50 protein-coding genes (2 of these 50 running past the window's edge) are annotated in these 57,671 nt (G+C 33.2%); 27 read left to right on the plus strand and 23 right to left on the minus strand.

What is annotated here, in order from left to right; all coding sequences use genetic code 11:
* From HM982_RS12790 to acs, 5 genes are all read left to right on the plus strand, one after another.
* A protein-coding gene (locus HM982_RS12790) for a sensor histidine kinase (RefSeq protein ID WP_179353636.1) crosses the window boundary here: on the plus strand, positions 1-1,235 show its final stretch. Its footprint begins 1,453 nt before the window's first position; 1,235 of the gene's 2,688 nt are visible here — the last part of the coding sequence; the start codon falls outside the window, past its left edge; the stop codon is at positions 1,233-1,235.
* 16 nt (positions 1,236-1,251) lie between these two features.
* Positions 1,252-1,617, plus strand: a complete 366-nt coding sequence (locus HM982_RS12795) for a response regulator (protein WP_179353637.1) — start codon at positions 1,252-1,254, stop codon at positions 1,615-1,617.
* A 72-nt stretch (positions 1,618-1,689) separates the two neighbouring features.
* Positions 1,690-1,914, plus strand: a complete 225-nt coding sequence (locus tag HM982_RS12800; RefSeq protein WP_179353638.1) for a hypothetical protein — start codon at positions 1,690-1,692, stop codon at positions 1,912-1,914.
* A complete protein-coding gene (locus HM982_RS12805; protein WP_179353639.1) occupies positions 1,911-3,806 on the plus strand; it encodes an AMP-binding protein in 1,896 nt (631 codons plus the stop codon). The genes HM982_RS12800 and HM982_RS12805 overlap by 4 nt, the downstream gene beginning before the upstream one ends.
* Positions 3,807-3,913: 107 nt before the next feature.
* Positions 3,914-5,821, plus strand: a complete 1,908-nt coding sequence (gene acs, locus HM982_RS12810; RefSeq protein ID WP_179353640.1) for an acetate--CoA ligase — start codon at positions 3,914-3,916, stop codon at positions 5,819-5,821.
* A 75-nt stretch (positions 5,822-5,896) separates the two neighbouring features.
* On the opposite strand, the gene HM982_RS12815 is transcribed toward acs, so the two are convergent.
* Entirely contained in the window at positions 5,897-6,049 is a 153-nt protein-coding gene (locus tag HM982_RS12815; RefSeq protein WP_179353641.1) for a hypothetical protein, read from the minus strand.
* Positions 6,050-6,203: 154 nt separating this feature from the next.
* On the opposite strand from HM982_RS12815, the gene HM982_RS12820 reads away from it, so the two are divergent.
* From HM982_RS12820 to HM982_RS12835, 4 genes are all read left to right on the plus strand, one after another.
* A complete protein-coding gene (locus HM982_RS12820) occupies positions 6,204-6,860 on the plus strand; it encodes an HAD family hydrolase (RefSeq protein ID WP_179353642.1) in 657 nt (218 codons plus the stop codon).
* 69 nt (positions 6,861-6,929) lie between these two features.
* Complete coding sequence (locus tag HM982_RS12825; protein ID WP_179353643.1) at positions 6,930-8,297, plus strand: serine hydrolase; 1,368 nt, start codon at positions 6,930-6,932, stop codon at positions 8,295-8,297.
* A gap of 135 nt (positions 8,298-8,432) precedes the next feature.
* Positions 8,433-11,000, plus strand: coding sequence for a zinc-dependent metalloprotease (locus tag HM982_RS12830; protein ID WP_246296784.1), 2,568 nt, complete (start codon positions 8,433-8,435; stop codon positions 10,998-11,000).
* Positions 11,001-11,194: 194 nt separating this feature from the next.
* Positions 11,195-12,136: a hypothetical protein gene (locus HM982_RS12835; protein WP_179353645.1), complete on the plus strand. Its 942-nt coding sequence runs from the start codon at positions 11,195-11,197 to the stop codon at positions 12,134-12,136.
* 10 nt (positions 12,137-12,146) lie between these two features.
* Here HM982_RS12835 and HM982_RS12840 read toward each other — a convergent pair whose 3' ends face one another.
* Entirely contained in the window at positions 12,147-13,625 is a 1,479-nt protein-coding gene (locus HM982_RS12840; RefSeq protein WP_179353646.1) for a helix-turn-helix domain-containing protein, read from the minus strand.
* Positions 13,626-13,744: 119 nt separating this feature from the next.
* Between HM982_RS12840 and aceB the strand changes: the two genes are divergently transcribed.
* Positions 13,745-15,337: a malate synthase A gene (gene aceB / locus HM982_RS12845; RefSeq protein WP_179353647.1), complete on the plus strand. Its 1,593-nt coding sequence runs from the start codon at positions 13,745-13,747 to the stop codon at positions 15,335-15,337.
* Between the two features lie 86 nt (positions 15,338-15,423).
* Complete coding sequence (locus HM982_RS12850; RefSeq protein ID WP_179353648.1) at positions 15,424-17,055, plus strand: isocitrate lyase; 1,632 nt, start codon at positions 15,424-15,426, stop codon at positions 17,053-17,055.
* A 62-nt stretch (positions 17,056-17,117) separates the two neighbouring features.
* On the opposite strand, the gene HM982_RS12855 is transcribed toward HM982_RS12850, so the two are convergent.
* Genes HM982_RS12855 through HM982_RS12865 form a run of 3 tightly spaced genes read right to left on the minus strand, consistent with a single transcriptional unit; the run spans position 17,118 to position 19,643 of the window.
* On the minus strand, positions 17,118-17,783 hold the full coding sequence (locus tag HM982_RS12855) for a response regulator (RefSeq protein WP_179353649.1): 666 nt from the start codon (positions 17,781-17,783) through the stop codon (positions 17,118-17,120).
* 3 nt (positions 17,784-17,786) lie between these two features.
* Positions 17,787-19,448 (minus strand): tetratricopeptide repeat-containing sensor histidine kinase, encoded by a 1,662-nt coding sequence (locus HM982_RS12860; protein WP_179353650.1) that lies wholly within the window; start codon positions 19,446-19,448, stop codon positions 17,787-17,789.
* Positions 19,449-19,475: 27 nt separating this feature from the next.
* Complete coding sequence (locus tag HM982_RS12865; protein WP_179353651.1) at positions 19,476-19,643, minus strand: hypothetical protein; 168 nt, start codon at positions 19,641-19,643, stop codon at positions 19,476-19,478.
* Positions 19,644-19,996: 353 nt separating this feature from the next.
* Between HM982_RS12865 and HM982_RS12870 the strand changes: the two genes are divergently transcribed.
* Positions 19,997-20,674, plus strand: a complete 678-nt coding sequence (locus HM982_RS12870; RefSeq protein WP_179353652.1) for a hypothetical protein — start codon at positions 19,997-19,999, stop codon at positions 20,672-20,674.
* A 23-nt stretch (positions 20,675-20,697) separates the two neighbouring features.
* Here HM982_RS12870 and HM982_RS12875 read toward each other — a convergent pair whose 3' ends face one another.
* From HM982_RS12875 to prfB, 4 genes are all read right to left on the minus strand, one after another.
* Positions 20,698-23,214, minus strand: a complete 2,517-nt coding sequence (locus HM982_RS12875; protein WP_179353653.1) for an outer membrane beta-barrel family protein — start codon at positions 23,212-23,214, stop codon at positions 20,698-20,700.
* A 132-nt stretch (positions 23,215-23,346) separates the two neighbouring features.
* Positions 23,347-23,811, minus strand: a complete 465-nt coding sequence (locus tag HM982_RS12880) for a hypothetical protein (protein WP_179353654.1) — start codon at positions 23,809-23,811, stop codon at positions 23,347-23,349.
* A 17-nt stretch (positions 23,812-23,828) separates the two neighbouring features.
* Positions 23,829-24,170, minus strand: coding sequence for an arsenate reductase (glutaredoxin) (gene arsC, locus HM982_RS12885; protein ID WP_179353655.1), 342 nt, complete (start codon positions 24,168-24,170; stop codon positions 23,829-23,831).
* A 166-nt stretch (positions 24,171-24,336) separates the two neighbouring features.
* A protein-coding gene (prfB, locus tag HM982_RS12890) for a peptide chain release factor 2 (RefSeq protein ID WP_179353656.1) occupies positions 24,337-25,438 on the minus strand; the annotation gives its coding sequence in 2 pieces (ribosomal slippage) (positions 24,337-25,374 and positions 25,376-25,438; 1,101 coding nt in all).
* A 214-nt stretch (positions 25,439-25,652) separates the two neighbouring features.
* Here prfB and HM982_RS12895 point away from each other — a divergent pair.
* Positions 25,653-26,669, plus strand: coding sequence for a threonine aldolase family protein (locus HM982_RS12895; protein ID WP_179353657.1), 1,017 nt, complete (start codon positions 25,653-25,655; stop codon positions 26,667-26,669).
* Between the two features lie 82 nt (positions 26,670-26,751).
* Here the strand turns inward: HM982_RS12895 and HM982_RS12900 are convergent, their stop codons facing one another.
* Complete coding sequence (locus tag HM982_RS12900; protein WP_179353658.1) at positions 26,752-27,075, minus strand: YbaB/EbfC family nucleoid-associated protein; 324 nt, start codon at positions 27,073-27,075, stop codon at positions 26,752-26,754.
* Between the two features lie 157 nt (positions 27,076-27,232).
* Here HM982_RS12900 and HM982_RS12905 point away from each other — a divergent pair, with 157 nt between their 5' ends.
* The 3 genes from HM982_RS12905 (at position 27,233) to HM982_RS12915 (ending at position 31,864) form a co-directional block, all read left to right on the plus strand.
* Positions 27,233-29,296, plus strand: coding sequence for a S9 family peptidase (locus HM982_RS12905; RefSeq protein WP_179353659.1), 2,064 nt, complete (start codon positions 27,233-27,235; stop codon positions 29,294-29,296).
* A 74-nt stretch (positions 29,297-29,370) separates the two neighbouring features.
* On the plus strand, positions 29,371-30,408 hold the full coding sequence (locus HM982_RS12910; RefSeq protein WP_179353660.1) for a PLP-dependent cysteine synthase family protein: 1,038 nt from the start codon (positions 29,371-29,373) through the stop codon (positions 30,406-30,408).
* A gap of 196 nt (positions 30,409-30,604) precedes the next feature.
* Positions 30,605-31,864: an aminotransferase class I/II-fold pyridoxal phosphate-dependent enzyme gene (locus HM982_RS12915; RefSeq protein ID WP_179353661.1), complete on the plus strand. Its 1,260-nt coding sequence runs from the start codon at positions 30,605-30,607 to the stop codon at positions 31,862-31,864.
* Positions 31,865-31,957: 93 nt separating this feature from the next.
* Here the strand turns inward: HM982_RS12915 and HM982_RS12920 are convergent, their stop codons facing one another.
* Together HM982_RS12920 and HM982_RS12925 are read right to left on the minus strand one after the other, a co-directional pair.
* Positions 31,958-33,076, minus strand: coding sequence for a GNAT family N-acetyltransferase (locus tag HM982_RS12920; RefSeq protein WP_179353662.1), 1,119 nt, complete (start codon positions 33,074-33,076; stop codon positions 31,958-31,960).
* A 20-nt stretch (positions 33,077-33,096) separates the two neighbouring features.
* Positions 33,097-34,062 (minus strand): transporter, encoded by a 966-nt coding sequence (locus HM982_RS12925; protein WP_179353663.1) that lies wholly within the window; start codon positions 34,060-34,062, stop codon positions 33,097-33,099.
* A 162-nt stretch (positions 34,063-34,224) separates the two neighbouring features.
* On the opposite strand from HM982_RS12925, the gene HM982_RS12930 reads away from it, so the two are divergent.
* From HM982_RS12930 to HM982_RS12945, 4 genes are all read left to right on the plus strand, one after another.
* Positions 34,225-34,500 (plus strand): DUF4834 family protein, encoded by a 276-nt coding sequence (locus HM982_RS12930; RefSeq protein WP_179353664.1) that lies wholly within the window; start codon positions 34,225-34,227, stop codon positions 34,498-34,500.
* Positions 34,501-34,596: 96 nt separating this feature from the next.
* Complete coding sequence (locus tag HM982_RS12935) at positions 34,597-37,059, plus strand: YfhO family protein (RefSeq protein WP_179353665.1); 2,463 nt, start codon at positions 34,597-34,599, stop codon at positions 37,057-37,059.
* 76 nt (positions 37,060-37,135) lie between these two features.
* Positions 37,136-38,431, plus strand: coding sequence for a glycosyltransferase (locus HM982_RS12940; RefSeq protein WP_179353666.1), 1,296 nt, complete (start codon positions 37,136-37,138; stop codon positions 38,429-38,431).
* Positions 38,432-38,623: 192 nt separating this feature from the next.
* On the plus strand, positions 38,624-40,084 hold the full coding sequence (locus tag HM982_RS12945) for an oligosaccharide flippase family protein (protein ID WP_179353667.1): 1,461 nt from the start codon (positions 38,624-38,626) through the stop codon (positions 40,082-40,084).
* A 95-nt stretch (positions 40,085-40,179) separates the two neighbouring features.
* Here the strand turns inward: HM982_RS12945 and HM982_RS12950 are convergent, their stop codons facing one another.
* Positions 40,180-41,412: a hypothetical protein gene (locus HM982_RS12950; protein ID WP_179353668.1), complete on the minus strand. Its 1,233-nt coding sequence runs from the start codon at positions 41,410-41,412 to the stop codon at positions 40,180-40,182.
* A 191-nt stretch (positions 41,413-41,603) separates the two neighbouring features.
* Between HM982_RS12950 and HM982_RS12955 the strand changes: the two genes are divergently transcribed.
* Complete coding sequence (locus tag HM982_RS12955; RefSeq protein ID WP_179353669.1) at positions 41,604-42,683, plus strand: DUF3667 domain-containing protein; 1,080 nt, start codon at positions 41,604-41,606, stop codon at positions 42,681-42,683.
* Here HM982_RS12955 and HM982_RS12960 read toward each other — a convergent pair.
* On the minus strand, positions 42,680-43,342 hold the full coding sequence (locus HM982_RS12960) for a hypothetical protein (RefSeq protein ID WP_179353670.1): 663 nt from the start codon (positions 43,340-43,342) through the stop codon (positions 42,680-42,682). The two genes, HM982_RS12955 and HM982_RS12960, sit on opposite strands and share 4 nt — an antisense overlap.
* A gap of 1 nt (position 43,343) precedes the next feature.
* The gene (gene uvrA / locus HM982_RS12965; protein WP_179353671.1) at positions 43,344-46,133 is read right to left on the minus strand and encodes an excinuclease ABC subunit UvrA; all 2,790 of its coding nucleotides are present in this window, start codon (positions 46,131-46,133) and stop codon (positions 43,344-43,346) included.
* 416 nt (positions 46,134-46,549) lie between these two features.
* Between uvrA and HM982_RS12970 the strand changes: the two genes are divergently transcribed.
* On the plus strand, positions 46,550-47,134 hold the full coding sequence (locus HM982_RS12970) for an RNA polymerase sigma factor (protein WP_179353672.1): 585 nt from the start codon (positions 46,550-46,552) through the stop codon (positions 47,132-47,134).
* A 57-nt stretch (positions 47,135-47,191) separates the two neighbouring features.
* Positions 47,192-47,335: a hypothetical protein gene (locus HM982_RS12975; RefSeq protein ID WP_179353673.1), complete on the plus strand. Its 144-nt coding sequence runs from the start codon at positions 47,192-47,194 to the stop codon at positions 47,333-47,335.
* 43 nt (positions 47,336-47,378) lie between these two features.
* On the opposite strand, the gene HM982_RS12980 is transcribed toward HM982_RS12975, so the two are convergent.
* Together HM982_RS12980 and HM982_RS12985 are read right to left on the minus strand one after the other, a co-directional pair.
* Entirely contained in the window at positions 47,379-47,930 is a 552-nt protein-coding gene (locus HM982_RS12980; protein ID WP_179353674.1) for a hypothetical protein, read from the minus strand.
* 52 nt (positions 47,931-47,982) lie between these two features.
* Entirely contained in the window at positions 47,983-48,639 is a 657-nt protein-coding gene (locus HM982_RS12985) for an endonuclease III domain-containing protein (RefSeq protein ID WP_179353675.1), read from the minus strand.
* 44 nt (positions 48,640-48,683) lie between these two features.
* On the opposite strand from HM982_RS12985, the gene bcp reads away from it, so the two are divergent.
* Complete coding sequence (gene bcp, locus HM982_RS12990; protein WP_179353676.1) at positions 48,684-49,142, plus strand: thioredoxin-dependent thiol peroxidase; 459 nt, start codon at positions 48,684-48,686, stop codon at positions 49,140-49,142.
* A gap of 80 nt (positions 49,143-49,222) precedes the next feature.
* Here bcp and HM982_RS12995 read toward each other — a convergent pair whose 3' ends face one another.
* Positions 49,223-50,674 (minus strand): TonB-dependent receptor, encoded by a 1,452-nt coding sequence (locus tag HM982_RS12995; RefSeq protein WP_179353677.1) that lies wholly within the window; start codon positions 50,672-50,674, stop codon positions 49,223-49,225.
* A gap of 208 nt (positions 50,675-50,882) precedes the next feature.
* Here HM982_RS12995 and HM982_RS13000 point away from each other — a divergent pair, with 208 nt between their 5' ends.
* Complete coding sequence (locus HM982_RS13000) at positions 50,883-51,644, plus strand: MBL fold metallo-hydrolase (protein ID WP_179353678.1); 762 nt, start codon at positions 50,883-50,885, stop codon at positions 51,642-51,644.
* Between the two features lie 83 nt (positions 51,645-51,727).
* A complete protein-coding gene (locus HM982_RS13005; RefSeq protein WP_246296790.1) occupies positions 51,728-52,153 on the plus strand; it encodes a hydrolase in 426 nt (141 codons plus the stop codon).
* A gap of 62 nt (positions 52,154-52,215) precedes the next feature.
* Here HM982_RS13005 and HM982_RS13010 read toward each other — a convergent pair whose 3' ends face one another.
* From HM982_RS13010 to HM982_RS13030, 5 genes are all read right to left on the minus strand, one after another.
* Entirely contained in the window at positions 52,216-52,860 is a 645-nt protein-coding gene (locus HM982_RS13010; protein WP_179353679.1) for an alpha/beta hydrolase, read from the minus strand.
* Positions 52,861-52,865: 5 nt separating this feature from the next.
* Positions 52,866-53,195, minus strand: a complete 330-nt coding sequence (locus HM982_RS13015) for a hypothetical protein (protein WP_179353680.1) — start codon at positions 53,193-53,195, stop codon at positions 52,866-52,868.
* Positions 53,196-53,205: 10 nt separating this feature from the next.
* Positions 53,206-54,459 (minus strand): dihydroorotase, encoded by a 1,254-nt coding sequence (locus HM982_RS13020; protein WP_179353681.1) that lies wholly within the window; start codon positions 54,457-54,459, stop codon positions 53,206-53,208.
* The gene (locus HM982_RS13025) at positions 54,456-56,381 is read right to left on the minus strand and encodes a BatA domain-containing protein (RefSeq protein WP_179353682.1); all 1,926 of its coding nucleotides are present in this window, start codon (positions 56,379-56,381) and stop codon (positions 54,456-54,458) included. Before HM982_RS13025 ends, HM982_RS13020 begins: the two co-directional genes overlap by 4 nt.
* Positions 56,382-56,472: 91 nt before the next feature.
* On the minus strand, positions 56,473-57,480 hold the full coding sequence (locus tag HM982_RS13030; RefSeq protein ID WP_179353683.1) for a glycosyltransferase family 2 protein: 1,008 nt from the start codon (positions 57,478-57,480) through the stop codon (positions 56,473-56,475).
* A gap of 84 nt (positions 57,481-57,564) precedes the next feature.
* On the opposite strand from HM982_RS13030, the gene HM982_RS13035 reads away from it, so the two are divergent.
* Positions 57,565-57,671: the beginning of a M61 family metallopeptidase gene (locus HM982_RS13035; RefSeq protein ID WP_179353684.1), read on the plus strand. 1,789 nt of this gene lie beyond the right edge of the window; the window shows 107 of its 1,896 coding nt (coding positions 1-107); the start codon lies at positions 57,565-57,567; its stop codon lies beyond the right edge, outside the window.

Genomic DNA, 57,671 nt, shown 5'->3' on the forward strand with positions numbered 1-57,671 from the left:
CTTTATTCGGAATCGATTTTTTAAGCCCACCTTCGCATGCCTTTTTCTGGAGTATGAGCTTGAATTTATTTTGTTACCTCACATTCTCACTCACTTCTAAAGGGAATTATAGAGAGCGTAACTATGCTGAAATGTTTGTAGATAGTAAGAATTTTACCAATCTTCAAGATAGTGCTTTGGTGTGGAAAGGTGAAGCTTATGTCGCGGATATTAAAAATGTTTTAGCACGATTTTTAGGTGATAAAAAAGCGACGCGTGCTCTAAATATCTTTTTTACAAAATATAAATTATCCCAAGATACACAGTTGGCAGATGCGCGTTTAATTAATTTTTCAGAAAAACTATTAACCGGAAGTATAGGTTCTGCTTCAGCTAAAATATTAATCGCAAGTGTGGTTAAAGAAGAGCAGATTAGCTTAGTTGAGGTCTTAAAGATTTTAGAGGAGTCTAAAGAAAACATTGTGAGTAATAAAGTGCTTTTAGATAAGTCGAATGAACTATCGCAGTTGACGTCTCAATTAAAAGCAGCTAATGAAGAATTGATAAGTAAAGACAAACAGAAAGATGAATTTTTAGATACGGTAGCCCACGAACTAAAAACACCAATAACAGGTATACGAGCAGCAACGGAAGTTATTATGGATGATGACGATATGCCTAAAGAAATTAAAGCACAATTTTTAAAGAATATATTACAGGATTCAGACCGTTTAGGACGTCTAATAAATAATATTTTAGATTTTGAAAAATTAGAAACAGGTGGTTTGCATTTAGATATGCAAGAACAAGATATTCAGAAAACAATAGTGAAAGCCATTGCTAGTATTTCTCAAATTGCAGCAAAAAAAGAGGTACAGATTATTAATAATAATGTGCATTCATTTTTACTGAGTTATGATGAAGACCGTATTCTTCAGGTATTAACCAACCTATTATCTAACGCTATAAAGTTCTGTGAAAGAAAAACAGGAAAAATTCATGTCGATTATAAATTAGGCAATCAATTAATTGAAATCTCTGTAGCTGATAATGGTAAGGGTATTCCGGAAGAAGATTTCTTATATATTTTTGATAAATTTTATCAATCTCAAGATCAAAATACAAGAAAACCACAGGGAAGTGGCTTAGGTTTGGCGATTACCAAACAAATTGTTGAAAAGCACAATGGAAGAATTTGGGCTAAAAAAGGTATAAAAAATGGCGCAACACTTGTTTTTACAATCCCTTTTAACTAAATTGAAGCCCTAAAGTATGACAAAGAAGATTTTAATTGTTGATGATGAGCCTAATATTGTGATGTCTTTAGAATATACATTCAAAAAACAAGGTTTTGAAGTATTTATCGCAAGAGATGGAAGTGAGGCTTTAGAAATATTAAAACATCACACACCTAACGTGATTCTGTTAGATATTATGATGCCAAATGTAGATGGGTATCAAACCCTAACATTTATTAAAGAAACAGAGAGTTTAAAACACATAAAAGTGGTGTTTTTAACCGCTAAAAATAAAGCTTCAGACATTGAAAAGGGGTTAAGTCTAGGAGCGGATAAATATTTAACAAAACCCTTTTCTGTAAAGAAAATAGTTTCTGAAATTCAGGAGCTTGTTACTTAAAAGAGTCTTTTAAATCTTACTTAAAATTAGTTCTGTGTGCAAACAAACTAAGTTTAATTAAAATTTAAAGACATGAAATTTCACATTAACCCGTTAGCATCAGATATTATCATTAGTATCTATGCCATAACGACGTTATTTATTCGGTTTAAATACGAAAACATTACCAATGTAACACCTATGCTTTCGATAGTTATGGGAATTTGTTTTGTGGTAATTATTTGGGCGCTTATCAAACTTAAAGTGCTTAACCCAAATTGGTTTGGCTTGCTTAATTCTAAAAATGCAAAGTCATGAAATACCAAGAATTCTATAAAAAAAGTATACAGAAACCTGAGGTGTTTTGGGAAAACCAAGCTAACAATATTGATTGGTTTAAATTTCCTAAAACTATAGTTTCTAAAGATCAATACGATTATAATCAGTGGTTTGAAGATGGCGAATTAAACCTCAGTTATTTGTGTATAGACAAACATATTAAAGAGGGTTATGGAGAACAAAACGCTATAGTTTATGATTCGCCTGTTACCAATACAAAACAACAAATTACATTCAATAAATTACATTACGAAGTCTCAAAACTAGCTGGAGGATTACAAGATTTAGGGCTCAAAAAAGGGGATACCTGTATTATATATATGCCAATGATTCCACAAGCTATTTTTTCAATGTTAGCCTGTGCGAGACTAGGCATAATTCATTCGGTTGTATTTGGCGGATTTGCACCTCATGAGTTAGCGATTCGTATTGATGATTGTAAACCTAAAGCTATCATAACCGCTTCAAATGGCGTAGAAATTGAACGAATTATTCCTTATAAACCTTTTGTTGATGAAGCCATTTTAAAAGCCAAGAATAAGCCACAACACGTTATTGTTTTTGATAGAGAACTCGGTGTGGAAATTCCTAAAAAAGACTATGATACTGATTATAAAACTTTAGTGGAACAATCAGCTTCTGTTGAGGCTGTTCCTGTGGCATCAACACATCCTTGCTATATTTTATATACCTCTGGTACAACAGGAACGCCGAAAGGTATTATTAGGGATACAGGAGGTTATGCTACAGCACTTAAATTTTCAATGAAATATATCTACGGCGTAGATGAAGGCGAAACTTTTTGGGCAGCTAGTGATGTGGGTTGGGTTGTAGGTCATAGTTTTATAGCATACGGCCCTTTATTAAATAGAAATACAACTATTGTTTTTGAAGGTAAGCCTATTAAAACACCAGATGCGTCTACTTTTTGGCGTGTAATAAGCGAAAATAAAGTTAAAGCCATGTTCACGGCACCAACAGCGATTAGAGCTATAAAAAAAGAAAACCCTACTGGTAGTCTGCTAAAACCATATGATTTGTCTAGTTTAAAATATTTGTTTTTAGCTGGAGAGCGTTGTGATGTAGCGACATTAAATTGGGCTGAAGAACAATTAAATTTACCTGTTATAGACCATTGGTGGCAAACTGAAAGTGGATGGCCTATGCTAGCTAATATGGTCGGTGTGGCTTTACAGCCTATAAAAGAAGGTTCGGCAGGTTTGCCTGTATGTGGTTATGATATTCAAATATTAAATGAGGAAGGTGAAGAAGTGCAGCCAAGTGTAGAAGGTTATGTGGCTATTAAACTACCATTACCACCAGGAACCTTAAGTAATCTTTGGGGAAATCCTGACCGCTTCAAATTTGGCTATTTAAATCGTTTTCCAGGGTATTACTTTTCAGGAGACGGTGGTTATAAAGATGAAGATGGTTATGTGTTTATAACAGGTCGTGTAGATGATATTATTAATGTAGCCGGACATCGTTTATCTACGGCAGAGATGGAAGAGGTTGTTTCTTCTCACAAAGCGGTTGCAGAATGTGCTGTTTTTGGAGTGCACTGCGATTTAAAAGGGCAAAAGCCTTTGGGGTTGGTAGTTTTAAAAACAAATCAAGTATATGAAGCAGAGCAAACTCAAAGGGAAATCGTAAAAGACGTCAGACGCGAAATAGGTGCTGTAGCATCGTTTAGAAATGTTCTTGTTGTTGAGCGTTTACCTAAAACAAGAAGTGGCAAAACCCTACGGAAATTATTGCGGAACATTGCCGATGATCTCGAGTTTAATATCCCCTCTACTATTGATGATGTTACTATTGTAGAGGAAATCAAATCGGTATATAAAATTCATAAAATAGGGATTCATAGTTAAGATTTAAATTTAATATCTTTAGAAATATAAATAACGAATAAAATGAGTTTTCAACAGCATATAGTAGTGTTTTAGAGAACTTATAAACAACAATAAATTATAAAAACATGAGTAATTATCATATAAAACATTTAGAGGAATATTATCAGGTGTACCGTAAATCGGTCCGGAATCCAGAAGTATTTTGGGAAGAAATAGCCGAAGAACATTTTTTATGGCGAAAAAAATGGGATAACGTGCTAAGTTGGGATTTTTCTAAACCAGAAATAAAATGGTTTGAAGGCGCAGAACTTAATATTACGGAAAATTGTATTGATAGACACCTTTATACTAGAGGCGACAAAACCGCTATCATTTTTGAACCCAATGACCCTTCAGAAGAGGCAGAGCATATTACTTATAAGCAATTGCATAAGCGTGTTTCTAAATTTGCCAATGTGCTTAAGGATAAAGGCATTCAGAAAGGTGATCGCGTTTGCATTTACTTGCCTATGATTCCTGAATTGGCTATTGCAACTTTAGCTTGTGCGCGTATAGGAGCGATTCATTCTGTGGTCTTTGCAGGATTTTCTTCAACAGCGTTATCAACTAGAATAAATGATTCTGAATGTAAAATGGTGATTACTAGTGATGGATCTTATCGTGGCGCTAAAACCATAGATTTAAAAGGCATTGTAGATGAAGCTTTAGAAGAATGTCCAACCATAGCTTCAGTGTTAGTGGTGAAACGTATTAATTCTGAAATTTATATGAAAGACGGCCGTGATCATTGGTTACAACCTTTATTAGATAGTGCGGATAAGCGTTGCGAGCCAGAAATCATGAAAGCTGAAGATCCACTATTTATACTATACACTTCAGGTTCAACAGGTAAGCCAAAAGGAATGGTACATTCAACGGCAGGTTATATGGTTTATACAGCTTATACGTTTAAAAATGTTTTTCAATATAGAGAAAAAGATGTGTATTGGTGTACGGCAGATATCGGTTGGATTACAGGACATAGTTACATTGTTTACGGCCCTTTGTGTAATGGTGCAACAACGGTATTATTTGAAGGAGTACCGAGTTATCCTGATTTTGGTCGTTTTTGGGAAATAATAGAAAAGCATAAAGTCAATCAATTCTATACAGCTCCAACGGCTATTAGAGCCTTAGCTAAAGAAGGAATTGAACATTTAGAAAAACACGATTTATCCTCTATAAAAGTGCTTGGAACCGTAGGAGAACCAATTAACGAAGAGGCTTGGCACTGGTATGATGATAACGTTGGAAAGAAAAAATCTCCAATTGTAGATACTTGGTGGCAAACTGAAACTGGAGGCATCATGATTACACCAATCGCTTTTGCAACACCTACAAAACCAACTTATGCTACCTTGCCTTTTATTGGTATTCAGCCAGCATTAATGGATGAGCATGGAGCAGAAATCAAAGGAAATCAGGTAGATGGACGTTTGTGTGTTAAATTTCCTTGGCCAAGTATGGCACGTACCATTTGGGGAGATCACCAACGTTATAAGGACACCTATTTTTCAGCTTACGATGGTAAATACTTTACAGGAGATGGCGCCTTACGAGATGAGGTTGGTTATTACAGAATTACGGGTAGAGTAGACGATGTCATTATAGTTTCTGGACATAACTTAGGAACCGCACCTATTGAAGATGCTATCAATGAACACCCAGCAGTTGCAGAAAGTGCTATTGTTGGTTATCCACATGATGTCAAAGGAAACGCACTTTATGGTTACGTGACATTAAAAGAAACAGGAGAGAGTAGAAAGCATGATAATTTACGAAAAGAGATAAATCAGTTAATTACAGAACAAATTGGCCCAATTGCCAAATTGAATAAAATTCAGTTTACGGATGCCTTACCTAAAACACGCTCAGGTAAAATTATGCGAAGAATTTTAAGAAAAATAGCTTGTAATGAAACGGATCAATTAGGAGATACTAGTACACTTTTCAATCCTGAAGTGGTACAAGATATTATTGATAATGTAAAATAAAATATTTTTATAGTGAGCTTTAAAATCCAAAATTCTAATAGAGTTTTGGATTTTTTTTTATCAACGAATTAATTATTAAGACTTCGCATTTTTTGCTTTTTCAACAATGGCCTTTAAACGGGCTTTGCGTTCAGCATCTTTAGATTTTATTTTATTCTTTTTCTGCGCAATAAGTTTACTGTGCTTGGCTTTATTATTGCCGTTCTTTTCTTTGCCTTTTTTAGCCATAATTAAAATATATATCGGAATGTAAAATTACGGGTTTTTATATAAATTGTTCTTTTTAATGGATGGGGCTACTTATTAATACCATTTAAAATACGAGAAAGTAACTCAATTCTTAATAATTTAATAATTTAGCCAAAATCAAAAAAAAGAACCTATGCTTAAAGCTGTATTATTCGATATGGATGGTGTTATTGTTGATACTGAACCGCTTCATCGAAAAGCTTACTATCAAATGTTTAATGACGTAAATATTGAAGTTGATGATATACTTTATGAATCCTTTACAGGACAGTCGACCATTAATATCTGTAGACGGCTTGTGGATCACTTTAATTTAAAGGATAAACCTGAGGATTTGGTTAGTATTAAGAGAAAGCACTTTAAATATTTATTTGAAAACGATTCTAGTTTAATCTTAATTGATGGTGTGTTAGAGCGTATCAAAGATTATCACGCTAACGGTTTAAAATTAGTGGTGGCATCTTCAGCTTCCATGCCCAATATTGAACGTATATTTAATCGTTTTGAACTAAATCCGTATTTCTCAGGGAAATTTAGTGGTGCAGATTTAAAAAAATCAAAACCGCATCCCGAAATTTTTATCAAAGCAGCAGAATTTACTGGGTTTGATAAGTCAGAATGTATGGTGATTGAAGATTCTACAAATGGCATACAAGCAGCACATGCTGCGGGTATTTTTTGTGCTGGTTTTAAAAGTGAACATTCTGTAGGTCAAGATTATTCAAAAGCTAATGTGGTTGTTTCAGATTTTAGTGAATTAGCCTATTCAAAACAGGACTTATTTTTTTAATCTTTGCTTTAAATGTGTAACATTTTGATTGTTAATCCGTCCTATGATTGTTAATCAAAATGTTTAAACATGATACATAAGCCTTCGCTATTCATTCTTTTAGTTTTTGTTCAATTCGCTTTTTCTCAAAATGAAGTGTTGTCAAATGAAATCAAAAATCATATCAAAGCAAGAGTCGATGAGGGGTTTAATCCGAGTATAGCATTGGCTTATTTGGAAGACGGTAAGGTTACCTATTTTAATTATGGTTCTACCGAAGTTACTAAAGGAAAACCAGTAGATGAACACACCGTTTATGAAATTGGTTCTATTTCAAAAGTGTTTACGACTATTTTATTAGCAGACGAAGTACTTAAAGGTCGTATGAAACTCAACGACCCGATTTCAAAATACTTACCTCAAACGCTAAGCATGCCAGAACGTGATGGTAAGGTAATTACACTTCAAGACTTAGCAACACATACTTCAGGTTTACCTAGAATGCCAGAAAATTTTAGTCCGGCAGATTACAATAATCCCTTTGCAGATTATACCGTAGAACTTTTATACGAGTTTTTGTCGTCTTATGAGTTAAATAGAGCTATTGGTTCTCAATATGAATATTCTAATTTAGGAATGGGATTATTAGGGCATATTTTAGAGTTACATACTGGAGAAACCTATGAAGCTTTAATTAAAAATAGAATAACAGAACCTTTAGGTATGACTCATACAGGTCTCACTATCACGGATACCATGAAACAAAACATAGCTATTGGGCATACGGAACAATTAGAACCCGTAAATCATTGGGATTTTAAAACACTTCAGGGCGCCGGAGCAATCCGTTCTACCACTAGCGATATGGTGAAATTTATTGAGGCTAATTTAAGTACCAATGATGCTGCTTTAAATAAAGCAATGAAACTAAGTCATAGAATCGCATTTTCTGATGATAGTAATAAATTCAATATTGGTTTAGGTTGGCATTTTGCCAATAATAACACCATAACATGGCATAATGGTGGAACAGGTGGTTTTAGGACTTTTACCGGATTTTTAAATAATTCAAATAGGGGTGTTGTGGTTTTAACCAATTCGGTTTCAAGTGTAGATGCCATTGGTATGAAATTATTAGATGCTCCTATAGCGTTAGAATTACCTAAAACAATTGAGTTTCCTGATGTCATTGATGTCTCTGATGAGGTTTTAAATACTTATGTTGGTGTTTATCAGTTAGCGCCTCAATTTCATATCACAATTACTAGAAAAGAAAATCAATTATTTTTACAGGCAACAGGCCAACCTGAGTTCAAAATTTTTCCATTTGAAATACACAAATTCTTTTTAAAAGTAGTAGAAGCGCGTATTACTTTTAGTGCTAATGAAGCGGGTGAAATAGATAGTTTAACCTTGCATCAAGGCGGGCAGAATATGCCAGGTAATAAAGTGGAATAGGTATCGAAAATTTAGTAAGTCATTTTTAACAATTATATAGAAAATTATGACTGAATTATTCTCTATCTTGTTTAGCTTGAAACATAATTACTAACTAACAAATATCAATTCCTTATGGAGATCAAAAAACGAAAAATGTTTAGACTATTGTCTTTAGTCTTTATGATGTGTGTGTTTATCGCACCTCAGTGTGCAGATGCTCAGCGCAAAAAGAAAAACACAAAAAATAAAACTGAAACTGCTGCACCAAAATCAAAATCAGAAAAATCTATAAAAGAACTGACAAAATCTAGTGAAAAAATTGAAGGGCTTTTTACAATATACAGAGATACTATTACAGGTGCCTTACAAATGTTAATTAGTGAAGAGCAGTTAGGTGAGGAATACATTCATTTTAATCAAGTATCTAATGGTGTTGTTGATGCAGGTAGATTTAGAGGGGCTTATGGTGGTTCAAAGGTTTTTAAAGTTAAAAAATATTATAATAAAATTGAATTTGTTACTCAAAATACCGCTTTTTATTTCGACCCTAATAATAACATTTCTAAATCCAAAGATGCCAACACAAGTGAAGGTGTCATGGCTGCGGTTAAGATTGAAGCTCATGATGAAAAAGAAGGTGTATATCTCATAAAAGCAGATGATTTATTTTTAAAAGAAACTTTTTCTCAAATTAAACCGCCGCGTTTTCCTGGTTCTAGTCCAAGAGCATTTTCATTAGGAAATCTTGACAAAAATAAAACCAAAATAAATACGATTAGTAATTATGAGGACAATACCAATCTCGAAGTTGAGTATGTGTATTCAAATCCTTCAGTATTAAATAGCGGTTCGTCGGCTGTTACAGATGGCAGAAATGTGAGTATAAAAGTGTTTCACAGTTTAATTGCACTGCCAGACAACGATTATCAACCGCTTTTAGATGATCCAAGAGTAGGATATTTTACAACGCAAGTAGAGGATCAGACAGCGACTTCTTCTGTACCTTATAAAGATTTGGTTCACCGTTGGAATTTAGTTAAAAAAGATACCAGTTTAGCCATTTCAGAACCTGTAAAGCCAATAACATGGTGGTTAGAAAATTCGACACCAACAGAATGGCGAGAAACAATTACACAGGGCGTTTTAGAATGGAATAAAGCTTTTGAAAAAGCCGGATTTAAAAATGCAATGGTTGTAAAAATACAACCCGATGATGCCGATTGGGATGCTGGTGATATTCATTATAATGTGCTGCGTTGGACGTCTTCTCCAAATCCACCATTTGGAGGTTATGGCCCAAGTTTTGTCAATCCTAAAACAGGAGAAATAATGGGTGCTGATATTATGCTAGAATATGTGCATTTTACCAATAGAGTATTTTATGATGAATTATTCGATTTGGCTAAAGCAGATGTAGAATTTAATCCTGTAGATTATTTAAATAAAAATCAAGTGTTTTGTTCTTTCGGACACGAAATGCATGAAAACACTTTGTTTGGTCAAGCAGTGATTGAAGCAGCTGCTGATTCAGATATTGAAATGGTTCGCATGAAAAAAGAAGCTATGCTTGCGTTAATTATGCATGAAGTTGGTCATACTTTAGGACTTAATCACAACATGAAAGCGAGTCAATTGTTTTCACCTGAACAGTTAGCAGATAAAGATTTTATAGAGGGTAAATGTTTAACGGGTTCGGTAATGGACTATGCAGGAATTAACCTAACTAACGATAGAAGCAAACAAGGGCAGTATTATGATACATCTGTTGGTCCTTATGATGTGTGGGCCATTCAATTTGGCTATACGCCTTTTAAAAATGCAGGTGAAAAAGTGGCTTTATTAAACCGTTCTACAGAACCAGAATTAATCTTTGGAAACGATGCCGATGATATGCGAGCACCAGGAAAAGCTATTGATCCTAGAGTAATGATAGGCGATTTATCTAACGATCAAATTGGCTATTCGGTAAATAGAATTGAATTGGTAGATAGCATGATGAACGGTGTTAAAGCTAAATTTTCTAAAACTGGCCAATCGTATCAAGAGTTGAGACGTGCTTATTATTTATTAAGTGGTCAGCGTGCTGTAGCTGCTAATGTTGTATCCCGATTTATAGGTGGTGTTTATGTCGATAGAGCCATGATTAATCAAGACGGTGGTACAAAACCCTATACACCTGTGAGTTTAGATGATCAGAAACGCGCCATGAAAGTTTTAAAAGACTATGCTTTTGCACCTGATGCTTTTAGTGCACCAAATGATTTGTATAATTATTTAGCTATGCAACGCCGTGGTTTTGGGTTTATGAGAGGGACTGAAGATCCTAAAATCCATGAACAAGTATTAACTTATCAAGAAAACATACTAAAACATATTTTACATCCCAATACCTTACAGCGTATAAGTGATAGTGAATTATATGGTAATGAATATACCTTAGCTGCATTTATGAACGATTTAAATTCGGCTATTTTTAAAGCGGATATTTATGGTAATGTGAATTCATTCAGACAAAATTTGCAGATTTCATATACCAATACGCTTATTGAAATGTTAACAGGAGAACAGCGTGGTCGTTTTACAAATAATGCGAAATCCATGGCTTTGTATAATTTAAAACAAATTAAAACCATGGCAGCGCCAAGTGGAAATATTTCTAGTAAAGCACATAAGCAACATTTACGTACCTTAATAGATAATGCGCTTAAAGAAGTGAAATAACAAAACCTTTAAATAGCGATTAAAAAAAGCACAAATTGTAAGTTATACAGCAATTTGTGCTTTTTTGTTTTATAAAAGAAGTTAGGGTTAATTAAAAAAAACATTTCGTCTTCGAAAATTAACAATTCGGAAATAAAAAAATTAAAAAGACATTATCTAAAACTATATTTGAGTTCACAAACAAACCAATCCAAATGAACAAGACTTTTAGAATTTTAAAAAAGATAATTTTATATACTTTTTCAATATTAGTTCTTCTCTCAATAGTAGGTTATATTTATCTCTACAAACTTCCTAAAGGGCCAGAAATTACAGAAAATGTCAAACTAAAAAATGGTCAAGATTCTTTTGTTATGTATGCATACAAACAAAGTGAAAGAAAATCTATTAAAGTTTGGACATTCAAACCTGAAAACTGGAAAAATGAAGATAAGATAGTTTTCGTTATGCACGGAGGAGGAAGAAATGCTGATGACTATCTTAACGCTTGGATTGAAATTGCTAAAAAGAACAATTTATTAATAGTAGCACCTGAATTTGAAAATAAGTTTTCAAAATATACAACTAATGATTATCAAGAAGGAAATTTATTCACTTTTTTCGGGACTCAAAACCCGAAAGAGGAATGGGCTTTTACAGTAGTGGAAAATATATTTGACCATATCAAATCAATTAATAATATTACGAATGAAAATTACGACATCTTTGGACATTCAGCTGGTGGACAATTTGTTCATAGAATGATAATGTTAATGCCTGAATCGAGAATTAGAACAGCTATTTCAGTTAATTCTGGATTTTATAGCTTACCAAAAGAGAATCTTGAATTTCCTTACGGTATTAAAAATACAGGAATGAATTTGAAATCTGACTTACAGAAATCTTATAAAAAAAGATTGATTATTCTATTAGGAGAGTTAGATAATGACCCAAGTTTAGGAACTTTCAGAACAACTAATTTAGCAATGGAACAAGGAGCTCACAGATTAGAGCGAGGAACAAATTTTTATAACGTAAATAAGGAATTAACAAACAAAAATAATTGGATATTTAATTGGAAAATTGACACAATAGAAAATGTAGGTCACAATTATAAAAAGATGTCTGAAAGTTCAATTGAATGGATAACTAACTAACCCTAACACGTTATTTACTGAGTTTTTCTTGCAATTCATTAACAACAGCTGCAATTTTTTCATCTTTAAGCTTCGATAAAATAGCGGTAGGTTTTACTTGTCTTACCTCGCAATTTTGTATGGCACAACGCTCGCAAGTGACTCCGACTTCATTGGAGCTAATCGATTTACTTTGTGCAAAAGCAACTTTCCGTTTAAACTGGTTGTTTATTTGAATGCCAAGACTAATACTTCTGTAATTATCAGCGATAAAAGGATCTGGTGTGGCAGAAGATAGTACGAGATACGTTTTTTCTTCATTAGGGTAATGCGACACTTGAATATCAAATTCGTGTGCGTTATTTGAGTTACTAATATCTTTTAAAACTTTTAAAGATACCCAGCGTCTACAATAATGCTCGTTGGTTTCGTTAGCATGAGGTGATTGTTGCTTGGATAAGTGTAGTTCTTTATTTAACTTAAAATCGAGACTGTTTTTTTGATGTGAAAATCTTAAAAAGAATAAGCTTTTAAGATTAAAATCCTTTGGTAAAATATTGGTAAGCCTTTGATAAATGGATTCGGGTGAAGCATTATAGTTATTTATAATACGTTCAAAATATTTAGCTTTAAATGATTTTTTAGAAAATAGAGATTTTAAGTCGGCAACTAATTGTGCCCTCGGAATAATTAAGGCACCAGCAAAATATGAGGCATAAAAATTATTGAGGACTTGATCAAAATTTTCAAATTTAATCCAAGAAAACGTATAGAGCCTATCACTCATTTCTAAATAATTATAAGCAATTTCTTTAGCGTAAATAAAGGTTTTTTGAGCATCATCAATATGCTTAGCTAATAAAAGTGTTTTAGTTTTTGGGACAAAGACAGAGCGGAGGTTTTCTAATTCGGTATGCGATTCTAATTCTGTTTTGTTGATTGTATAGCCGTATTCTTCAATTAAAATTTCTTCGAGTTCTTTAGAATGAAGTGGTTGTGTTAAATCGACTTGATAGGTTTTTGAAAATGCAATAACGGCCTCTTCTAAATGGTCAAAATAATTGTTGTTGGCTTCTTGGAACGATCGTAAAGACGCCAAATAAAAGCTCTCTTTACTGAAGTTGTAATTTTTAGCAATTTCTATTATGGTACTTATAAAAGCGGTCACTTTTGATGGTGCATTAGAAATAATATCAATCATCGTGCTTTCTTGGATGCCAAATAAATCTAAAGGAATCTCTTTAAGAATTTTCGATTGCAATATTTCACCAATAGGCGCTAAGTTTTTATCCAATTTTAATGACACCATTTCGTCATAAGGAACTTCTAAGTGTTCTGATAGCAGCGCAATTTTATCGGGTTTAGGATATTTTTTTCCTTTTTCAATTTCATTGAGATAAGATTTTGAAAGTCCAGATAATTTAGATAGCCCAAAGAGTGACAGTGCTTTATCGGTGCGGATTTGCTTCAGCTTTAAACCAAATATTATTTTAATATAATCTTGTTCCATAAGTACAAATATAACATTATCTGCGAATATAATTTTATAGCGAAAAATAATATTTAGCGAACGTTCGCTTGTTTTTGTCAAAAATAGATTGTAACATTGTTTCATCAAAACACAAGAGTATGGAAACAACAACACAACAAAAATTGAAATTTGCACCTGAGGTGATGAATTTCTACCCAAAATTGTTAACGGAAGATGCTCTACAGTTTCTTTCCGCTTTACAAGAAGAATTTAATGAGGCACGTCTCGACTTATTGAAACGACGTGAAAGTGAGCAATCAGTATTTGATAAAGGTGGGTTACCGTCTTTTCCAAGGGAAACAAAAGCTATAAGAGATTCAGAATGGGTCGCTGCTAAAACCCCTAAAGATTTATTGGATCGTCGTGTAGAGATTACGGGACCTGTAGATCGTAAAATGGTGATTAACGCTTTAAACTCTGGTGCTAAAACTTTTATGGCAGACTTTGAAGACAGTAATGCGCCAAGCTGGAGCAATACCCTAGAAGGTCAGCAAAATTTAATTGATGCGAACTTAAAAACGATTGAATTAGTAGACGAAACTAAGGGGAAGCATTATAAGCTTAATGACAGCACAGCCGTGTTGATTGTAAGACCTAGAGGTTTACATTTAAATGAACGTCATATTTTGGTGAATGGTGAAGAAATGTCGGCTAGTTTATTCGATTTTGGACTTTATGTGTATCACAATAGTATCGCTTTAATTGAGCAAAATTCGGCACCATATTTCTATTTACCAAAATTAGAGCATTATTTAGAAGCGCGATGGTGGAATGCTGTTTTTGAATTTGCTCAAGACTATTTAAAAATTCCTAGAGGAACGTTTAAAGCAACATTATTGATAGAAACCATCACGGCAAGTTTTCAATTAGACGAATTTATCTATGAGCTTAAAGAGCATATTGTGGGGTTAAACTGTGGGCGTTGGGATTATATTTTTTCATACATCAAAAAATTCAGAAATCACGATGGTTTTATCGTGCCTAACCGCGATCAAGTAACCATGGCAACGCCATTTATGGCAGCCTATTCTAACTTGGTTATTCAACGTTGTCATAAGCGTGGTATTCATGCTATGGGAGGCATGGCTGCACAAATACCTATTAAAAATGATGAAGATGCCAATAAAGCGGCACTCGAAAAAGTACGCGTAGATAAGGAGCGTGAAGCTAAAAATGGGCACGACGGAACTTGGGTTGCACATCCTGCTTTGGTAGACGTTGCCATGAAAGAGTTTGACAAGTACATGCCAACACCAAATCAGATTTTTAATAAGCGTGAAGACATTACGGTAACCGAAGCGGATTTAGTTGAACTACCCAAAGGAACCATTACAGAAGCGGGAATTCGGAAAAATATCAATGTCGGTATTCTTTATCTCGAAGCTTGGTTAAGAGGCTATGGTGCCGTTGCGCTCTACAATTTAATGGAAGATGCAGCAACCGCAGAAATTTCTAGAACACAATTGTGGCAATGGTTAAAAAACGAAGCGGTTTTAGAAGACGGAAGAACTTTTAATAAAGAAATATTCAATACATTATTTGAAGATGAAGTTGAAAAAATAATAAATGAAGTAGGTGAGGACAACTTAAAAGACACCAAATTTTCAGAAGCTATAGCGCTTTTTAAACGTTTGGTCACACAAGAAGAATTTGAAGAGTTCTTAACGCTTTCCGCTTATCAATACATTTAAAAAAAAACGTCTCGCCACTACGGGAATAGTTGACGAGACTTAATTATCAAAATTTGGAATAAACATTAATAATCAAAAGCAAAATTATGAAAAATTTAGCACAAAGTAATTATCGTTCTGCACTACAAACGGTAAGAGATTTAAAAGCGAAATACGGTGACACCTGGATGGCTATTACGCCAGAGAATGCAGCACAAATGATGACGCAAAACAGGTTTAAAACGGGATTAGATATCGCCAAATATACAGCTGCAATTATGCGTGAAGATATGGCAGCTTATGATGCAGACTCATCAAATTACACACAATCTTTAGGATGCTGGCATGGATTTGTGGCACAACAAAAAATGATTGCCGTAAAAAAACATCACAAAACCACACGTAAGCGTTATTTATACCTTTCAGGATGGATGGTTGCTGCTTTGCGTTCTGAATTCGGTCCATTACCCGATCAGTCCATGCATGAAAAGACCGCAGTTTCAGGATTAATTGAAGAAATTTATGATTTTTTACGTCAAGCAGACGCCATTGAATTAAATGATTTATTTAGAAGACTTGAAAATGGAGAAGACGTGCAAGATGAAATCGATAATTTTGAAACGCATATAGTACCAATTATCGCAGATATCGATGCTGGTTTTGGAAACGAAGAAGCAACGTATTTATTAGCAAAGAAAATGATTCAGGCAGGAGCTTGTGCCATTCAAATTGAGAACCAAGTTTCAGATGCCAAGCAATGTGGTCATCAGGATGGAAAAGTAACCGTGCCTCATGAAGATTTTGTAGCTAAATTAAATGCTGTACGTTACGCATTTTTAGAACTTGGAGTGGATGATGGAATTATTGTAGCTCGAACAGATTCAGAAGGAGCAAGTTTAACTCAAAAATTACCCGTGAGTCAAGAACCAGGTGATTTAGCGTCTCAATATTTGGCTTTTGTAGAAGCTGAAGCTGTAAATATTGATGAGGCTAATGAAGATGATGTATTATTGAAACGCGATGGTAAACTAGTGCGCCCAATCCGATTAGCTAATGGTTTGTATAAATTTAAACCAGGTACTAATATTGATCGTGTGGTATTAGATTGTATTACCAGCTTGCAAAATGGTGCCGATTTATTGTGGATTGAAACCCCTACACCAAATGTAAAACAGATTGCTCATATGGTGAATCGAATTAGAGCGGTTGTGCCAAATGCTAAATTGGTATATAATAATTCACCGTCATTCAACTGGACTCTAAATTTCCGTAATCAAATTTTTGATGAAATGCTTGCAGAAGGTGAAAACATGACGGCTTATGATCGCAATAATTTAATGGATGCTCAGTATGATGGTTCGGAATTATGCCATAGAGCAGATGAAAAAATTAAAACCTTTCAATTAGATGGTGCAAAAGAAGCCGGAATTTTTCATCATCTAATTACGCTACCAACGTATCATACAACAGCGCTACACATGAACGATTTAACCAAAGGTTATTTTGGTGACGAAGGCATGTTAGCTTATGTAAAGGGCGTGCAACGACAAGAAATTAGAAAAGGTGTGTCTTGTGTAAAACATCAAAGAATGGCAGGTTCTGATCTTGGAGACGACCATAAATCTTTCTTTGCAGGGGAAAAAGCACTAAAGGCTGGTGGTGAAAATAATACGTCTAATCAATTTGAGGCTGGAACCAAAGTGCCTAAAACAAATGAAAAGTTAAGCGAAGTTGCTTAGAATTAATATATCTGAATTGAAAAAGCATCTCTGTATTTATGGAGGTGCTTTTTTTGTGTTATTTAAATAAGTCCTAAATCTTTCATCTTAGAAACTAAATGTACCGTGTTTTCAGCTTTAAATTTATCACGTAGTTTATTCAGGCGTTTTTCAATAGAACTTTCACTACTAGGACTGATGTTTTTTTCTTTAAAATAACGACTCACTTCTTTTTGGTCTAAACCTAATGAGAGTTGTTTTGCTAGCTGAATATCGTAGTCTATAATTTCCAAATCTACTTTTGGACTCAGTGCTTTAGCAATTTGTGATGATAGAAATGTTTTGTTTTTAGCGACTGACTCTATGGCTTTAGCCAATTCCATAGACCCTTTTCTGTCTTTACAGACATAGGCATTCACTTTAAATTGATTAACCAATTGCCTTACTTTTTGGAGCTGGTCTTTCATAGAATAGACGATGATGGGCAAGTTTTTGTAATCCTCTCTTAAGGTTGCAATTAAATCTTCGCCAGATGCTATAATACATTCACGGTGATCAACTTTAAACGATAAATCGGTAATTAATAAATCAAATGGCACTTTGTCGTAGGCGGCTTTTTTAATTTTTAAAAAAGCATCATCGCAATATTGGGAATTTTGAATATCACTAACACCAAACTGGTTAAGGATGTTTAAAACACTTTTATTAATATCGTCATGATCATCTACTATTAATACTTTTGAAAACATAGTCTAAATTTCTATTATGGATTTAAAACCCTTATTAGGTTCAGAATCAAAGATAATAGACCCATTAATAGCAACAATACGGTTTTCCACATTTCGTAACCCAGTGCTCTTTTTTATATCACAACCTAAACCATCATCTTTGTAAGTAATGATTACTTTATTAGGTTTATTTTGAAAGCTAATAACAGCAATAGAGGCCTCACTGTGTTTTTTCATGTTAATCAATAGTTCTTGTAACACTTTGTAAATTGCCGTTCGCTTTATTTTAGCTAATTTATTCCATTGTATTTTAGAAACATCTCTTAAAATGACATTAGTGTCAGCGTCTGTATAATTAATAGCTAAGTCATTTAATAGAGTTTTATAATCGCTAGTAACATCTAATTCTCCTAGTTGTTTAGAAATATTCCTAGCTTTGCTATAAACCTGTTCAATATTATTTAGAAGGTCATCACTAACATTCGATTCGGTTTGTAGTTTTGTCATAATCTGAAACACATCATTTGCAACTTCATCATGTACCACTTTTGATATTTGTGACTCTGTAGCATAAACTTGTTCTATCTTTTCTTTCTTGTGTTTAGATTTTATAATAATATATAAGGGTATTGATAAAAGCGCAATAAATAAGACTATAAGCCAAGCGACCATTTTTTTTAAGGCTTCTTTTTCTTTTAAAAGTAAAAAAGAATCTGCCCGTTCCTTTTCTTTATAGTATTCATACTTGTTAGAAGCAAATTGATTTTTATATAATTGAGTGGATTTATCAATACTATCATTCAAAGTTTTATAGCGTATAATTTCTGCATTTTCATTTAGTGCAATCTTAGCAGCTAATGCATGCATTTCATAGTATTTGTTCTTACTTTCAGTAGCGATTTTTATGGCTTTATCAGCAGCATCTAAAGCCAGAACTATATTGTTTCGATCACTATAATATTCAGAAAGGTTTAAGTAACTGGTTATAATCCCAGAATGATGATTTTCTTTTAGTCTTATTTCTAAAGCTTCATTTAAATTAGAGTAAGCTTCAGGGGCGTTAATTTTGGCTTGGGCAAAACCTAAGTTGTCTAAAAGCCTAGCTAATCTAGCTTGAGACTCATTTTCTCTTGAGTACTCAACAACACTGAGAAGGTTTTCTACGGCTTTTTTGTAGTCTTTGTTTTTGGCGTAAGTACTAGCAAGATTTTTTATACCAGTGTTTTTATATGCTGTAGTTTCTGCATTACTGATTACTTTTTTAAAATACCGAATGGCAACATCATGATTATCTAATTTTTTATTAATGATGCCCAAGTGATTGTACAGACCAACTCTAGATTCATTTTTTAATTTATGATTTTCTTTAAGATTGTCTAGAAGAGTTAGAGCTTCAATAGCATAGTTTTCACTTTCGTAAAACAAACTTTTCTTTCTTAAGGCAATAGAAATCAACCTTAAATCAGAAATAGCGCCCATGGTATCCGCTTTTTTTAATTTTTGGGCTTTAGAATTCAAGTAATAATTATAACCAGTGACTAAATCGGTATAATTTTTTGGCTTTAAAATTAATTCTCTGTAATTAAGTGTATCTGTAGTGTTTTGAGCAGAAATACTTGGGGTATAATATAGAAATTGTAGTACAAAACAAAAAAATAAGAGGAATGAATTATTAACTGGTTTCATTCCTCTAAAATAATAACAAAATAGTTATTATTCATTATTTTCAGTAGAAGGATTTTTAATTTCTGGAGGAGGTAGATCTTCTTCAGAATCACAACATGCTTGAGGTGTTTCTTCGTCTACTATGAGTTCAGGATTACAAGATAAAAAGGTGATATTAAGGAAAATCATTAATAATATTAGATATATATTCTTCATTTTATATATTTTTAAAATTTGACATAAGTGTTGCTGTCTGAGTTATTTCAGAAGCTTAGTTGCTTAGCAACACCATTTAAATTTGAAGTGGGTTTTCTTCGATGGGAAGTGTGGCATACAGAAGTAAAAACAGCGTTATAACTTCCCTTGTAGTAACACTGTTTTACACTGTAGCTAACACATAGAATTGTATTCGTAAACCTTATTACGCCTAAGGTGGTTAACAATTCTAGAGCGAAAGAATGAAGATATTTATGGAGTCGATGGAAATTCAATGGAAATGTTTTGGAAAAGAAATTCCTTTATAATTCCAATGAATATGAGTAACATTTAATAGTTTTAAATCTGACCTAATGCACAAAAAATTACTTATAAAAGCTTTTAAAAAAGCGAAAGGAGAAATTGGCACTGATAAAGTTTCCCCAAGGGCTCAGCACCTTTCTGATATTATTTTAGAATTTTCTAAAGAACCTTATGGGGAAAGAATTCTTAGAGAAAAATTTAATGCTTTAAATAAAGCAGACGATAAAAATGTAAGGTTAAAGAAACACGCTGAAGAAGCTTTAAGTAACTATTTGGGCTACGAAAAATTTACTGATTTTGTAAATGAAAACAGTGATGAAGAAACTGTGAAAGTCAATAAACTGAAACGATTACTAAATTACAAAACAGCAATCCTACTTGGCGTCATAGTCATTATAAGTGCATTCACCTATAATTCAACGACAAAACAACGTTGGATGGTATGGAAAGATAATCATTATATTGAAGTGGATTTTGACATTAAAGCTTATGAATTAAATAAGCTTAAATTGTACAAAGAAGAGCGAATAAAATATTTTTATAAAATAAACGCCAATTGTGATACGAAATATTTTAACGAAAATGGAAGTGTAAAGGTTTGGTATGGTAAAAACAAGGCAAAAAAAATTGAGTGTTTTACAGCTTTAGGATTACATCCCGAAACTGGTAAAACACTCAAGCCAATCACATCTTATATGATTAAAAAGTATTTATGTGATTCTTATTAAAACCGCATTGAGTTCGACTAGGTTTAGCCTTCAAACTCCATGTCATCTCCGCCGCCATTGTCACTACCACGTCTAGAATTTTCACGTTTACTTAGTTGCTGATTAAACCTGTAAATTAATGATAGGTTTACTTGACGTTGTCTCCATTGGAATTCAGAATAGCGTTCAAAAAATTCTGTAGTGGTTGTAGATTGACGTTTTCTAGAGTTCAGTAAGTCTCTAACATTTGCAGAAACGGTAAGGCTATTGTTTTTTATTTTAACCTCCTTACTGAAGGCTAAATCAATAGATAATACACCGTCTGTGTCAGACTGAGCATCTTGTACAGCTCCTCTATAAGAAGCGTTAGTTTGCCAATCTATTTCCCATGGTAATGATATTTTTGAGCTAAATCGTGCAAACCAACTTGTATTTTTAGCACTATAATCTATATCGTTAAATTCTCCTTCAGTATCAAACTGAAAGAAATTAAAACTTGAATTTAGTCGTAACCATTTATTTGGGGTGTATAAAAAACCTAATTCTGCACCCGTACGTTTATTTGTTGAAAGGTTAATTGGTATGGTTCTAATAATGTCTATGCCATCAGAAGTTTGTAGTCCTGTATTTTCCTCAACACGCTCAAAAGAATCAGTTTCATGTTGGTAATATACAGAGGTAGTTAATGTAAATTTATCCCAACGTTTTAAATACCCTAAATCAAATGTACTAGAGTAAGCTGGATCTAAATCAGGGTTTCCTTGAAATATACTAGTTCTACTAGATCGGCTTGGGAATGGATTAATATACCAACCACGAGGACGATTTATTCTTCTATTAAAACCAACGGTAATACTTTCTTCGCTGTCAGATTCAGAACCGTTTATGTTGTATATTAGGTTTACGGTTGGGAAAAGTCCGAGGTAATTCTTGTCAAAATCTGCATTAAACGCTTCTTCTGTAAACTCTGAAGCGATACTTCCTTTAAGCTGTGTATGCTCTAATCTCAATCCTAATAAAAAGGAAAACTCACCAAATTTAGTGCCGTATTGACTGTAAAGTGCGTTGACATTTTCATCATAATCGAAAATATTACTAACATCATCATTAACTTCTAAATTACCGTTATCTAAGTTTTCTTGATCTAAGCGGTAATCAGTAATTTCATTCTCAAAATTTCCTCTATATCCTGCTTCAAATCTAGCATTTTCACCTAAAGGTAAAACATAATCTGCCTGAAATAAAAATTCTTTTTTATCCTCTGTTGTAAATTCTTGTTCTCTTTGAAATGGCTCTGGATTGGTTTGGTCGCTGAAAAGATAATCTTCATTTAGATTGGTAAAGCCTTCTTCGTTATCATTTTCATATTGAAAATCAACTGTTAATTTATGATCGCTATCATCTGAAAAACGCTTAACGTAATTCAATGCAATTTGATAACTATTGTCTTCTTCGGTTTCTTTTTCTCTTCTAAGGGTTTCTTCAACAATGGTATTGTTATTAAAGCGTTCACTAGAGTTTAATGAAATGTCTGCATCACTACCAAGTCTATAAAATAAACTACCCGTTATAGAAGAAGACTCGTCAATAAAATACTCCATACCAATATTAGCGTTGTAATTTCGATTTAAGCGTTCTACTTCCTGATCCTCTACAATTCTACGATATTCAGGGGTGATGGTTTGGCCTTCTTCAATTCTATCAAAATAAGTGACATCACTATAGCTAGTTCTTGGAGCATCAAAATAGCGCCATCCAAAATTTGAAAATAAATTGTACTTTTCTGTTCGGTAGTTTAATGCAGCAGATAAACCAACGTTATCTGGATTACCAGCCGTTAAATTAATAGAACCGTTGAAGCCTAATGTTTCTTTTTGTCTTAGTATAATATTTAAAATTCCAGCCGTACCTTCTGCATCGTACCTTGCAGATGGAGAGGTGATTACCTCTACACGTTCAATAGCTTCTGCAGGTAACTGACTTAATACATTACTATCACCAAAACCTGCCATTGCAGAAGGTTTACCGTTAATTAGTATACGTACATTTTCGTTTCCTCTTAAGCTTATAGCGCCTTCTACATCTACAGCAACAGAAGGTACATTGTTTAAAGCATCACTAACGGTTCCGCCTGCAGTGGTTAAATCTTGCCCGATGTTATATACTTTTTTATCTAATTTTATTTCTACTGTGGTACGTTCTGCAACGACCATAACTTCATTTAAAGTGGAAACATCTAAGGCTAGATTGATAACGCCTAAATTAGTGTCTTTTGAGATTTTTTGTTCAGGGAAGTGCTTCGTGGTGTAAGAAATATATTCCACGGATATCATATAAGCTCCTGCGGGAACTTCTACTTCAAAATTTCCTTTGGTATCTGTAACGCCACCAGTAACAACTCTATCATTTTCTTTAGTTTTAACAACTACTGTAGCATATTCAAGAGGAATATTAGTGTCTTCTTCTAAAACAGTACCTTTTATTTTTACGTCGTTTTGAGCATGAGAAAAAGAAAGGCAAAAGATTAATAATAAAAGCGTTGTAATAGCGGGTAATTTCATCACAATAAATTAAGGGTTAGTTTATAGTTTGTTAGTGATGCAAAAATACCTTTAGTTTAGCTCAAATTGGTTAATCTTTTGTTAAAGCAATTTGTTAAAAAAGCATAAAGTTTTTGGGGCTAATGAGAGGTTTTAGTCTTTATTTCGCTTTTTATTTTTACGTTTTTCTTTCCTCTTTTTAACGACTTCTTTTTCGTCAAATTTGCCTTTAATCATGTCGTCAATTTTAGACATATCATCTTCAGAGATAAGCTCTTTTAAATCATTAAAATGGGTGTCTTCTAAATGTTTAATGGCTTGTTGTCTTTCGAGTTGATGTTCAAACCTTGTTTCTAGAACGGCTATTTTTTCATCAAAAAAACTCATTATATTTTGTTTAATAATGTGTTTTTGAAACTCATCGCCTTCTAAAGTGGTTAAGAAATTATCAACATATTCTTCTTTGCGTTCTTCCATTTCTCGTTCCCGTTTTAAGATTTCTTCCTCCGTAGGTTCGGAATTAGTTTGTGGAATACGATTCATGTTGGTTTGCCTTCGCTGTGCATGAATATTTAGTCCTAAAAACAGAGCGAAAACGATTAAAATTATCTTTTTCATGTGATTATTTTTTTATGTTATATAATTTCTGAGATTAATTCTGATGGTCTGCCTATAACGGCTTTGCTATCATTAACAACAATAGGGCGTTCTATTAATTTAGGATTTGAAACCATTGCTGCAATGATTTCTTTATCCGAAAGCGTTTTTCCTTTAAAATCCGATTTCCAAATTGCTTCATTTTTTCGTACGAGATCTAAAGGTTTAATACCTAATTTTGAAATTATGACTTCAAGTTCTGAGGCTGATAATTTATCCTCAAGATATTTTACGGTTTCAAACGTTTTTCCAGAGGCTTCTAAAATAGCAAGCCCTTGTCTCGATTTTGAACATCTAGGATTGTGGTATATTTTTATCATTATATGCTGAATTTACTGGTGCTTAATTTTTCCCCGTGAAATCTATCTTGAAAATTTGGGGAAATTGTTGTTATGCTTTTTTTATCGCAATCACTATGCCTAATTTTCTTCTAACTTCTAACTTCTAACTTCTAACTTCTAACTTCTAACTTCTAACTTCTAACTTCTAAATCGTATCTTCTTTCTGTCCCATCATCATTAAATAGGCTTTTAAAAAGGGTTCTATATCGCCATCCATCACCGCATCTACATTTCCAGTTTCGTGCGCCGAACGTACATCTTTAACTAACTTATAAGGATGCATCACATAATTTCTGATTTGACTTCCCCATTCAATTTTCATTTTTCCTGCTTCAATATCATCACGTTGTGCCATTTGCTTTTGAAGTTCAATTTCATACAACTGAGACTTTAACATTTGCATGGCTCTTGTGCGGTTGTCGTGTTGCGAACGTGTTTCTGAACACTGAATTTGAATGCCGGTAGGTTTGTGTAACAACTGAACTTTAGTTTCTACTTTATTAACATTTTGGCCACCTGCGCCACTAGATCGTGCAGTAGTAATCTCAATATCCGAAGGGTTTATTGCTATTTCAATACTATCATCTACCAATGGATAAACATATACCGAAGCAAAACTAGTGTGGCGTTTAGCATTACTGTCAAAGGGAGAAATACGTACTAAACGATGGACGCCATTTTCACCTTTAAGCCAGCCAAAAGCAAAATCGCCTTCAATTTCTAAAGTCACGGTTTTAATACCAGCAACATCACCATCTTGAAGATTCAGTTCTTTAACTTTATAACCACTCTTTTCAGCAAACATTAAATACATACGCATTAACATACTTGCCCAATCGCAAGATTCTGTGCCACCAGCACCAGCTGTAATTTGTAAAACGGCACTTAAACTATCGCCTTCTTCGGAGAGCATGTTTTTAAACTCTAACTTTTCAATGGCATTGACAGCGGCTTCATAGCGTGCTTCAACATTTTCCATTGGCGCTTCGTCTTCTTTGTAGAATTCATAGATAACTTCTAAGTCTTCATAAAGGGATTTGGCATCGTTAAAATCATTGACCCAGCTTTTTTTCTCTCGAATGGATTTCATAACCAATTCGGCTGCTTTAGAGTCATTCCAGAAATTAGGGTCGAAAGTTTGCTCTTCTTCGTTTGCGATTTCTATGAGCTTGGCATCTAAGTCAAAGATATTGTCTAAGTACGTCTAGACGGGAATTAAGATCTTTTATTTGATCTGATGTAATCATAAATATTTAATTTTTACAAATATATGGTGTGCATTTAAAGTGCCATAATTTTGAGTCGGTTTTTTGGAATTTGTGTAGTTTTATGTTTTAAAATTTGAAGCGTGATATTTAAATATTACTAATTTGCCCAAATCTTAATTTGAAGTAAAAACTAATGTTGATTCGTGAAAATCGTGTCAAAAAAATAAGATTCCCGCTTTCTCGGGAAAATCATATGATAATAGATTTAAGAAGTGATACCGTAACCAAGCCATCTAAAGCTATGTTAGATGCCATGTTATCGGCACAAGTTGGTGACGATGTGTTTAGAGAAGACCCAACCGTAAATACTTTAGAAGAACGTTTGGCAAAACTATTTGGTAAGCAGAAGGCTTTGTTTTTTCCTTCGGGTAGTATGGCTAATCAAGTGGCAATTAAATTACATACCAATCCTGGTGAACAGGTGATTTGTGATAAATACGCGCACATTTATAATTATGAAGTTGGAGGAGTGGCGTTTCATAGTGGTGCATCTTGCAAACTTCTAGACGGGCATCGCGGTATGTTTACCGCAGCACAAGTGAAAGAAGCGATTAGTCCTTCGGAATATTATTATAGTCAAACAAGTTTGGTTGAAGTTGAAAACACAACGAATAAAGGAGGAGGCGCTTGTTGGGATTTTGGTGAAATTGAAAAGATAAAAGAGGTTTGTAAGACCAATAATTTGGGGTTTCATTTAGATGGTGCACGTCTCTGGAATGCAATGGTAGCCAAAAATGAAACCACTCAGCAATACGGACAGGCCTTTGATACCATTTCAGTGTGCTTAAGCAAAGGGTTGGGATGTCCTGTTGGTTCGGTGTTAATTGGTAATGAGGATATAATGAAGCAATCGCTTAGCTTAAGAAAGTTGTTTGGAGGCAATATGCGCCAAGTTGGATATTTAGCAGCAGCTGGTTTATATGCTTTAGATCATAATATTGAACGCTTAGCAGAAGACCATCAAAGAGCGAAAGAAATAGGAGCGGTGTTAGCAAGTTTAAACACCATTAAAAAAGTAGAACCTATTGAAACCAACATCGTTATTTTTGAGTTGAATGATGCGGTAGATGAAGCTGAATTTCTAAATAAATTGAAAGAAAAGCAGATTCACATTATAGGCATGGGAAGCCATAAATTACGTATGGTAACACATTTAGATTATACAGCACAAATGCATGAGCAGCTTATAGAAATCCTTAAGAGGTTTTAATATTGTTGTAATATTAATGTGTACCTCTTAAGGGAAATTGCAAAATCCAATCTAACTAAATGTAAATGAAGTAAATACGTTTTTATTTAAACATATCCATACCAGGAATATTTGGCATCCCTTCTTTAGCAACAGCAGCAACTTCAGCTTCATGTACGTTAGTCGCTTTTTCTATGGCTTTATTCAAAGTAAGGATTAAATAATCTTCAAGCATATCTTTATCTTTAAGTAGCTCGTCATCAATATCGATAGATTTAATCGTTCTATTAGCTGTGATGGTTACTTTAAGTTTATTATCGTTACTTACTTCGTCAATTAATACGGTATGTAAGCGCTCTTTAGTGTCTTCAACTTTTTTCTGAGCTTCTTTTAATTTGCCCATCATTCCCATCATATCTCCAAACATATTTATCAGTTTTAAATTATTAAGCCACAAAATTACTAAATTGCAACACTTTTTAGACTAAAAATTTTCATAAAACAAATAAAACTGAGAACCCCGTTTTTAGGGGAAAGTTGCTGAACTGTTAAAACGGGTTCACTGCAAGTAAATACAGCATAAAATGACAAAAAATTTGCCTATAAATCCACCGATAGCCAAAAAAATACCACATCAATTAGAAATACATGGCGATGTTAGAATTGATAATTATTTCTGGATGAAAGACCGAGAACATCCCGAAGTTATCGACTACCTCAATGCTGAAAATAGTTATTGTGATACTGAAATGGCGCATACAAAAGCTTTTCAGAAGGATTTATTTGAAGAAATGAAAGCAAGAATCAAAGAAGATGATTCATCAGTACCTTATAAATATAACGGGTATTGGTACATTACACGGTTCGAAAAAGGAAAGGATTACCCCATTTATACCCGTAAAAAAGAGGCTTTAGATCAACCTGAAGAATTGCTTTTTGATTGTAATGAAATGGCTAAAGGTGAAAGTTATTTCAAATTGTCAGGGATTAGTATTAGTCCAGATAATAAATTGGTTTCTTATGGTATTGACACTACAGGACGACGTAATTATACCATTCACGTCAAAAATTTAGAAACTAACCAAGTAGCTTTAGATCGGGTTTTAAATACAACAGGATCGTCAAGTTGGGCTAATGATAATGCCTCTCTGTTTTATACCAAAAAGGATGATGTTACTTTAAGAGCTTATCAAATTTATAAACATCGATTAAGCGACAATACCGAAGATGAACTTGTGTTTGAAGAAGGTGATGATACCTTTGGCGTTGCGGTTTATAAATCTAAATCTAGAAAATATATCATCATTGCCTGTTACAGTACCCTAACTAATGAATATCATATATTAGATGCTAATAATCCTGAAGGCCAATTTAAAGTGTTTCAGCCAAGAATTAGAGGTTTAGAATATAGTATTTCGCATTACGACAAGTATTTTTATATCCTTACTAATAAAGATAAGGCGACTAATTTTAAGTTAATGAAAACGCTTGAAACAGAAACAGCTATAGACAACTGGAAAGAAGTTATTGCGCATAGAAATGATGTTTTAATAGAGGGTATCGATATATTTAAAGACTATTTAGTTGTTAGTGAACGAAAAAATGGCTTAAATGAGATTAGGGTAATGCGTTGGGACGGCAGCGAAGATTACTATTTGCCTTTTGATAATGAAACGTACACGTGTTATACCAGTATTAATGTAGAATTTGACACCGAAATATTGCGTTATGGTTATAACGCACTTACCACACCAACATCGGTAATTGATTTTAATATGCGTACTAAAACTAAAATAGTTTTAAAAGAGCAAGAAGTTTTAGATAAGAATTTTGATAAAGATAACTACATATCCGAACGTATTTGGGCAACAGCAGATGATGGTACAAAAATCCCAATGTCTTTGGTGTACAAAAAAGGAATCAAAAAAGATGGTACCAATCCGTTATTACAATATGCTTATGGGAGTTATGGCTCTACGGTAGATCCTTATTTTTCAACCATTCGCTTAAGTTTATTAGACCGTGGATTTATCTACGTTATTACACATATAAGAGGCGGTGAATATTTGGGGCGCGAGTGGTATGAAGACGGAAAACTATTACATAAAAAAAATACCTTTTCAGATTATATAGCCTGTTCGGTACATTTAATAAAAGAACGTTATACCTCATCGCAACATTTGTATGCTATGGGGGGTAGTGCAGGAGGTTTATTAATGGGAGCCATAGTTAATGCAGCACCCGAATTATATAATGGCGTTATTGCAGCGGTTCCGTTTGTAGATGTTATAACCACTATGTTAGACGATTCAATTCCGCTAACAACAGGAGAATATGACGAATGGGGAAACCCAAATGATAAATTGTATTACGATTATATAAAGTCTTATTCCCCTTACGATAATGTAGAAGAAAAAGCCTATCCTAATATGCTAATAACCACCGGGCTTCACGATTCGCAAGTTCAGTATTGGGAACCTGCAAAATGGATAGCCAAACTAAGAGCATTAAAAACAGACGCTAATAAACTTTATTTAAAGACGAATATGGATGCTGGTCATGGGGGAGCTTCTGGCCGTTTTGAAAGCTTAAAAGAAGACGCTGAAGAGTTCGCATTTCTGTTTGATTTGGAAGGAATCTCTAGCTAATTCAAAAAAAAATGTTACTTTTGCGAGGTTTTAGGTGTCTAATAATTTTAATAGGTTACTGAAAAATATTTTTTATGAAGCAAAACAAGAATGTATTTGATAATGTACTTCAACTAATAGGAAATACACCACTTATCAAATTAAACAGAATGGCTGCTGATTTTGATGGCGAATTTTACGCAAAGGTTGAAGCGTTTAATCCTGGTCATTCTTCAAAAGACAGAATTGCATTACATATAATAGAAGAAGCAGAGCGTCAAGGTATTTTAACGCCTGGTGACACTATTATAGAAACAACATCTGGTAATACAGGTTTTAGTATTGCAATGGTGAGCATCATAAAAGGGTACGAATGTATTTTGGCTGTAAGTTCTAAGTCTTCACCAGATAAAATAGACATGCTAAAGTCAATGGGAGCAAAAGTTTATGTTTGCCCTGCACACGTTAAAGCAGATGACCCTCGTTCGTATTATGAAGTTGCAAAACGCTTACACGAAGAAAATAAAGGATCTATTTATATTAATCAATATTTCAATCAATTAAATATTGATGCACATTATAATACCACAGGACCAGAGATTTGGGAGCAAACCAGTGGAGAAATCACACACTTAATTGCTTGTAGTGGTACTGGAGGTACAATTTCAGGAATTTCTAAATATTTAAAAGAGCAAAACTCAAACGTTAAAGTGATTGGTGTAGATGCTTACGGATCCGTATTACAAAAATACCATGAAACACGTGAGTTTGATGATAAAGAGATTTATCCATACCGAATTGAAGGTTTAGGGAAAAATTTAATTCCTTCAGCCACAGATTTTGATGCTATAGACAAATTTGTAAAAGTTACAGATGAAGAAAGTGCACATACTGCAAGAGAAATTTCTAATACAGAAGGACTTTTTGTTGGTTATACAAGTGGTGCTGCTATGCAAGCTATAAAACAATTACAAGAAGAAGGCGAGTTTAAGTCTTCAGACAAAATTGTTGTTATTTTTCCTGATCATGGGTCACGTTATATGAGTAAAGTTTATAACGATAAATGGATGGAAGATCAAGGCTTTTTTGACAGTAAAACGGAAGTACAAGCTACTATTGAACATATAAAATAATACACAAAACATAATGTAATACCTATCATACATAACTTGTGATGGGTTTTTTCATTTAAAACTTGGTTAATAGTTATTATGAGGTCATAAGATTATTACCTAGTTTTGCACATACTAACTAGATTGAATTAACAATTATTAAAAGTTTGTCTATGGGCTTAACACATAGAAAAGCGATTAATAGCAAAGAACGCGCATGAAGGATTTATTTGAAAAGATTTATAGAGATAAGGGACCGCTAGGAAAATGGGCCGCTCAGGCAGAAGGTTATTTTGTTTTTCCAAAACTTGAAGGTCAGATTTCTAATAGGATGAAATTTCAAGGCAAAGATGTAGTCACATGGAGTATCAATGATTATTTAGGCTTGGCAAATCATCCAGAAGTAAGAAAAGTTGATGCAGAAGCAGCTGCCGCTTATGGTTCTGCTTACCCTATGGGAGCACGTATGATGTCTGGTCATACAGATTTACACGAACAATTACAAAATGAATTAGCAGCTTTTGTTAAAAAAGAAGCCGCTTATTTATTAAACTTTGGGTATCAAGGTATGGTATCTACTATAGATGCTTTAGTAGCCAAAGATGACATTATTGTATATGATGTAGATTCACATGCTTGTATTATTGATGGTGTGCGTTTACATATGGGAAAACGTTTTACCTATAAGCATAACGATATTGAAAGTTTAGAAAAAAACCTTGAACGTGCTACAAAAATGGCCGAGCAAACTGGTGGAGGAATTCTTGTAATTTCTGAAGGTGTGTTTGGAATGCGTGGTGAGCAAGGACGTTTAAAAGAAATTGTGGCACTTAAGGAAAAATACAACTTTAGATTTTTCGTTGATGATGCACACGGTTTTGGTACTTTAGGAGCTACAGGTGCTGGAGCAGGTGAGGAGCAAGGTGTTCAAGATGATATAGATGTTTATTTTGCAACTTTTGCTAAGTCTATGGCAAGTACAGGGGCATTTATAGCAGCAGATAAAGAGATTATAGATTATTTAAAATATAACTTACGTTCACAGATGTTTGCTAAATCGTTACAAATGCAACTTGTTGTTGGGGCATTAAAACGTTTAGATATGTTGCGTACAATGCCAGAGTTAAAGCAGAACCTTTGGACTGTAGTAAATGCTTTACAATCAGGTTTAAAAGAGCGTGGCTTTGATATTGGGACCACACAAAGTTGTGTAACACCTGTATATTTAAAAGGAAGTATCCCAGAAGCCATGGCTTTAGTAAGGGATTTACGTGAGAATTACGGTATCTTTTGTTCAATTGTTGTTTATCCTGTGATACCAAAAGGACTAATTTTACTTAGAATGATTCCGACGGCGACCCATAATTTAGAGGATGTAAAAGAAACTCTAGATGCTTTTGATGCTATTAGAGATCGTTTAGTAAACGGTACCTACAAAAGAATGTCGGCAGCTTTAATTGCTGAAATGGGAGAATAATTTTCTTTCATTCTCAATACAAAAAAACGATTATCATATTTTATAATGATAATCGTTTTTTTTGTTTGTTAAACTGGGTAAATAATACTGTTGTTACAAATCCTTAACGAAAGTTTTACGTCTGGCATAAACAATAGGGTCAAAGTGTTTCCAGATTTGCTTTATGGCTAAATTATCTTCAAGCTCAGGAGTTCTATAACATCTTTCTATGCCTTTTGCTTTAAAGGTTTCATAGTACTCGTTAAATATTACAGCATGAATGCCCTTGTTTTGATATTCAGGAAGAATACCAATTAAGTAAAAAATAACTTCCTTGCTGTTGCGTTTTGCTTTGAGAATATGCGTAAATCCTAAGGGAAATAATTTTCCATTCGCCTTTTGCAATGCTTCAGCAAATCTTGGCATTACAATAGCAAAGCCTATAAGTTTATTGTCTTTGTCAACAACAAATTTGATGTATTCTGGGTTGATAAAACTTATGAATTTCTTTTTAAAATATTCTTTTTGAATATCAGTAATTTCAACAAAGGAAGATAGCGAAGCGTAGCTTTCATTAAATAAGTCAAACATGCGATCAACATATGGCATTACCTCTTCGGTCTTTGTAAACTTTAAAGCTCTAATGCTGTAGCGACGTTTGATGAGTTCTTGTGCTTTTTTAAAGAATTCGGGCTTTACGTTTTCAAATGGAAAGCTGCTTTCGGCATATTCCTTTTCAATTTGATAACCACGACTTTTATAGTGATTAACGTAATAAGGATGATTGTACCAAGTAATCATTGTTGCTAAGTGATCATAACCTTCGGTCATAACACCAACTTTATCGAGGTTAGAGAATCCAACCGGACCCTCTGCATAACTGAGTTGATTTTCTCTTCCGATGTTTTCAATCGTATCAAACAACGCGGAACTAACTGCTAGGTCATCAATAAAATCAAACCAGCCAAAGCGCATTTTTTTAATGCCTTTTTTGTCAACTTCTAACCAATTGATAATCGCTGCAATTCTACCTACAATTTCTCCTGACTTATACGCTAAGAAAAAACGAGCCTCTGCATCGTTAAAAATAGGATTTTTGTCCTTGTTAAAAGTTTCTAATTCTTGTTTTATTATTGGAGGAACCCAATATTCAGATCCTTTATATAATTTAAAAGGAAATTGGACAAACGCTTTTAAGTCTTTTTTAGACTTGGCTTCTTTAATTGTTATCATACAGTGCGCAAATCTATAATTTAAGACTCAAATTCCGTTGCTTTTTTATTCTTATTTCTTCTAGCTTTGCGTTTGCCTTGATCTTTAGCCGAATTTCCATTATCAATTTTTTTGTCTTTATGAAAATCTAAGCGGTATGAAGCGCCAAAAGCAATATTAAATATAGAAGGCGTATCTTTTGTATTAAAAGCAATATTTGCGTCTAATTGAAAATCTTTAGTCCAGAGATAAGCACCTCCAAATCTAAAAATGTTATCTGCATAAAAATCACTTTTTATACCTTGGGTTTCTCCAAATATTACCCACTGTGGTGTAAAGGAATGGGTAAGCGTAAGTACATATTGAAAATCAGTCTGATCAGTACCAATTCTATCCATTATTAGATTCATCACAAAAACCCAACCACCATTAAAGTTGTTTTGTGTGGCAACCATGACTTTAGGACTAAAACCTTGAATACCTGTAGCAGTATAAGGATTATCATCGGTATCTAAATTTGCACCTGCGTAAAGTGAAACTGCTGGTATTAATGATTTCCAGCTAAATTTGTTGTTCGCATGGTAACTATATAGATTTGGTTTTTCATCACCTGCATTTTTATAGGGGTCGTAAATTAAATATTTAGCACCTAAAGTAAAGTTTTTAAAATTAGAGCGTTTTATATCATCTGGAATAGCTCCGTTGGTGTTTAGTGTTTGGGTATCATTTTGATAAATACCGTCTAGAGATAATTCTAATTGCTCAAAAAATAAGCCGTAACGTAAGCCAAAATCGAGTCCAAAACCTGAAACATCATAATTGGCGAGTGCATGTTCTTCTTTAACAGAGAACGCACCTGCTTCAAACTGTACAACACCTGTTCCTACGGAGAACGCACTTTTTGAAACGCCTGGACGGTTAGAGTTGATCACTTCAGTATACTGAGCAGAAGCAAAATTAAAGGAAATTAAAATAAGTAAAACAAGTGTGGATTTGAGTATTTGCATTAGGTATCGGTTTAACGAACTTTTCAGGTTTTATTAGGGGTTATATTTAATCAATAGAGAAAAGTTCAAATTCAAATATAGATATTTTATAGTTTTTTTAAGGAATAATAACGGATTATAAATGTGTATAATTGTATTTTTGGTGATTATATTATGTTTATCATGGGATTACTGAGAACAATTTTAATTATTTTATTAATTTACTTTGGCTTTAAGATTTTATCACGTCTTTTTGCCCCTTTATTAATGCGGTTTGTTGCTAAAAAAGCAGAAGAAAAATTTGGGGAACAATTTGGAGGTTTTCCCAATCAGAATCAACAAAGACAGCAACAAAAAGAGAAAGAAGGAGAAACGGTTATTGATAAAATGCCCAATAAAAACAAATCTTCTAATGAGAAAGTAGGAGAATATATCGATTACGAAGAAATTGACGAATAGATTTCTTCTTCTTTTTATGCTATATGAAAGGCCATAAAACATAATGTCTCAAAAAAAATAACTACTTTTCAGAATCATTCAACTTAAAGTATTTTCATGTCATTTTCCATTAAACGTTTACTACCACATCTCTTAGTTTTAATAGGGTTTGTGGTTTTGTCATTAGCCTATTTTAGTCCTGTTTTAGAAGGCAAGAAAATCAACCAAAGTGATATTATGCATTACATTGGTATGGCAGAACAGCAAAAAGAATTTGCTGAAACTACAGGTGAAGAAACGTATTGGACCAATAGTGCATTTGGCGGTATGCCAACCTATCAGTTGGGGGCAAAATATCCACACAATTACATAAAGCAACTCGATTTAACCTTACGTTTTTTACCGCGGCCTGCAGATTATCTTTTCTTATATTTTATTGGATTTTATATTTTATTACTGTCTTTAAAAGTCGATTTTAAACTCGCAGCTTTAGGCGCATTAGCGTTTGGATTTTCCACCTATCTCATTATTATTCTTGGGGTTGGTCATAACTCTAAAGCACATGCCATTGCTTACATGCCAATGGTTTTGGCGGGAATTGTGCTCACATTTAGAAAAAAATATATTTGCGGATTTTTGTTAACGGCTGTTGCGGCTGGCTTGCAACTTGTTGCCAATCATCCGCAAATGAGTTATTATCTATTCCTCTTAATTTTAGTATTAGGGTTGGCCTATCTCGTTGATGCCTACAAGAAAAAAGTATGGCCTCATTTTTTTAAATCTGTAGGTTTATTAGTTGTTGCGGCTATAATTGCAATTGGTTTAAACGCCACAAGTTTAATGGCGACACAAGAATATGTAAAGGAGAGTACACGTGGCAAAAGTGAGTTAACTATAAATACCGATGGCTCACCAAAAGAGGTGACCTCTGGCTTAAGTAGAGATTATATAACAGAATATAGTTACGGTCTTTTAGAAACCTTCAACCTTTATATTCCGAAGTTTATGGGAGGAGGCAACTATGAAGATGTTGGTAAAGATTCTGAAACCTATAAAGCTTATATCAATTTAGGAGCTTCGCCAATTGATGCTTTAAATGCTTCACGAAATGCACCAATGTATTGGGGTGACCAACCTATTGTTGAAGCACCAGCTTATGTTGGCGCTGTAATCATTTTTCTATTTGTATTAGGCTTGTTTTTAGTTAAAGGTCGATTGAAATGGTGGCTCGTTGGTGGAACATTGTTGTCATGGGTATTATCATTAGGTAAAAATTGGTTTTTTGTTGAAAACCCTCAACCAGATAGTAATCCTATTACGAATTTCTTCATTGACTTTATTCCATTATACGATAAGTTTAGAGCGGTAAGTTCTATTCAAGTATTATTAGAATTATGTGTTCCGGTATTAGGTGTTTTTGCTTTGGTACGTTTGTTTAATGACTTTCAGAAGGATGAAGAGAAGTTAAAAGCTCTAAAATATACGGTAGGAATCACAGGAGGTTTAGCGCTACTATTTTTACTCTTTAAATCTACATTATTCGATTTTGAAGGCCTTAGAGATGACCAATATATTGAAGCTTATGGACAACCATTTATTGATGCAATAATTGAAGACCGTAAATCTTTAATGACAGCAGACACACTAAGAACTCTAATATTAGTTTTACTTTCAGCAGGAACGATTTTTCTATTCTTAAAGAAGAAGATATCAGAAAATATAGTGGTGGTTGTTTTTGCAGTATTGATACTTTTCGATTTGGTTGTTGTAGATAAAAAATATGTTAATAATGATAATTTTATTTCAGCTGTAAAAGTTGATAAACCCTACCAGCCGAATCAAGCCGACAGAGAAATCTTAAAAGATAAAGGCCATTTTAGAGTCATGGATATGTCTTCAGAAGGGCAACAGAAACCAGCAAAAGCGGCTTATTTTCATAATTCTTTAATGGGGTATAGTGCCGCTAAATTAGGCCGTGTGAATGAGTTGTTAGATTTTCATGTGTACAAAAACAACATGAATGTGCTCAATATGCTTAACACTAAATATATCATTGCAGAAGAACAAAATACCGTTTTTCCTTACACTAATACAGATGCTAATGGTAATGCATGGTTTGTGTCTCAGTTAAACGTTGTTGCTAATGCCAATGAGGAAATAATGGCATTAGATAGTCTAAACACAAAAACTACTGCCGTTTTAGATAATGAATTTCAAACGACTCATAATTTAAAAACAAATTATCAAGTTGATTCTACGGCCACGATTCAGTTAAAGGAATTTCAACCCAATTATTTAAAATACGAATCTCATAACAGCAATGATGGTTTAGCGGTCTTCTCAGAAATTTATTATAATCATGGTTGGAATGCCTATATAGATAATGAATTGGTGCCTCATTTTAGAGTGAATTATGTATTGAGAGCATTAGAATTACCAAAAGGAAATCATACGATTGAATTTAAGTTTGAACCACAAGTTGTAGAAACCGGAAGTAAAATTGCTTTGGCGAGTTCGGCTATTTTGGGAATTTTGCTACTATTAGGTGTTTTCTATACTTTTAAAAAGAAGGACGACTGATTGTTATTCCTGTTTTAACAGGAATCCATAATCTACAAATAACAAGTAGATTCCTGTTTTCGCAGGAATGACAGAAATGAGCAAAACAAAAACACTCATAATAACTTATTATTGGCCACCAGCAGGCGGTCCAGGCGTGCAACGTTGGTTGAAATTCGTGAAGTACTTACCTGAATTTGGCGTTGAACCTATTGTGTATTGCCCTGAAAACCCAAACTATCCTATTAGAGATGAAAGTTTGGTTAATGAAATACCGGAACAACTAACCTTATTAAAACAGCCAATCCGAGAACCTTATGGATTGGCGAGTGTATTTTCAAAAGGAAAATCTAAAAAGATAAGTTCTGGCGTTATTCCAAAAGCTAAAAAACAATCGCTGATTGAGAAAGCGATGCTTTACATTAGAGGCAATTATTTTATTCCTGATGCACGAAAAAATTGGATAAAACCATCGGTTGAGTTCTTATTGGATTATATAAAAGAACATCAAATTGAAACCATTATTACCACAGGTCCACCACACAGTTTGCATCTCATTGGTTTACAATTAAAAGCCAGGTGTGGTGTAAAATGGTTAGCCGATTTTAGAGATCCTTGGACAACTATTGGCTATCACAAAGACTTAAAACTAACAGCAGCTTCAAAAGCAAAACATTTAGAATTAGAACAAGCTGTTTTAAATTCTGCAGATGAAATAATAGTTACAAGTCATCATACTAAAAACGAATTTCAGACTAAAACACAGCAACCCATCACTGTAATTACAAATGGTTACGATACGCATAACGTTAGGGTAGAAGGCAAGGACAAACAGTTTACCTTATCGCATATTGGGTCTTTATTGTCAGAAAGAAACCCTGTTGTTTTATGGGAAGTACTATCTGAGTTAATTCAAGAAAATAAAGCGTTTTCTGATGTTTTTAAACTACAACTCATAGGTGTAGTTAGTGACGATGTTATAGACTCTATTCATCACAATGGATTAAAAAATCATGTAGATGTTGTGGGCTATGTAAGTCATGATAAAGCGATACAATTTCAAATGAAATCGCAATTATTATTGCTTATTGAAATAGATTCTGAAGACACCAAAGCCATAATTGCAGGTAAAGTTTTTGAGTATTTAATTTCAGAAACTCCCATTTTAGCTTTAGGTCCAAAAGATGCTGATGTAGAACGAATTATAACATCTACGAATACAGGATGTTATTTTAACTATCAACAGAAAGCGGAATTAAAATCGCAACTTTTAAGCTATTTTGAAGCGTTTCAAAATAACGATTTAAAAGTAAACGCTATTGGTTTGCAGCCGTATAGTAGAAAAGCCTTGACAGAGAAATTGGCGAAATTAATTAAGCACATGCAATCGTAATAAAACGGATTGAATTTACTACAAGATTAAATCAGTGGCTGAGCGAAGTTGAAACCATATAGGGCTTATATCTAATTATTATTTTATTTAGAAACAAAACCTACAAGGTCACCAAGACCTTGCAGATTAAGGAACGTAATTTCCTTACTACATTTTGAAATTTGATGTTTTATAATTGTATTTTGCTTCGCTATGGGAATCGTATTAAACCAATCATTTAAAAACACTGTTACCACCTATTTTGGTTTTGGCCTTGGTGCTATTAATACCCTATTTCTCTATACTAATTTTTTAACGGACCAATACTATGGTTTAGTCGCCTTCTTACTATCTGCAGCTAATATTATGATGCCTTTTATGGCCTTTGGTGTTCACAATGCTATAGTAAAATTTTACTCTACATTTAAATCGAAAAATAGTATTAATAGTTTTTTAAGCTTGATGTTATTTTTACCATTTCTGTTTATAATACCTACTGTATTTGTAGGCTATTTTGCATATGATAGTCTTGTAAATTGGTTGTCTAACGAAAATGATATTGTAGAAAACTACGTTTGGCATATCCTTGTTCTGGCAGTTGCAATGGCATATTTTGAAATATTTTTCGCGTGGACTAAGGTACAAATGCAGACCGTTTTTGGGAATCTAATGAAAGAGATTTTCCATCGTGTTTGTATTATGATTTTACTTTTTGCTGTGTATTTTGAGATGTTAACGGTAGACCAGTTTATTATTGCATTAGTTGTGGTCTATGTCTTACGTATGTTGATTATGAAACTCTACGCGTTTTCCGTACGATTCCCAAAGTTGAAATTTCAAAAATTAGAGAATCAATTTTCGATTTTAAAATATGCAGGCCTTATGATTATTGCAGGCTCTGTAGCAATGCTCATTCTCGATATTGATAAATTTATGATTGGCCTTATGTTACCCGATATTGAACAAGTGGCCTATTACAGTGTAGCAATTTTTATCGCGACTGTTATTGCTGTTCCACAAAGGGCGATGCATCAAATTATGTTACCATTGACAGCTAAATATTTAAATGAAAATGATAAAGTTGCTTTAGAAGACCTTTATAAACGAAGTTCTGTGACGTTATTGGTGGTCAGTGGATTTATTTTTTTGCTTATTATTTTGAATATAAATCAACTTTATGAAATTCTTCCCGAGGAATTTACAGGTGGGCTTTTTGTGGTATTAATCGTGAGTTTGGCTAAGTTGTATGATAATAGTTTAGGAAATAACAATGCAATTTTATTTAATAGTGATTATTATAGAATGGTTTTATTTTTCGGGGTTCTGTTGGCTATTATGGCTATAGTTCTGAATGCTCTTTTTATTCCTGTTTACGGTATTGAAGGTTCTGCCTTTGCTACGTTTTTAGCTGTTTTTATTTACAATACCATCAAAATTATATTTGTAAAACGAAAATTTAATATGCTACCCTTTTCTAAGGCTTCAGTAAAAATTGTTGGTGTATTAAGTGCTTTACTATTTGTATTTTATTTTTGGGAATTTCCTTTTCATCCCATTGTGAATATTATTTTAAAATCTGGATTAATCGGTGTCATCTATGTTGTTCTGATTTATAAGCTACAAGTATCTGAAGATATTTCTAGTCAGATAAAAAAGTATTTAAAATTGAAGTAGAAAGAGATATTTCTGACCTTCTAAAATAAGAATGTCCCGTATTGTGCTTTGAGGCACACAACATACGGGACATCCAACCAACCATAAAAAAACTTTTATCCTCTTGATCGTCTTGTATTAGAACTTGTAGAGCTTTGGTTGTTCGCTCTACTAGCGCTAGATCTGCTTGATACAGACGATGAACTTCTGTTACTTTGTACAGCGGTACTTCTTTGTCTTGCGTTTTGCGAAGTCGAAGTTCTACTAGCTCTAGAAGACGTCGCAGTTGGCTGTCTTACCGAAGAACTTCTTGTTGTACTTCTATTAGACACAGCATTAGTTGTTCGGGTCACATTAGAATTATTATTTCTCGTAGCCGTTGTATTGCTACTTCTTACTGTTCTTGATGGTGTACTCACCCTAGTTGTAGAACGCGAAATTACGGTATTGTTGGTCCTACTAGTACTTGGTGTTGAAACTCTTGTTGTAGTACGCGTTGGTGTTGCTGCGTTATTTGATGCGCGACTAGTGCTTGTTCTTGTCGTGGTCGTCGTAGTAGTTCGTGTAGACCTAGTGCTAGCTATTGTAGCATTGTTTCGAGTGGCACGAGTTCTGATACTTCGTTCCGCACTGTTTCTTGGGGTTTGTGCATAGCTAGTAGTACGTCTTGTTGTGGTAGTACTTCTTCTAACTGCATAACCATTATCGCGTCTTCCAATATTATAATGTCTCACATTATTAGTATAAGGTCTATAATAAATATGTCTTACAGGAGTATAATATTGTCTGTATGGGTTTACATGAACTATAGCATAGTTTGCATGAGGTGCCGCATAAAAACGGTGCCATGGTCTGTACACATAACTTCTGTTATAAATATTTATAAATCCATCATATCTATAAAATACGTTATTTCTATAATATACATTTAGTCCTCCAACTTGGCTGATTCTACCAAAGCTATTATAGTTAATAAGAATATTACCTATTTGGTTTACACGTCCATAATAATCATAATAAATAGGCGTATTTTCGATTTGAATTATAGCACCATAACTATCATACTGTACGTAAGGATTGTAGTTGTAACCCGTGTTAAAACTTAACGAAAAACCAGGAGAATTAATGTTTACGTTTACATCTGGTCCATAATTTGGTATATAAAAATCAAATTGACCATCTGCAAAAACTGAAAACTCAATCCCAGCTTCATTAAATATGAAAGAATTACCATAACCTCTCGCATAGTTATTAATTGAAGCTTCTGCTTCTGTAGTTGTGCTAGTGTTTCCGAATGCAGTAGTGCTCATCGCGACAAATGCTGCAAGTATGTATAGTATCTGTTTCATAATAATTGGGTTTTAAAATTAAACTCGTTTAGTATAAAACAAACAACGTGCCAAAAAAATAACAATCTTGTAATCAGTACTTTAATTATTGTTATACATTACAACTTGTAACAATTTATAAATTCAGGCTTCTAATATTTATATAATATGAAATAAAATTGACTACTTTTAATCCCGACTAACACCTAACTATGAGCAACAACCAAGTGAATTGTAAAAATTGTGAGCAACCTTTTGATACTCAATTTAAATTCTGTCCGCATTGTGGCCAGAAAGTAAATGATGAATTAACCCTTGGTGTTTTATTCTATAACACTATTAATAATTACTTTTCGGTTGACGCTCGAATTTTTAAGAGTTTCATTCCATTAATGTTTAAGCCAGGTTTTCTAGCCAAAGAATTTATTAAAGGCAAGCGTTCATTATATATGCATCCTGCTCAGATGTATTTGTTTGTTACTATTTTGTTCTTTGCGTTATTTTCTTTTACAGCCAGTAATCAACGTGACATGGTTAATAATGAATTAAGAAAAACATTAAAATCAAATTATACTGTAGTTCCAGACACCATTGATTCAAAAAAAATAGATGCAGCCACACAATCTAGAGATTCTATTGAAAAAGCAACTATACGTGACGTATTAGAAAAAAACAAGAAATATACTGGGATGACGGATAGTCAAATTGACTCTATTGTTAAGCAAGATAATCTACTCAAACCAAAGGTAGATTTTGGGTTTAATGAAAAAGAAATAGATTCTTTAATTGAAGCTAATGCCAGTGATAAAGAAATTTATAAGAGGATGGGAGTTGATGAAAATCCAGGTTGGTTTATGACAAAACTGTATTCTCAACTTTTAAAGTTTTATAAAGCTAGAGATGGAGGTGATATACTTAAAACTTTTTATGATGCTATACCGATTGCCTTGTTCTTTTTGCTTCCCATATTTGCTTTAATATTAAAGTTATTATTTTTTTTAAGAGGAAGATATTCGCATCATTTAGTATTTAGTTTATACTATTTCTCATACTTATTTATGGTGTTAAGTTTAATTTTTGGGATTAATTTAATTTGGGATGTACCAGATTATATAGATTGGTTAATAGCGCTATCTACCAATTTGTATCTTTTTATAGCATTGAAAAAATTCTATAATCAAGGTTGGATTTTAAGCTTCTTAAAAAATGGAATAGCAACATTTACCTTCTTATCGATAATTATACCAACAGCAATAGTCTTTATAGGTTTTATCGCTTTTTTATTCTATTAATCATTTGTAGAACCTGCATGCCAAATAGGAATATTTAAAAATTCACTCAATATTTCGGCATCAACGATAATAGATTTTAAATTGCCATGATCAATCACATTTTTGCGTGACGCATCATTTAATACTAAATTGAGTTCAAAACTTTTGTAAGCGCTTTTACCACTTTTTATATGTTCACCTATAATTTGAATAGCGACGATAGATTTTAGTGGTATGTATTTTTTTGCAGTATCCTTTTTTATTTTGTGAATGTCTACTTGATAAGCTTTGTAATAAACGCCTAATTGCTTATCGAAAACACGTGGCATATAAAATAAATAAAACATTAATCCACCAGCGCTTGCGAAAATTAGTCCAAAAAGAATAAAAAACCATTCAATTGAATTTCTTTCAAAACTATGGTTAAATAGCGGATTAATACTAATAAAAATTATACCTAACCCGACAGCTAAAAAGATAAAACTAAACAGTGCCACGCCAATTGAAGGTTTATAAAGGAGTTTAGATTTTGATGCCTCAATAAGAACATTTGTTTTAAAACTTGAACCACCAGATTTTAAGGGTGAAGTTGAAACTTTAGATTTTATTGTGTCGTTGGTGTTAGTCCAATTTTCTTTAGTTTCAATAGCTTCTTTATGAAACCCTTTAGGTAACTCCATCTTATAATTTATCTTTTAAATATTTTCCTGTTACCGATTTTTTGTTTTTAACAATTTCTTCAGGTGTACCAGAAGCAACAAGTTGCCCGCCGTGTTTTCCACCTTCAGGACCTAAATCAATGATATAATCAGCACATTTTATAAGATCTATATTATGCTCAATCACTACAATTGAATGGCCTTTGTTAATTAAAGCATTAAATGATTTTAATAGTTTTTGTATATCGTGAAAATGAAGTCCGGTTGTGGGTTCATCAAATATAAAAAGGGCATGGTCACGCTTACTACCTTTGCCTAAAAATGTGGCCAACTTAATACGTTGTGCTTCACCACCAGAAAGGGTAGAAGAGGACTGTCCTAAAGTAACATACCCTAAACCTACATCTTGTAAAGGTTGGAGTTTGTTTTTAATTTTGGTTTGTTTGTGGGTTTCAAAGAAATCAATAGCATCATCAATTGTAAGATTTAAGACGTCATCAATAGATTTATCTTCAAACTTAACCTCTAAAACTTCTTTTTTAAAGCGTTTGCCTCCACATGTATCACAGGTGAGGTGTACATCAGCCATAAATTGCATTTCAATGGTTACTTCACCTTCACCTTTACAAGTTTCACAACGTCCACCATCTACGTTAAAACTAAAATGTTTGGCGGCATAATTTCTAATATTACTTAATTTTTGAGAGGCGAATAAGGCTCTAATATCATCGTATGCTTTAATATAAGTTACCGGATTAGAACGCGACGAGCGACCAATTGGATTTTGATCAACAAACTCTACATGTTCTATATTACTGTAATTGCCTTTGATTTCTGAAACCTGACCAATTTTATCGCTAAATCCTGTGAGTTGTTTTTGTATCGCAGGAAAGAGAATCTTTTTAACCAAAGTACTTTTACCACTTCCTGAAACCCCTGTAATAACGGTTAGCATTTCTAAAGGGATACTAACATCGATATTTTGTAAATTATTTTCTCGGGCACCAATAATATCAACACCATATTTAGATGTTCTTCGTTTTTTAGGAACTTCAATTTCTAGTTGACCATTTAGGTATTTAGCGGTTAGGGTATCTGCTTCAAGGATATCCTTAAAGCTTCCTACAGCCATAACTTCTCCTCCTAATGTTCCGGCTTCTGGGCCGATATCAATAATGGCATCGGCAGCCTTCATGATGTCTTCATCGTGTTCAACAACAATTACCGTATTGCCTAAATCACGCAATGATTTTAAAACTTCTATAAGGCGTTCAGTATCTTTTGGATGTAAACCAATACTAGGCTCATCTAAAATATACATAGAACCTACTAAGCTACTACCTAATGAGGTTGCCAAATTAATTCTTTGACTTTCGCCACCAGAGAGTGAGTTCGATTTTCGGTTTAAAGTTAAGTAGCTTAAACCTACATTAGATAAAAATTGAAGTCGTGTGTTGATTTCCGTTAAAAGTCGTTTGGCGATTTTAGCATCACTGTCACTTAATTCAAGTTGATTAAAAAACACAATTAACTCATCAATTGGTAAATCGACTAAATCGGTAATAGTTGCCTTATTTACTTTGACATAATTAGCCTCTTCGCGTAGGCGTTTTCCATGGCAAGCACTACATTTTGTTTTACCACGGTAACGCGATAACATAACTCTATTCTGAATTTTATAGGCTTTAGATTCTAACTCTGCAAAAAAGTCGTTTAAACCTTCAAAGTATTTATTACCCTTCCATATTAATGCTTTATTAGCATCACTTAATTGAAAATAAGGTTTATGAATAGGAAAATCAAAATGATGTGAGTTATTAACCAATTGGTCTTTATACCAGCTCATACTTTCACCGCGCCAAGGAAAAATAGCGTTTTCATAAACCGATAATGCGGTATTTGGAATTACTAGATCATTATCAATACCAATTACATCACCATAACCTTCACATTTAGGACAAGCGCCATAAGGATTATTAAAACTGAATAAATGCGCGTTTGGTTCTAGAAACGACATGCCATCTATTTCAAACTTATTATTAAATACGGTTTGTTTTTTATCGGAGAGTGATTCTACAACGCAAGTACCAATACCTTCATAAAAAGCGGTGCCTACAGCATCAGCTAAGCGGTTAAGAAAATCTTCATCGTTTTTAAAGATAATTCTATCGACCACCAAAAATAATTCTTGATTGGGCTTAATTTCAGAATTTAAAGCATCATCAATTCTCACGACCTCCTTGTTAACTTTAATACGTGCATAACCTTGTTGCTGTAATGTTTGAAGTTTGTTTTCAATCGTTCTGCCTTCTTCTAAAATAATAGGTGCTAGAAGTAGTAATTTAGATCGTTCTTCGAATTTTGAAATAAAATTAATAACGTCAGATACGGTGTGTTTTTTTACTTCATTTCCAGAAATAGGGGAGTAGGTTTTACCTATACGTGCAAATAATAATTTTAGATAGTCGTAAATTTCCGTTGTTGTACCTACGGTTGATCTTGGATTTGTAGAATTTACCTTTTGCTCTATAGCAATTGCAGGCGCAATACCTTTAATGTAATCGACTTGTGGTTTATTTAATCGCCCTAAAAACTGGCGCGCATAACTGCTTAAACTTTCTACATAACGTCGTTGTCCTTCGGCATAAAGCGTATCGAAGGCTAAACTCGATTTTCCAGAACCAGATAATCCCGTAATGACAACTAATTTGTTTCTAGGAATTACAACATCAATATTTTTGAGATTGTGGAGCTTTGCTCCTTTAATAATGATGTTTTCTTTTGGATTAACGTCTAAAACGGTACTATTCATAGGTTCTATTCTGTATCTAAGTTTGCAAAGATACTATATAGCCTTTAAAGATTAAACTATGTTGAATATTAACACAAATAGAATTAAGACTAAATTTTAAAAGTAAGAGCAGCCATAGTTATTGTAGGATATATTTATTCAGTCACACATCAATTAACTAATCATTTAAAAATGTCAATGTATTTATAATATCACAGCAAATTGGTCTATTATATGAGAATATTAATCTATTAAAGTTGTTTTTTATCCGATAAGGCGTAAAATTTAGCAGTTATTTTTTGTTTATTCGGAATGATTGTTGTTATATTTGAAACTAAATCATTCTCTAAAACCACTGCTTATAGCATAAGATTACTTTAAAAAACAGCTTTTAACCCCAAACTTAGTAGGCAACTACTAGGCTTAAAGTAATTATTATGAAAAAAGAACTTATCCAAGACGCCGAGTTGGTTAGCAACTACTTAGATGGAAATGAAAATGCACTTTCAATACTTATAGAAAGGCACAAGCAAAAAATTTATAGTTTTATTTACTCTAAGGTTTATGACCGAGATGTTACCGAAGATGTTTTTCAAGATACTTTTATTAAAGTTATTCGAACTTTAAAACGTGGAAAATATAATGAAGAAGGTAAATTTTTACCGTGGGTAATGCGTATCGCTCATAATTTGGTGATTGATTACTTCAGAAAAAATAAACGAATGCCAAAATTTGATAATGCTGGTGAATTTAGTATTTTTTCGGTATTGAGTGACTCTAGCTTAAATGCAGAAAAGGCAATCATAAAAGATCAAGTAGAATCTGATGTTAGACGTATTATTGAAGAGTTACCTGAGGACCAAAAACAGGTATTGGTAATGCGTATGTACCAGGATATGAGTTTTAAGGAAATTTCAGAGCGAACAGGCGTGAGTATTAATACTGCTTTAGGAAGAATGCGCTATGCACTCATTAATATGCGTAAGGTAATAGAACAAAATAACATTGTTTTAACAAATTGATGCAATAAAAGAAATTTAGTTACGTTTTTGCTATATATAAACTTTAAAATTATTGAAATGGCAAAAATCTACCCTAAGGCTTCCCCAAAAAATGAAAATCTTTTACCTAAAGATGAAACGGTAAATTTCCTCTTAAATTACTCTAAAGCTTTGCGTGTTTTAAAGTATAATAAATTGAAGTTTGAAGCACTTTTAAATTAATTTAATAATGATATTATTGTATTAACATCCTAATGTATTTACATTAGGATTTTTTTGTAAAAAGAAGTTCCTCGTAATTTTGGGTCGTAAGGTATTCTTCTTTTAATGTTTTTAAATACGCTGTTGTTTCGTCTTTTAAAGGATGCTTATCGCTTAGGCAATTATTAATGTCTTCATCAAAAATGGTTAAAACAATATACCAGTGACCTTTTCTACTTGTATAATTGTTTTCAAATACTTTTAAGCCGGCTTTTTTTTCTAATACTTCATCGGTTACCACTAAAGGTAGATTAAATGTTTGGTCCTCTCTGTTAGCTTCATAATACGATAAATAAAGCGTTTGACCTTTAATTTGAAAAGGCACGTTGACACCAACATCGACATGATTTAATCTGAATTTCTTGTTAATATAATTATAGAATTCATTGGCTTCTTTGGGGTCTTTAAAGATAAAAGATGTTTCTCTTGGCATATCTTTTTGAAACTTCTTAGCTTGAATAATTTTATAATCTTGATTTTTAAATTTAGGCGCAATTTTAACAGGGATACAAGACGATAACGTCGTTATAATAGCGATTAAGATAAGTTTTTTCATGGATTGATGGTTTAGAAAAACAGTATCAATAATTATACCAAGACAACTGCGCTTATTTCTTCTTTTTATAATAAGCTTCTAAAACCGATTTTCTACCAATAGTTTTTGTGATGATATCTTTTTCTAAATCCCAGCCACGAGCAGGCGAATATTGACGTCCGTACCAAATAATTTGAAGGTGGAGATCATTCCAAAGTTCTTCAGGGAATAAGCGTTTGGCATCTTTTTCTGTTTGTACTACATTTTTACCGTTGGTTAAATTCCAACGATACATTAAACGATGAATGTGGGTGTCTACGGGAAATGCTGGAATACCAAAGGCTTGCGACAAAACAACAGCAGCTGTTTTATGACCAACTGCAGGTAATTCTTCTAAAGCTTCATAAGTTCTTGGCACTTCACCATTATGTTTGTCAATTAAAATCTGAGATAAGCCATAAATACCTTTACTTTTCATAGGCGATAAACCAACGGGCTTAATAATCTCCCGAATTTCCTCTACACTCAGTTTAATCATATCATAAGGATTATCTGCACGCTCAAACAACAAAGGGGTAATTTGATTCACACGTACGTCTGTGCTTTGTGCGGACATTAAAACAGCAATTAACAAGGTGTAAGGGTCTTTGTGATCTAATGGTATTGGAATTTCAGGATATAACTTATATAATGTATTTATAACGAAATTTACTTTTTCTTGCTTAGTCATTTTGTATTTTTACGATTCGATACGATATACAAATTTACACAATTATGACACACTTAAAAGTAGGCGATAAGGCACCAGATTTTTCAGCATTAGACGAACAAGGAAACACCATTTCTTTATCGGATTATAAAGGCAAAAAATTAGTGGTTTTCTTTTATCCAAAAGCGAGCACACCAGGTTGCACAGCAGAAGCTTGCAACTTAAATGATAATTACGAGCGTTTTAAAGCTAAAGGTTACGAAATTTTAGGCGTGAGTGCAGATAGTGCTAAAAGACAAACTAATTTTAAAACGAAATACGGATTTCAATATCCATTATTAGCCGACGAAGATAAAGCTGTTATTGAAGCCTTTGGCGTTTGGGGACCTAAGAAATTTATGGGTAAAGAATATGAAGGGATTCATAGAAGCACTTTTGTAATTGATGAGAATGGTATATTAGAAGATGTCATCACTAAGGTGAAAACGAAAGCACATACCGATCAGATATTAACGGAACAATAGTCCTTCTTTTTAGTAAAAGAAAAAGCGACCTTTAAATGATGTTTTTAAAGGTCGCTTTTTTTTATATTATTTTGAGTTTGTTACTTGTGTAAGACTTCTTCAGATTCATAACCAAATAAGCTTTTCTCTTTAATAAGTTTAGAAACGCCTTCTGGTAACATTTTTTCCCAATCGGTTTCATTATTTGAAATCATTTTAAGGACCGTTCTCGAGAAGACAGATAGGTTAGAGGTATCGTAATCTGTAATGTCTACAACCTTGCCATTATACTTAAAGAATTTGAAAAGTTCTTTCATTCGTGGATGTACTTTAACGTTTTCGCTAGTGGTTATAGTTCCATCTTCGTTCATCATAGGATATAAATAAACACGTAAATCCTTATAAAATAATTTTCCGAAAGCTTCTAAAATACCACCGCTTAAATGACGGTAATATTTCTCATCAAAAATATCAACGAGGTTATTGACACCCATGGCTAATCCCATTCTATTTCTAGAATATTGAGAGAAGTACTCTACTAATCTGTAATATTCTTGGAAGTTAGATATCAGTACCGTTTGTCCTAAGGAACATAAGAGTTTAGCACGATCCATAAAATCTTGCTCATCAATCTTACCTTCAGCTCTTAGGTTAGATAACGTAATTTCAAATATTACTTGTGTTTTTTCCTTTTCAACCTTATTTTCTTTAATGAACATTTCGTAAGAACGCTCAAACATATCCATATTCACTTTAGTTACGGGTCTAAAGCTACCTCTAAGGGTTAAGATATTCTTCTTATAAAGTACACGAGCCGGTAAAACATTATTACCATCAGGTGCAAACATTACGGCATCTGTCATTCCGTTTTTAACCAGTTGTAAACTCATTAAACGATTATCAACATCTTCAAAAACAGGTCCTGAAAAGTTAATTGTATCAATTTCTAATTGATCTTTATCTAAATGATCGTATAAATAACGTAATAGTTTACGAGGTTGGTTGTATTTGTAAAAGGCTCCGTAAATTAAATTTGTACCTAATTTACCTAATGTTTCTTGCTGTAAACGTGCATCATTTTCTTTAAAACGAATGTGAAGTACAATTTCGTTATATTCTTGATTTGGTGCAGCTTGATATTTAATACCTACCCAACCATGGCCCTTAAATTTTTTAGCAAAATCTATGGTCGCAACCGTATTGGCATAAGAGAAAAATATTTTATTAGGATGCTTTTCTCTAGTAATACGTTTCTCCATTAAATTCACTTCGTGATTTAACATCTTACGGAGTCGGGCTTCAGTAACATAACGTTTATCATCTTCAATGCCATAAATAGCATCACTAAAATCTTTATCGTAAGCAGACATAGCTTTAGCAATGGTTCCAGATGCACCTCCTGCTCTAAAAAATTGACGAACAGTTTCTTGTCCTGCACCAATTTCAGAAAAGGTACCATAGATATCAGCATTAAGATTTATACGTAAGGCTTTATCTTTTAATGATGGAATATTTTCAAAATCAGAATCGCCTGTATACGTTATGTCCTTCATAGGATTTGGGTTTATTTGCTTTAAAGCAAAGGTACTGTTTTACTATTGCAAACAAAAAAATAAGTTTATTTTTGTAGTGGCACTTTTTGAATTGAAATTATCATAATATAATAAGGTGTTTTTTTTCTTTACCATTAAATTGAAAGAAAAAAAGGGCGCTTTTTTGAGAGTATAATAATTCAAGGTCAAATACTTAAAAACTAAAGCATTGAAAATTAAATTTTTAGGCACAGGTACATCACAAGGTATTCCAATTATTGGAAGTGATCACCCTGTATGTTTAAGTGAGAATCCTAAGGATAAACGCTTACGTGTATCTGTATTAGTAGAGTGGGAGAACTATACTTTTGTAATCGATTGTGGTCCTGATTTTAGGCAACAAATGCTTAGAGCTAATGTGACTAAAATTGATGGTATTATTTTTACTCACGAGCATGCCGATCACACTATGGGATTAGATGATATTAGGCCATTCTTCTTTAAACAAGGGGATATTCCGTTATATGCTCACCAACGAGTTTTTAAATCTTTAGAAAAACGTTTCGATTATATTTTTACAACAGGAAAGAAATACCCTGGCGTTCCAAATGTTACAAAAACAGAAGTGAAAAACGAGCCTTTTTTAGCTGGTAATCTCAAGGTTGTTCCTATTGATGGCTTACATTATAAACTACAAGTTTTTGGTTATAGATTTCATAATTTTGCGTATTTAACAGACATGAAAAAAGTAGCAGACAAGGAAATTGAAAAACTTAAAGACTTAGATGTTTTAGTTGTGAATGCCTTGCGTATTGAACGACATATTTCTCATTTTAACTTAGAAGAAGCCTTAGAGTTTATAAAAAAAGTGAATCCTAAACGCGCTTATTTAACTCATATTGGCCATTTGTTGGGGTTTCATGATGATGTTCAAAAGCAATTACCAAAAAACGTTTTTTTAGCTTACGATAACTTACAAATTACCTTATAGATATGAAGAGCAAGATTTTAATGTATTTATTTATTTTTTCAGTGTTATTACTCCTTTTTCAGTATGTAAGCTCAAAAAATATCATGGATAAGTATGAAACTGATATTGTTAAAGTGAAGAACAAGGTTGAAGAACGAGAAAAAACAATAAAAACTTTACAAGATCAAAATTTTGAATTAAATTATTTTAATATCGAAGGTAATGAGGATGCCTTAACTTATTTTGAAGCCCAAGGTTATGATACTGAAGAATTGATTCCGTTAGTAATCGATGGTTTATATAATATGAATGATTATGAAGGCGAGGATCATCCAATTGTACCTTATGTATCGACTACAGGTTCTAAATTATTAATTAATAAAGTTCGCGTTATCAATCACAGATGGATGATAGCAAACTTTACAGATGGTTTATTTTGGGGAGAAATTCTCGTTAAATACACCATCGATGAGAACAATAATCTTAAATACGAATTAATCGATCACTTATTGTATCCAAAAGTTAATTAAACGATATTACGGGTTTTTATACTATACTTTAGTGACTTCTAAAAGTAGTAAGACTTCTAAAATTACAAATGCTTATTGAGCCATTCTTTTAAATCAAAGAAATTTTGAGGGGCTACGCCATGTCCAACAGGATATTCTGAATACACATGTTTAATAGCCAAATTCTCTAGAAATTTAGGTGTTTTTTGTGCCCATTCTACAGGAATGACTTGATCAACCGAACCATGAGAGCAAAAGAAATTGAGGTGTTCAACGGCCTTTTTATCAATAGTATCTGGTAAAATGTCTTCGCTGATATAACCACTTAAAGCTATAATATTTTTTACTTTTTCAGGGTAGGTCAATGCTACAGCATAACTTAAAATAGAGCCTTGGCTAAAACCTAAAAGCGTCACATTTTTAGAATCAACGGCATACGTGTCGCAAGCATAATCAATAAATTCAGAAATTAATTCTACGGATTGTTTAGCTTGAACATTGTCATTCCATTTTCCTTTGTCAGCTTCAAAATTAATAGCATACCAAGCATTCCCATAAGGCTGCATTGGGTAAGGTGCTCGTACTGAAATGATGAATAATTCCTCTGGCAATTCAGAAGCAAAAGAAAACAAATCATTTTCATCACTGCCATAACCATGACACATTATTAATAATGGTGCATTTTCTTTTAAAGAAGAAGGTCTCGTTATATAATGAAGTTTCGACATAATTATTAGCCTATAGATTTAAATATAGTTTGAAAAAAATCACCTAACAATGGTACTTTATTAAGTTTTCCTGTTAGCGCTCCTATGATTCCGTAGATATATAATACAGAAAAAAACACCCAGAAAGACATACTTATCATAAAACTATCAAAACTGCTGACAACAAATCCCAAAATGATATAAGCTAGGCCCAAACCTAAACCTTGTCTAATATGAAAAGTTGTAAACGGATTGCGTTTATCTTGATTCATAAAAAACGCGATTAATGTACCAAATAAGGTTAAGTAAGCCACTAAACCAAGCGTTTTACCTTCGTCTATCGTATTCTGATTCATGAAATTATATTTACTTTATTAGCATTTTGTCGTTGGCAATGATACCATAAGTTTTACCTTTTAGTTTTGAACCTAAAAACATACTGTTTTTTGAGCGGGATGTGATATGAGATGTGCTAAACTCATAAGTAGCGTCGGGATTAAATAAGGTTAAATCTGCCATTTCACCTTCGTTAATAGTAGATTCTTTTACTCCAAATCTAGATTTCCCCTGGGTTAAAAGACTAATGGTTTTCTTAGTTGTAAAGTTGTTTTGTAATGCCCCAAATGCAGATTCTAAACCAATAGTGCCATACTTAGCATAATCGAACTCTATTTTTTTATGTTCAATATCAATTGGGTTATGATCCGAAGTGACCATATCAATAGTCCCATCTTTTAAGCCCTCAATTAAAGCATCGCAATCAGATTGTATTCTTAAAGGTGGAAGTACTTTATAATTGGTATCAAATTCGGGTAACACGGCATCGGTAAACATCAAATTATGAATCGCCACACTACAAGTTACATTTAGTTTTTTTGCTTTGGCAGCTCTAATCAATTCCACGGATTTTGCAGTTGAAATTGTTGGGATATGAAGTTTTCCTTCGGTGTATTCTAACAAAAATAAATCTCGAGCAACTTGTAATTCTTCAGCTAAAGCCGGATTTCCTTTTAATCCTAGTTTTGTACTGTTAATATGTTCATTAGCCACACCAAGACCAGAAATTCTAGATTCTTGAGGAAAAGAGCATACTAAACCGTTAAAATTACTAGCGTATTGCAACGCAATTTTCATCAAATTAGGGTTAGAAATAGGCTTTTGATAATCGTAAAAAGCAACAGCACCTGCATTAGACATATCAAATAATTCGGCTAAATCTTCACTTTCGCTCAATTGCGTTAAGGCACCAATAGGGTAAAGGCTTACGGCATGGTTATTAGCTTTAGATTTTACAAAAGTTATATCGGCATAGCTATCAATTACAGGATTAGAATTCGCATTTAATGCTACAGAAGTAAAACCAGAGTATGCAGCCGTTTTTAAGCCGTTAGGTATTGTTTCTCGTTCTTCATAACCAGGTTCTCCAAAAGATACACTGCTGTCAAACCAACCTTGAGAAACATGTAAATTCTCTAATTTTATTTCTTGGTAATTGTTAGGGTTGGCAATGCGTTTAGAAATCTTGGAAATATGACCTTTTTCGATTAAAATATCAACCGTTTCATTGTGAAAATCACTTTTAGAATCAACGATGGTTGCAGATTTTATGAGTGCGTTCATTTAAGATATTTTAGAAGTAACATTTCTATTAGTAAAAATGCTAATGCAAAAATAGCAAACCATTTCCATAGCGCATTAATATTTGTACTACTTTTTATATTATTAATGGTTGTTGCCAAGCGCGATTCTATATTAGTGTTGGCTAAAGCATTTAAATCATAATATTTTAGATTGCTTTCTGCTCTGCTGTAATTAAAACTTAAATTTTGTAGGACTTGCGCTTTATTTTTAACATTAAGGATTCCCGCGGAATTAGGAAAATCATCAGTTTCTATGACCACAGATTTACTATAGGTTTTCTGAAGTGGAATCACTGCGTTGTCCTTGTCATTCAAAGTTAAAATATCATCTTGGCCAATGGAGGTTTGTATGGCTATAGAATTGGGTTGCCCAATGGTATAATATAATTTTGAAAGCTTTAAACTCTGTAAACCCATATTATACAATACCGGAATTATTAATTGTGAATTTTTAAAGTTTGAATTGTCCTTATTTAATGCCGAAGAAAATGCATAGCTCGTTGTATTACCAACTAAAAATGGGGTGCCATCTTCATAAGCTAAAACAGTATTTGAATTAGAATCAAAACGGTAAGAGTTGTCAACTTTAGGATATTGAAAGTTAGTTACTTTGGTGTAAAAAGCATTGGTTAAAAGCGGATGCTCGTAGTTAATACTCGTAATGCGTTTTTCGTTAGCGTTCTTGCGCTTAATAAGATTGAGGTTTAAGTCTCTTAGGGTTTGGTTATACGCGTTTATATCAATAGTGTTAGAAGGAATAATTAGTAATTTTCCACCGTCGTTTTTAAAGGCAATTAATGCTGTCTTTAAAGCATTTGAAATGACATCTAATTCATTTAATACAATCAAGTTTTGCTCTGGAATTAAATTAAAATTAAGCGTATTTAGTTTAAAACTTTTATAATCGAATTCATCCTCAGTGTATATCCGTTTTAAGAACGAATCGTCTACAGTTTCATTAATGGTTAAGACTTTAATTTTTGGTTTCGAGTTGATATTAAAATAAAAGGTATTATCAAATTGTAATCCGGTATCATCAATCATTAATTTTCCATTAATCGCTTTATTATTGGCAATTGTAAAGGTGGTTTCGGCTGTTTTATCAATGGTTACAGCACTTTTGGTGAGCAATACATCGTTGTTAAATAAGGAAATGGTAACATTATCTACAGGTTCAGCGGCGTTAGATAATTTAACATTAAGGTCTAGAGTTTCAGAAGTTGTATTAGAAACAAAGACACTATCGATACTAATATTAGTGGCTAAATTTGATTTTGGTTGTACCAATTTAAGCTGAACTGTACTGTCGGTTTCAAAGTTTAAAGGGGTTTCTTTTTGTTGAAAATCGGATACCAAAACCAAATTCTGAGTCGCAGCACCTTGATTAGTAAATAATTGTTTTCCTTTTAAGTAAGCAGCATCGTAATTGAGTTGCGTTGGAGAATAATCTAATTGAATTAATTCATTCCTTATGGCTTTTACGGTAGTGTTTCTATAGGTTTTATTGTTAGTGTATAAACTTAGTGGTTCATCTTCGGGTAAGGTAGTTATGATGTCTTGAATAGCCTCATTTAACAAACTACCATTACTACCATTAGCTTGCATACTAAACGAGTTATCTAAATATATTACCGTTTCTTGAGTGTCATTAAAGTCGTCTGTATTCGGAATAAAAGGCTGTGCAAAAGCTATAATAATACAGGCTAAAAGCAACATTCGTGTTAACAGAGTTAGCCATTTTTTGAGCTGAGAACTTTTGCGTGTTTGTAGTTTTACAGATTTTAAAAACTTAACATTGGTGAATTCAACTTTTTGAAAACGGCGTAGCTGAAATAAATGTATAAGTATGGGAATTACCAGCAAAAATAGAGCGTAAAGTAATTCGGGATTTTTAAACTGCATTTGTTATTATAAGTTTTATTAGACCTGATAGGTCTTAATGCTTCAAATATAAATAATCATAAGAGATAACCTCGTTTAGCTTCTGAGAAATTTAACAGAAAAAGAAATAATCAATCATGGGTTTCATATGGTTAGTTTCAAAATATTGCGAGATTTCTTCTTGTGCTTTTGTATTGGCTACAGTTACAATGCTTTGTGGGTTTTGAAGTTCAGCTAGAAAATCAAAATTAAATAGTTCCTGGTCGTAAATATGTTTACCTATTTTTTTAGGGTTGTCGCAAATCCAGCAAAACGGGATGTTTCTTTTCAATAATATTTTGGCTAAAGTTTTACCCTTATGTCCAGCACCCCAAACAGCTAAAGGTCTGGACGCATCATAATTCAATTCTAAAAAATAGTCCACTTTAAGGTCCAAAAATGAATTCTCTGCATAATGTTCGTGAGTTCTAGATGTTCTAGTGCTGTAATCGCGCCAGTGTAGTAGTACCTTATCGCAAGGGATACACTTATAATCCGCTTTATAGAATCGGAAAGCTAAATCGTAGTCTTCAGGATAAGTATTTGAATTAAACCCATTACAGGCTTCAAAATCATCACGATGAAGCATCCAACAAGGGGAAGGGATTACACATTCTTTATAGATTTCGGTATAGTTATTTCCGTTAATAGTTAATCCGTTTAACCAACGCTCATAACGTGCAAAACCGTCACTTAAGCCATCGGCTCTAAAATAGTTTACAAGGCCTAAAGCAAGGTGTTTTTTACCATGTTTTTCAAGATTATTTAACATGGTTTCTAGTCGGATAACCGTCATTAAATCATCACTATCCATTCTTGTAATATAGTGTCCCGAACTGTATTTGTATGCTGTTTTTAAGGCATTAATAATTCCATTTGCATCATTTTTATAGAGTTGTATTCTAGAGTCTTCATGTGTGTAGCTTTCAATAATAGCGTAGGAGCCATCGTTAGAATTATCATCAATAAAAATAGCTTCCCAATTGGAATAGGATTGGTTAATAATAGAGTCAACACACTCACCAATATAGGCTTCTGTGTTTTTAAAAGGAATTAAAATGCTAATTAAGGCGTTTGACATGTTGCGAATTTAACAAAACCTTTAGGTTTTTAATAGTAACAGGTTGTAGTTTTGTCCGTCTAGTAAAAAAATACAAATTTAATTATGAAGAATTATTTAGCCATGCTTGGCTTAGGTGTTGTTTTAGTGGGATGTGGATCCACAAAATTAAACGTTGATGATTTGGCCACAAGCAATCCTATTGAAACGGC

Source organism: Winogradskyella vidalii, assembly GCF_013403955.1.
Taxonomy (GTDB): Bacteria; Bacteroidota; Bacteroidia; order Flavobacteriales; family Flavobacteriaceae; genus Winogradskyella; species Winogradskyella vidalii.

Coding starts and splice junctions, on each gene's coding strand:
- HM982_RS12880 (WP_179353654.1), bottom strand. CDS start 23,811: ATGAAAAAGATAATTTTAATCGTTTTCGCTCTGTTTTTAGGACTAAAT.
- HM982_RS12950 (WP_179353668.1), bottom strand. CDS start 41,412: ATGAAACAGATACTATACATACTTGCAGCATTTGTCGCGATGAGCACT.
- HM982_RS12995 (WP_179353677.1), bottom strand. CDS start 50,674: ATGAAGGACATAACGTATACAGGCGATTCTGATTTTGAAAATATTCCA.
- HM982_RS12975 (WP_179353673.1), top strand. CDS start 47,192: ATGGCAAAAATCTACCCTAAGGCTTCCCCAAAAAATGAAAATCTTTTA.
- bcp (WP_179353676.1), top strand. CDS start 48,684: ATGACACACTTAAAAGTAGGCGATAAGGCACCAGATTTTTCAGCATTA.
- HM982_RS12865 (WP_179353651.1), bottom strand. CDS start 19,643: ATGAAGAATATATATCTAATATTATTAATGATTTTCCTTAATATCACC.
- HM982_RS12935 (WP_179353665.1), top strand. CDS start 34,597: ATGTCATTTTCCATTAAACGTTTACTACCACATCTCTTAGTTTTAATA.
- HM982_RS12895 (WP_179353657.1), top strand. CDS start 25,653: ATGATAATAGATTTAAGAAGTGATACCGTAACCAAGCCATCTAAAGCT.
- HM982_RS12930 (WP_179353664.1), top strand. CDS start 34,225: ATGGGATTACTGAGAACAATTTTAATTATTTTATTAATTTACTTTGGC.
- HM982_RS13005 (WP_246296790.1), top strand. CDS start 51,728: ATGGATAAGTATGAAACTGATATTGTTAAAGTGAAGAACAAGGTTGAA.
- HM982_RS12985 (WP_179353675.1), bottom strand. CDS start 48,639: ATGACTAAGCAAGAAAAAGTAAATTTCGTTATAAATACATTATATAAG.
- HM982_RS12980 (WP_179353674.1), bottom strand. CDS start 47,930: ATGAAAAAACTTATCTTAATCGCTATTATAACGACGTTATCGTCTTGT.
- HM982_RS13030 (WP_179353683.1), bottom strand. CDS start 57,480: ATGTCAAACGCCTTAATTAGCATTTTAATTCCTTTTAAAAACACAGAA.
- HM982_RS12820 (WP_179353642.1), top strand. CDS start 6,204: ATGCTTAAAGCTGTATTATTCGATATGGATGGTGTTATTGTTGATACT.
- HM982_RS12970 (WP_179353672.1), top strand. CDS start 46,550: ATGAAAAAAGAACTTATCCAAGACGCCGAGTTGGTTAGCAACTACTTA.
- HM982_RS12850 (WP_179353648.1), top strand. CDS start 15,424: ATGAAAAATTTAGCACAAAGTAATTATCGTTCTGCACTACAAACGGTA.
- HM982_RS12905 (WP_179353659.1), top strand. CDS start 27,233: ATGACAAAAAATTTGCCTATAAATCCACCGATAGCCAAAAAAATACCA.
- HM982_RS12805 (WP_179353639.1), top strand. CDS start 1,911: ATGAAATACCAAGAATTCTATAAAAAAAGTATACAGAAACCTGAGGTG.
- HM982_RS12870 (WP_179353652.1), top strand. CDS start 19,997: ATGCACAAAAAATTACTTATAAAAGCTTTTAAAAAAGCGAAAGGAGAA.
- HM982_RS12940 (WP_179353666.1), top strand. CDS start 37,136: ATGAGCAAAACAAAAACACTCATAATAACTTATTATTGGCCACCAGCA.
- HM982_RS13025 (WP_179353682.1), bottom strand. CDS start 56,381: ATGCAGTTTAAAAATCCCGAATTACTTTACGCTCTATTTTTGCTGGTA.
- HM982_RS12800 (WP_179353638.1), top strand. CDS start 1,690: ATGAAATTTCACATTAACCCGTTAGCATCAGATATTATCATTAGTATC.
- HM982_RS12795 (WP_179353637.1), top strand. CDS start 1,252: ATGACAAAGAAGATTTTAATTGTTGATGATGAGCCTAATATTGTGATG.
- HM982_RS12825 (WP_179353643.1), top strand. CDS start 6,930: ATGATACATAAGCCTTCGCTATTCATTCTTTTAGTTTTTGTTCAATTC.
- HM982_RS12855 (WP_179353649.1), bottom strand. CDS start 17,783: ATGTTTTCAAAAGTATTAATAGTAGATGATCATGACGATATTAATAAA.
- HM982_RS12830 (WP_246296784.1), top strand. CDS start 8,433: ATGTTTAGACTATTGTCTTTAGTCTTTATGATGTGTGTGTTTATCGCA.
- HM982_RS12875 (WP_179353653.1), bottom strand. CDS start 23,214: ATGAAATTACCCGCTATTACAACGCTTTTATTATTAATCTTTTGCCTT.
- HM982_RS12910 (WP_179353660.1), top strand. CDS start 29,371: ATGAAGCAAAACAAGAATGTATTTGATAATGTACTTCAACTAATAGGA.
- aceB (WP_179353647.1), top strand. CDS start 13,745: ATGGAAACAACAACACAACAAAAATTGAAATTTGCACCTGAGGTGATG.
- HM982_RS12945 (WP_179353667.1), top strand. CDS start 38,624: ATGGGAATCGTATTAAACCAATCATTTAAAAACACTGTTACCACCTAT.
- HM982_RS12860 (WP_179353650.1), bottom strand. CDS start 19,448: ATGAAACCAGTTAATAATTCATTCCTCTTATTTTTTTGTTTTGTACTA.
- HM982_RS12900 (WP_179353658.1), bottom strand. CDS start 27,075: ATGTTTGGAGATATGATGGGAATGATGGGCAAATTAAAAGAAGCTCAG.
- HM982_RS13015 (WP_179353680.1), bottom strand. CDS start 53,195: ATGAATCAGAATACGATAGACGAAGGTAAAACGCTTGGTTTAGTGGCT.
- HM982_RS12920 (WP_179353662.1), bottom strand. CDS start 33,076: ATGATAACAATTAAAGAAGCCAAGTCTAAAAAAGACTTAAAAGCGTTT.
- HM982_RS13010 (WP_179353679.1), bottom strand. CDS start 52,860: ATGTCGAAACTTCATTATATAACGAGACCTTCTTCTTTAAAAGAAAAT.
- arsC (WP_179353655.1), bottom strand. CDS start 24,170: ATGATAAAAATATACCACAATCCTAGATGTTCAAAATCGAGACAAGGG.
- HM982_RS12835 (WP_179353645.1), top strand. CDS start 11,195: ATGAACAAGACTTTTAGAATTTTAAAAAAGATAATTTTATATACTTTT.
- HM982_RS12955 (WP_179353669.1), top strand. CDS start 41,604: ATGAGCAACAACCAAGTGAATTGTAAAAATTGTGAGCAACCTTTTGAT.
- HM982_RS12840 (WP_179353646.1), bottom strand. CDS start 13,625: ATGGAACAAGATTATATTAAAATAATATTTGGTTTAAAGCTGAAGCAA.
- HM982_RS12815 (WP_179353641.1), bottom strand. CDS start 6,049: ATGGCTAAAAAAGGCAAAGAAAAGAACGGCAATAATAAAGCCAAGCAC.
- uvrA (WP_179353671.1), bottom strand. CDS start 46,133: ATGAATAGTACCGTTTTAGACGTTAATCCAAAAGAAAACATCATTATT.
- HM982_RS12915 (WP_179353661.1), top strand. CDS start 30,605: ATGAAGGATTTATTTGAAAAGATTTATAGAGATAAGGGACCGCTAGGA.
- HM982_RS12960 (WP_179353670.1), bottom strand. CDS start 43,342: ATGGAGTTACCTAAAGGGTTTCATAAAGAAGCTATTGAAACTAAAGAA.
- acs (WP_179353640.1), top strand. CDS start 3,914: ATGAGTAATTATCATATAAAACATTTAGAGGAATATTATCAGGTGTAC.
- HM982_RS12925 (WP_179353663.1), bottom strand. CDS start 34,062: ATGCAAATACTCAAATCCACACTTGTTTTACTTATTTTAATTTCCTTT.
- HM982_RS13020 (WP_179353681.1), bottom strand. CDS start 54,459: ATGAACGCACTCATAAAATCTGCAACCATCGTTGATTCTAAAAGTGAT.